The sequence below is a fragment of the Enterobacter sp. PTB genome (genome assembly GCF_051130085.1).
GTDB lineage: Bacteria > Pseudomonadota > Gammaproteobacteria > Enterobacterales > Enterobacteriaceae > Enterobacter > Enterobacter ludwigii.
The window spans coordinates 1-57,671 of record NZ_JBDKEE010000013.1 but is presented as its reverse complement, the minus strand read 5'-3'; the positions used below and the strand labels follow the sequence as shown (position 1 = coordinate 57,671).

Annotated in this window: 55 protein-coding genes and 2 tRNA genes; 25 read left to right on the top strand and 32 right to left on the bottom strand. The window is 52.9% G+C overall.

Annotation, left to right across the window (positions count from 1 at the left end; genetic code table 11):
- Positions 1-229 precede the first annotated feature (229 nt).
- The 10 genes from AAIR21_RS16585 to pdxB form a co-directional block, all read right to left on the bottom strand.
- A complete protein-coding gene (locus AAIR21_RS16585; RefSeq protein ID WP_014171027.1) occupies positions 230-799 on the bottom strand; it encodes a UbiX family flavin prenyltransferase in 570 nt (189 codons plus the stop codon).
- Positions 800-888: 89 nt separating this feature from the next.
- Entirely contained in the window at positions 889-2,406 is a 1,518-nt protein-coding gene (gene purF / locus AAIR21_RS16580) for an amidophosphoribosyltransferase (protein ID WP_014171028.1), read from the bottom strand.
- 36 nt (positions 2,407-2,442) lie between these two features.
- Positions 2,443-2,931, bottom strand: a complete 489-nt coding sequence (gene cvpA, locus AAIR21_RS16575) for a colicin V production protein (RefSeq protein ID WP_000262116.1) — start codon at positions 2,929-2,931, stop codon at positions 2,443-2,445.
- A gap of 211 nt (positions 2,932-3,142) precedes the next feature.
- Entirely contained in the window at positions 3,143-3,844 is a 702-nt protein-coding gene (gene dedD, locus AAIR21_RS16570) for a cell division protein DedD (RefSeq protein WP_014171030.1), read from the bottom strand.
- The gene (gene folC, locus AAIR21_RS16565; protein ID WP_032678618.1) at positions 3,834-5,102 is read right to left on the bottom strand and encodes a bifunctional tetrahydrofolate synthase/dihydrofolate synthase; all 1,269 of its coding nucleotides are present in this window, start codon (positions 5,100-5,102) and stop codon (positions 3,834-3,836) included. Before folC ends, dedD begins: the two co-directional genes overlap by 11 nt.
- Positions 5,103-5,169: 67 nt before the next feature.
- Positions 5,170-6,075, bottom strand: a complete 906-nt coding sequence (accD, locus tag AAIR21_RS16560) for an acetyl-CoA carboxylase, carboxyltransferase subunit beta (RefSeq protein ID WP_020883123.1) — start codon at positions 6,073-6,075, stop codon at positions 5,170-5,172.
- Positions 6,076-6,229: 154 nt separating this feature from the next.
- Entirely contained in the window at positions 6,230-6,889 is a 660-nt protein-coding gene (locus AAIR21_RS16555) for a DedA family protein (RefSeq protein WP_020883122.1), read from the bottom strand.
- A gap of 28 nt (positions 6,890-6,917) precedes the next feature.
- The gene (gene truA / locus AAIR21_RS16550; RefSeq protein WP_025203571.1) at positions 6,918-7,730 is read right to left on the bottom strand and encodes a tRNA pseudouridine(38-40) synthase TruA; all 813 of its coding nucleotides are present in this window, start codon (positions 7,728-7,730) and stop codon (positions 6,918-6,920) included.
- Entirely contained in the window at positions 7,730-8,743 is a 1,014-nt protein-coding gene (locus AAIR21_RS16545) for an aspartate-semialdehyde dehydrogenase (RefSeq protein WP_014171035.1), read from the bottom strand. The genes truA and AAIR21_RS16545 overlap by 1 nt, the downstream gene beginning before the upstream one ends.
- A 67-nt stretch (positions 8,744-8,810) precedes the next feature.
- Complete coding sequence (gene pdxB / locus AAIR21_RS16540; protein WP_020883119.1) at positions 8,811-9,947, bottom strand: 4-phosphoerythronate dehydrogenase PdxB; 1,137 nt, start codon at positions 9,945-9,947, stop codon at positions 8,811-8,813.
- A gap of 113 nt (positions 9,948-10,060) precedes the next feature.
- Here pdxB and flk point away from each other — a divergent pair, with 113 nt between their 5' ends.
- A complete protein-coding gene (gene flk, locus AAIR21_RS16535) occupies positions 10,061-11,065 on the top strand; it encodes a flagella biosynthesis regulator Flk (RefSeq protein WP_047742996.1) in 1,005 nt (334 codons plus the stop codon).
- A gap of 76 nt (positions 11,066-11,141) precedes the next feature.
- On the opposite strand, the gene AAIR21_RS16530 is transcribed toward flk, so the two are convergent.
- Positions 11,142-12,320: an MFS transporter gene (locus AAIR21_RS16530; RefSeq protein ID WP_183516122.1), complete on the bottom strand. Its 1,179-nt coding sequence runs from the start codon at positions 12,318-12,320 to the stop codon at positions 11,142-11,144.
- A 206-nt stretch (positions 12,321-12,526) separates the two neighbouring features.
- Positions 12,527-13,744 (bottom strand): beta-ketoacyl-ACP synthase I, encoded by a 1,218-nt coding sequence (gene fabB, locus AAIR21_RS16525; protein ID WP_014171039.1) that lies wholly within the window; start codon positions 13,742-13,744, stop codon positions 12,527-12,529.
- Between the two features lie 158 nt (positions 13,745-13,902).
- On the opposite strand from fabB, the gene mnmC reads away from it, so the two are divergent.
- The gene (gene mnmC / locus AAIR21_RS16520) at positions 13,903-15,900 is read left to right on the top strand and encodes a bifunctional tRNA (5-methylaminomethyl-2-thiouridine)(34)-methyltransferase MnmD/FAD-dependent 5-carboxymethylaminomethyl-2-thiouridine(34) oxidoreductase MnmC (protein WP_047743000.1); all 1,998 of its coding nucleotides are present in this window, start codon (positions 13,903-13,905) and stop codon (positions 15,898-15,900) included.
- A 50-nt stretch (positions 15,901-15,950) separates the two neighbouring features.
- On the opposite strand, the gene AAIR21_RS16515 is transcribed toward mnmC, so the two are convergent.
- Genes AAIR21_RS16515 through prmB form a run of 6 tightly spaced genes read right to left on the bottom strand, consistent with a single transcriptional unit; the run spans position 15,951 to position 20,502 of the window.
- Positions 15,951-16,229 carry a YfcL family protein gene (locus tag AAIR21_RS16515; RefSeq protein WP_020883115.1) on the bottom strand — a complete coding sequence of 93 codons (279 nt, stop codon included), beginning with the start codon at positions 16,227-16,229 and terminating at the stop codon, positions 15,951-15,953.
- Positions 16,230-16,242: 13 nt separating this feature from the next.
- On the bottom strand, positions 16,243-16,788 hold the full coding sequence (locus tag AAIR21_RS16510; RefSeq protein WP_020883114.1) for an elongation factor P hydroxylase: 546 nt from the start codon (positions 16,786-16,788) through the stop codon (positions 16,243-16,245).
- Positions 16,788-17,597: a sulfite exporter TauE/SafE family protein gene (locus AAIR21_RS16505; RefSeq protein WP_014171043.1), complete on the bottom strand. Its 810-nt coding sequence runs from the start codon at positions 17,595-17,597 to the stop codon at positions 16,788-16,790. The genes AAIR21_RS16510 and AAIR21_RS16505 overlap by 1 nt, the downstream gene beginning before the upstream one ends.
- Positions 17,597-18,421: a penicillin-insensitive murein endopeptidase gene (gene mepA / locus AAIR21_RS16500; protein WP_014171044.1), complete on the bottom strand. Its 825-nt coding sequence runs from the start codon at positions 18,419-18,421 to the stop codon at positions 17,597-17,599. Before mepA ends, AAIR21_RS16505 begins: the two co-directional genes overlap by 1 nt.
- 2 nt (positions 18,422-18,423) lie before the next feature.
- On the bottom strand, positions 18,424-19,509 hold the full coding sequence (aroC, locus tag AAIR21_RS16495) for a chorismate synthase (protein WP_020883113.1): 1,086 nt from the start codon (positions 19,507-19,509) through the stop codon (positions 18,424-18,426).
- Positions 19,510-19,569: 60 nt separating this feature from the next.
- Positions 19,570-20,502 carry a 50S ribosomal protein L3 N(5)-glutamine methyltransferase gene (gene prmB, locus AAIR21_RS16490; RefSeq protein WP_014171046.1) on the bottom strand — a complete coding sequence of 311 codons (933 nt, stop codon included), beginning with the start codon at positions 20,500-20,502 and terminating at the stop codon, positions 19,570-19,572.
- Positions 20,503-20,647: 145 nt separating this feature from the next.
- Between prmB and smrB the strand changes: the two genes are divergently transcribed.
- Complete coding sequence (gene smrB / locus AAIR21_RS16485; RefSeq protein ID WP_014171047.1) at positions 20,648-21,199, top strand: endonuclease SmrB; 552 nt, start codon at positions 20,648-20,650, stop codon at positions 21,197-21,199.
- Positions 21,200-21,247: 48 nt separating this feature from the next.
- Here the strand turns inward: smrB and sixA are convergent, their stop codons facing one another.
- From sixA to AAIR21_RS16465, 4 genes are all read right to left on the bottom strand, one after another.
- Positions 21,248-21,733, bottom strand: coding sequence for a phosphohistidine phosphatase SixA (gene sixA / locus AAIR21_RS16480; protein WP_020883112.1), 486 nt, complete (start codon positions 21,731-21,733; stop codon positions 21,248-21,250).
- Positions 21,734-21,942: 209 nt separating this feature from the next.
- The gene (fadJ, locus tag AAIR21_RS16475) at positions 21,943-24,090 is read right to left on the bottom strand and encodes a fatty acid oxidation complex subunit alpha FadJ (protein ID WP_020883111.1); all 2,148 of its coding nucleotides are present in this window, start codon (positions 24,088-24,090) and stop codon (positions 21,943-21,945) included.
- Complete coding sequence (gene fadI / locus AAIR21_RS16470) at positions 24,090-25,400, bottom strand: acetyl-CoA C-acyltransferase FadI (protein ID WP_020883110.1); 1,311 nt, start codon at positions 25,398-25,400, stop codon at positions 24,090-24,092. The genes fadJ and fadI overlap by 1 nt, the downstream gene beginning before the upstream one ends.
- Before the next feature lie 239 nt (positions 25,401-25,639).
- Complete coding sequence (locus tag AAIR21_RS16465) at positions 25,640-25,924, bottom strand: YfcZ/YiiS family protein (protein WP_014171053.1); 285 nt, start codon at positions 25,922-25,924, stop codon at positions 25,640-25,642.
- Between the two features lie 372 nt (positions 25,925-26,296).
- Between AAIR21_RS16465 and fadL the strand changes: the two genes are divergently transcribed.
- Entirely contained in the window at positions 26,297-27,625 is a 1,329-nt protein-coding gene (fadL, locus tag AAIR21_RS16460) for a long-chain fatty acid transporter FadL (RefSeq protein ID WP_020883109.1), read from the top strand.
- A gap of 63 nt (positions 27,626-27,688) precedes the next feature.
- Here the strand turns inward: fadL and mlaA are convergent, their stop codons facing one another.
- The gene (gene mlaA, locus AAIR21_RS16455; RefSeq protein WP_020883108.1) at positions 27,689-28,441 is read right to left on the bottom strand and encodes a phospholipid-binding lipoprotein MlaA; all 753 of its coding nucleotides are present in this window, start codon (positions 28,439-28,441) and stop codon (positions 27,689-27,691) included.
- 315 nt (positions 28,442-28,756) lie between these two features.
- Between mlaA and AAIR21_RS16450 the strand changes: the two genes are divergently transcribed.
- Together AAIR21_RS16450 and AAIR21_RS16445 are read left to right on the top strand one after the other, a co-directional pair.
- Complete coding sequence (locus AAIR21_RS16450) at positions 28,757-29,686, top strand: formate/nitrite transporter family protein (RefSeq protein ID WP_020883107.1); 930 nt, start codon at positions 28,757-28,759, stop codon at positions 29,684-29,686.
- A 75-nt stretch (positions 29,687-29,761) separates the two neighbouring features.
- Positions 29,762-29,836, top strand: a tRNA-Arg gene (locus tag AAIR21_RS16445).
- Here the strand turns inward: AAIR21_RS16445 and AAIR21_RS16440 are convergent.
- Positions 29,796-30,470 carry a helix-turn-helix domain-containing protein gene (locus AAIR21_RS16440; RefSeq protein WP_183516637.1) on the bottom strand — a complete coding sequence of 225 codons (675 nt, stop codon included), beginning with the start codon at positions 30,468-30,470 and terminating at the stop codon, positions 29,796-29,798. The two genes, AAIR21_RS16445 and AAIR21_RS16440, sit on opposite strands and share 41 nt — an antisense overlap.
- A 174-nt stretch (positions 30,471-30,644) precedes the next feature.
- Between AAIR21_RS16440 and AAIR21_RS16435 the strand changes: the two genes are divergently transcribed.
- The 3 genes from AAIR21_RS16435 (at position 30,645) to ypdK (ending at position 32,751) form a co-directional block, all read left to right on the top strand.
- Positions 30,645-31,121 (top strand): WbuC family cupin fold metalloprotein, encoded by a 477-nt coding sequence (locus tag AAIR21_RS16435; protein ID WP_183516121.1) that lies wholly within the window; start codon positions 30,645-30,647, stop codon positions 31,119-31,121.
- Between the two features lie 283 nt (positions 31,122-31,404).
- Complete coding sequence (lpxP, locus tag AAIR21_RS16430) at positions 31,405-32,325, top strand: kdo(2)-lipid IV(A) palmitoleoyltransferase (RefSeq protein WP_025203512.1); 921 nt, start codon at positions 31,405-31,407, stop codon at positions 32,323-32,325.
- 354 nt (positions 32,326-32,679) lie between these two features.
- The gene (gene ypdK / locus AAIR21_RS16425) at positions 32,680-32,751 is read left to right on the top strand and encodes a membrane protein YpdK (RefSeq protein ID WP_099458937.1); all 72 of its coding nucleotides are present in this window, start codon (positions 32,680-32,682) and stop codon (positions 32,749-32,751) included.
- A gap of 52 nt (positions 32,752-32,803) precedes the next feature.
- Here the strand turns inward: ypdK and alaC are convergent, their stop codons facing one another.
- A complete protein-coding gene (gene alaC / locus AAIR21_RS16420) occupies positions 32,804-34,042 on the bottom strand; it encodes an alanine transaminase (protein WP_025203511.1) in 1,239 nt (412 codons plus the stop codon).
- A 386-nt stretch (positions 34,043-34,428) separates the two neighbouring features.
- Between alaC and AAIR21_RS16415 the strand changes: the two genes are divergently transcribed.
- Both AAIR21_RS16415 and AAIR21_RS16410 read left to right on the top strand, forming a co-directional pair.
- Complete coding sequence (locus tag AAIR21_RS16415) at positions 34,429-36,126, top strand: sensor histidine kinase (RefSeq protein ID WP_025203510.1); 1,698 nt, start codon at positions 34,429-34,431, stop codon at positions 36,124-36,126.
- Between the two features lie 13 nt (positions 36,127-36,139).
- Positions 36,140-36,871, top strand: coding sequence for a LytR/AlgR family response regulator transcription factor (locus AAIR21_RS16410; RefSeq protein WP_020883103.1), 732 nt, complete (start codon positions 36,140-36,142; stop codon positions 36,869-36,871).
- Between the two features lie 32 nt (positions 36,872-36,903).
- On the opposite strand, the gene glk is transcribed toward AAIR21_RS16410, so the two are convergent.
- Positions 36,904-37,869, bottom strand: a complete 966-nt coding sequence (glk, locus tag AAIR21_RS16405) for a glucokinase (RefSeq protein ID WP_014171063.1) — start codon at positions 37,867-37,869, stop codon at positions 36,904-36,906.
- 205 nt (positions 37,870-38,074) lie between these two features.
- Between glk and AAIR21_RS16400 the strand changes: the two genes are divergently transcribed.
- Positions 38,075-39,310 (top strand): ion channel protein, encoded by a 1,236-nt coding sequence (locus AAIR21_RS16400; RefSeq protein ID WP_020883101.1) that lies wholly within the window; start codon positions 38,075-38,077, stop codon positions 39,308-39,310.
- On the opposite strand, the gene ipdC is transcribed toward AAIR21_RS16400, so the two are convergent.
- Positions 39,311-40,969, bottom strand: coding sequence for an indolepyruvate decarboxylase (gene ipdC / locus AAIR21_RS16395; RefSeq protein WP_040018082.1), 1,659 nt, complete (start codon positions 40,967-40,969; stop codon positions 39,311-39,313).
- 185 nt (positions 40,970-41,154) lie between these two features.
- On the opposite strand from ipdC, the gene mgrA reads away from it, so the two are divergent.
- Positions 41,155-42,153, top strand: coding sequence for an L-glyceraldehyde 3-phosphate reductase (mgrA, locus tag AAIR21_RS16390; RefSeq protein ID WP_183516120.1), 999 nt, complete (start codon positions 41,155-41,157; stop codon positions 42,151-42,153).
- Between the two features lie 127 nt (positions 42,154-42,280).
- Positions 42,281-42,628 carry a DUF2502 domain-containing protein gene (locus tag AAIR21_RS16385; protein ID WP_063214681.1) on the top strand — a complete coding sequence of 116 codons (348 nt, stop codon included), beginning with the start codon at positions 42,281-42,283 and terminating at the stop codon, positions 42,626-42,628.
- 149 nt (positions 42,629-42,777) lie between these two features.
- On the opposite strand, the gene AAIR21_RS16380 is transcribed toward AAIR21_RS16385, so the two are convergent.
- On the bottom strand, positions 42,778-43,782 hold the full coding sequence (locus tag AAIR21_RS16380; RefSeq protein ID WP_434681581.1) for a phage integrase: 1,005 nt from the start codon (positions 43,780-43,782) through the stop codon (positions 42,778-42,780).
- Positions 43,783-43,838: 56 nt separating this feature from the next.
- Positions 43,839-44,132, bottom strand: a complete 294-nt coding sequence (locus AAIR21_RS16375; RefSeq protein WP_434681579.1) for a helix-turn-helix domain-containing protein — start codon at positions 44,130-44,132, stop codon at positions 43,839-43,841.
- A gap of 95 nt (positions 44,133-44,227) precedes the next feature.
- On the opposite strand from AAIR21_RS16375, the gene AAIR21_RS16370 reads away from it, so the two are divergent.
- From AAIR21_RS16370 to AAIR21_RS16325, 10 genes are all read left to right on the top strand, one after another.
- Positions 44,228-44,608: a hypothetical protein gene (locus AAIR21_RS16370; RefSeq protein ID WP_434681577.1), complete on the top strand. Its 381-nt coding sequence runs from the start codon at positions 44,228-44,230 to the stop codon at positions 44,606-44,608.
- Positions 44,609-44,627: 19 nt separating this feature from the next.
- Positions 44,628-45,362 carry a hypothetical protein gene (locus AAIR21_RS16365; protein WP_434681574.1) on the top strand — a complete coding sequence of 245 codons (735 nt, stop codon included), beginning with the start codon at positions 44,628-44,630 and terminating at the stop codon, positions 45,360-45,362.
- 24 nt (positions 45,363-45,386) lie between these two features.
- Positions 45,387-45,662: a hypothetical protein gene (locus tag AAIR21_RS16360; RefSeq protein ID WP_434681570.1), complete on the top strand. Its 276-nt coding sequence runs from the start codon at positions 45,387-45,389 to the stop codon at positions 45,660-45,662.
- A gap of 63 nt (positions 45,663-45,725) precedes the next feature.
- The gene (locus tag AAIR21_RS16355; RefSeq protein WP_434681567.1) at positions 45,726-45,962 is read left to right on the top strand and encodes a host cell division inhibitor Icd-like protein; all 237 of its coding nucleotides are present in this window, start codon (positions 45,726-45,728) and stop codon (positions 45,960-45,962) included.
- Between the two features lie 40 nt (positions 45,963-46,002).
- Positions 46,003-46,275, top strand: a complete 273-nt coding sequence (locus AAIR21_RS16350) for a hypothetical protein (protein ID WP_434681565.1) — start codon at positions 46,003-46,005, stop codon at positions 46,273-46,275.
- A gap of 4 nt (positions 46,276-46,279) precedes the next feature.
- Complete coding sequence (locus AAIR21_RS16345; RefSeq protein WP_434681563.1) at positions 46,280-46,528, top strand: Derepression protein; 249 nt, start codon at positions 46,280-46,282, stop codon at positions 46,526-46,528.
- Positions 46,529-46,614: 86 nt separating this feature from the next.
- On the top strand, positions 46,615-48,993 hold the full coding sequence (locus tag AAIR21_RS16340; RefSeq protein WP_434681561.1) for a primase-helicase zinc-binding domain-containing protein: 2,379 nt from the start codon (positions 46,615-46,617) through the stop codon (positions 48,991-48,993).
- A 1,083-nt stretch (positions 48,994-50,076) separates the two neighbouring features.
- A complete protein-coding gene (locus tag AAIR21_RS16335) occupies positions 50,077-50,349 on the top strand; it encodes an ogr/Delta-like zinc finger family protein (RefSeq protein ID WP_434681559.1) in 273 nt (90 codons plus the stop codon).
- A gap of 35 nt (positions 50,350-50,384) precedes the next feature.
- Complete coding sequence (locus AAIR21_RS16330) at positions 50,385-50,894, top strand: hypothetical protein (protein ID WP_434681557.1); 510 nt, start codon at positions 50,385-50,387, stop codon at positions 50,892-50,894.
- A 965-nt stretch (positions 50,895-51,859) separates the two neighbouring features.
- Positions 51,860-52,012 carry a type I toxin-antitoxin system Hok family toxin gene (locus AAIR21_RS16325; RefSeq protein ID WP_434681555.1) on the top strand — a complete coding sequence of 51 codons (153 nt, stop codon included), beginning with the start codon at positions 51,860-51,862 and terminating at the stop codon, positions 52,010-52,012.
- Between the two features lie 262 nt (positions 52,013-52,274).
- On the opposite strand, the gene AAIR21_RS16320 is transcribed toward AAIR21_RS16325, so the two are convergent.
- Positions 52,275-53,513: an Nramp family divalent metal transporter gene (locus AAIR21_RS16320; RefSeq protein ID WP_020883097.1), complete on the bottom strand. Its 1,239-nt coding sequence runs from the start codon at positions 53,511-53,513 to the stop codon at positions 52,275-52,277.
- Between the two features lie 350 nt (positions 53,514-53,863).
- On the opposite strand from AAIR21_RS16320, the gene AAIR21_RS16315 reads away from it, so the two are divergent.
- Complete coding sequence (locus AAIR21_RS16315; protein WP_014171069.1) at positions 53,864-55,051, top strand: NupC/NupG family nucleoside CNT transporter; 1,188 nt, start codon at positions 53,864-53,866, stop codon at positions 55,049-55,051.
- Positions 55,052-55,095: 44 nt separating this feature from the next.
- On the opposite strand, the gene AAIR21_RS16310 is transcribed toward AAIR21_RS16315, so the two are convergent.
- Both AAIR21_RS16310 and AAIR21_RS16305 read right to left on the bottom strand, forming a co-directional pair.
- A complete protein-coding gene (locus AAIR21_RS16310) occupies positions 55,096-57,285 on the bottom strand; it encodes a sensor domain-containing phosphodiesterase (RefSeq protein WP_025203504.1) in 2,190 nt (729 codons plus the stop codon).
- Between the two features lie 213 nt (positions 57,286-57,498).
- A tRNA-Ala gene (locus AAIR21_RS16305) sits at positions 57,499-57,574 on the bottom strand.
- Positions 57,575-57,671: the final 97 nt, after the last annotated feature.

Genomic DNA, 57,671 nt, shown 5'->3' with positions numbered 1-57,671 from the left:
TCTCTTGCAGGTCTTATGCCACATTGCCGTCTGGTGAAAAGTTCGACGTTAAATATGTTAATAAAACGTTGCGATATTGCCTTAATGGTGAAAGATAGCAGGTCTGCCGAACGAACCGGAAAGAGAAAAAGGGAAAAAGCGAATTAAATGTCGAGGATATGATCGCCGTTGCATAATTGCCCTGAAACAGGGCACGTTATCTTTTCATGCACGCTGTGAGTGCACAGATTCAGGCACCCTGCCAGCGGGTGAAGAGGTCTTCGGGCAGGTCGATATCAAACTGATCGAGAACGCGGTTAACCGTCTGATTAATCACATCATCCAGTGAAACGGGCCGGTGATAGAACGCCGGTACCGGTGGCATGATCACCGCGCCGAGTTCAGCAGCCTGAGTCATCAAACGCAGATGTCCCAGGTGCAGCGGCGTTTCCCGCACGCAGAGAACCAGAGGACGACGCTCCTTCAGCACCACGTCCGCGGCGCGTGTCACCAGCGTGTCGGTATAGCTGTTTACAATGCCGGAGAGCGTTTTAATGGAACAAGGCAGGATAACCATGCCCGCCGTTTTAAACGAGCCAGAGGAGATGCTGGCGGCGATATCGCGGGCATCGTGAACCACATCCGCCAGCGCCTGGACATCACGCAGTGAGAGGTCGGTTTCAAGAGAGAGGGTCTGACGTGCCGCCTGGCTCATGACCAGATGCGTTTCCACTTCTGCCACGTCGCGCAGCACCTGTAACAGACGTACGCCGTAAATCGCGCCACTGGCACCACTGAGCCCAACAATGAGTCGTTTCATGATTTTCGCCCTAACTGATTTCAGGGCAGACTGTGCAGGATTTTGCGGGGAGTTGCAAGTGAGGGCAAATGCCCTCACTTGCACAGACATCAACCTTCGTTGTGCATCTCTAAACTTTCGAGATCGTTTTGCAGCTGGACGGCCTTCGCATCGTCGTTGCGCAGCGAATCAAGGTAGTCGAGGTACTGCTGGTCAACGTCTTTCGTCACGTAGACGCCATTAAACACGGAGCATTCGAACTGCTGAATATCCGGGTTCTCAGCGCGTACTGCGTCGATAAGATCGTTCAGATCCTGGAAAATCAGGCCGTCGGCACCGATGATCTGACGAATTTCGTCCACTTCACGACCGTGAGCGATCAGCTCGTTGGCGGTTGGCATATCGATGCCGTACACGTTCGGGAAACGAATTTCCGGTGCGGCTGAGGCCAGATACACTTTCTTCGCACCCGCTTCGCGCGCCATCTCAATAATCTGTTCTGAGGTGGTGCCACGAACGATGGAGTCATCCACCAGCAGGACGTTTTTATCGCGGAACTCAGCGCGGTTTGCGTTCAGTTTACGACGCACGGACTTACGGCGCAGCTGCTGACCCGGCATGATAAAGGTACGACCAACGTAGCGGTTTTTCACAAACCCCTGACGGTATGGCTTGTCCAGAATGCGGGCGATTTCCAGAGCGATATCGCAGGACGTTTCCGGAATAGGAATAACGACGTCGATATCCAGATCGTCCCATTCGCGGGCAATCTTCTCGCCAAGTTTTGTCCCCATGTTCACGCGCGCGCTGTAAACGGAAATCTTGTCGATAAACGAGTCCGGACGGGCGAAGTAAACATATTCAAACAGGCACGGATTGCTCACCGGGTTGTCAGCACACTGGCGGGTGAACAGCTGGCCCTTCTCAGTGATATAGACCGCTTCGCCAGGCGCAACATCACGCAGGAACTCGAAGCCCAGGGTATCCAGCGCCACGCTTTCAGAGGCAACCATGTATTCGGTACGACCATCACCGAGATCGCGCTTACCGAGCACCAGCGGGCGGATGCCGTTTGGATCGCGGAAAGCAACCATCCCGTGGCCGATAATCATCGCCACGCAGGCATACGCACCACGGATCTGGCGGTTAGTCGCGGCAACGGCGGCAAAAATGTTGTCTGCTTCCAGCGGGTAGTGACGGAAGTTATCCAGCTCGCTGGCAAAGATATTGAGCAGAATTTCAGAATCAGAGGTGGTGTTAATGTGGCGACGTTTCTCTTCGAACAACTTCTTACGCAGCTCGTGCGCGTTGGTCAGGTTGCCATTGTGGGCAAGCGTGATGCCATACGGTGAGTTGACGTAGAAAGGCTGAGCCTCAGAGGCGCTGGAACTGCCAGCAGTAGGATAACGAACGTGACCGATCCCCATATTACCTTGCAGACGCTGCATATGGCGGGCTTCAAACACATCATTTACCAGACCATTCGCCTTACGTAAACGGAAGCAGTTGTTTGCATCAATGGTGATGATACCCGCAGCATCCTGCCCACGGTGCTGAAGCACCGTTAACGCGTCATAAATCGACTGGTTTACCGGCATGAAACCGGCGATACCGACAATACCGCACATTCGTCTTTTCCTCGTTAAGCCACATCTCAGAGCGCATTACGCTCTGGGCAAGAAACTCGACGAGCTTTGCAGATAGTCAAAGAACCATCTGATGATGAAACTGAACTCAGGAATGAGCTGCGATTTTTGCCAGTCTTCACTTTTGGAGAACCCGGTAAAGGTATCCAGGAAGAACAGGATCGCGGCCACAATCAGCACGCCTCGTAGTGCGCCGAAACAGATCCCGAGTACCCTGTCTGTTCCTGACAGACCGGTTTTCTCGACCAGCTGACCTATCACGTAATTTACGATAGCGCCGACAATCAGCGTCGCGATAAACAGCACCGCGATAGCGATTCCATTTCGGACCAGTTCATCTTCAAAGCCCGTGAACCAGACAGACAGGTAAGTGTAGTAATGACTGGCAACAAAGAAAGCACAACCCCAGGTTACCAGCGATAACGCTTCACGAACAAAGCCACGGATCAGGCTAACCAGACAGGAAAAACCAATCACCGCAATGATGGCGTAATCAATCCAGACCATATGTGTCCCACGATTTAACGCCCTGTCATCCAGTTCGGGGCGAATTCTAACAGAAAAAGAAAACGTTTGCGTAGGGATTTCCTTCCCACGCGTAAATAAAAAAGGCGCTGAAAAAATGTTCAACGCCGTGGCTTTTTACGTCTCTGTGGACGTCTGCCGTCACTCTTCCCCCCACCCTCTCCTCATAGAAAGGATAAGGGTGAGGGAGGGGTTAGTTCGCGCTGTAGCTCATCACCACACCGCTCAGGCCCGAGATCTGCTTCAGCTCACCCAGCGATCCTTTAAGCTTATCTTTGGACGCTTCTGGCCCCACGAGAATACGGGTAATTTTACCCTGTACCGGCGTGGAAGGTGAAGTGTAAACACGATATCCCGCACTGCGCAGTTTACCCACCACCTCATTGACCTTATCGGCATTTTTCAGCGCACCCAGCTGCACGACGTAGGCTTTGCCCGTCGGTGCGGCTTCCTGCTGAGCCGGTTTCGCCGGAGGCGGTGTCTCAGTCGCTGCGGCAAGCTGTTCGCTCGTTTTATCACGCTGCGGTTTCGGCTGCGTTTTTTCGACCGGCTTCGGTTTCTCAGCCGGTTTAGGCTGCACGACCGGAACCGGTACAGGATCGATATCGTTGGTGTTGCTCGCCGCCAGACGAGACGGATCAAGAGACGGCGCAGCCGCATCGCCCGCGCGAACCTCTTCCGCTGCGCCTTCCGGCGGCTGAGCAGGAAGGGCCTGTGTCGCCGCAGGCAGCATATCCGGCTCGTCGCGATCGCCCGGTTTCGGTACCAGTGGAATGGCTGCAAACTCATCCTGATAGTGCTTTTTCTGCCCGTCGAGCAGGCCCGGGAGAATAATGACTCCCAGCGCCACCAGCACTATTGTTCCTGCTAAACGGTTCTGAAACTTACTCGCCACCGGTTCTCCCCGCGTCCATCACTTCCATGACATGTGCCACCGTGTGGAACGAACCACACACCAGCACGGTATCTTCTGGTTTAGCATCCGCCATCGCGGCATGCCAGGCCTGAGCCACGCTATTATAGATTGCGCCTTTGCCGAGATGTTCCATCAACTGCTCAGCGGTCGCCCCGCGTGGCCCCTCCAGAGGAGCACAATACCAGCTATCGACCACACTCTCCATGCAGGCCAGCGTACCGCCAATATCTTTATCATGAAGCATACCGATAACCGCCAGCACGCGCCCGGTTTTTGGTAACGATTTGAGACGTCCCGCGAGATACGCCGCGGCATGCGGGTTATGCGCCACATCAAGGATCAGGCGCGGTGACTCGCTGACAATCTGGAAACGCCCGGGCAGGATCGCCCGCTCAATGCCCTCGCGAATCGCCTGCTCGCTCACCGCCAGACCGCTTGCGCGCAGTGCCGCCAGCGCGGTTGCCGCGTTAGGCTGCGGCACCTGCGGCAATGGCAGGTTGTCCAGTGCGCCCTGCGCATCGCTAAAGCGCCAGCCGTCTGCCTGAACCTCATACTGCCACTCTACGCCACGGCGCAGCAGACGCGCTCCCGTCTCATTCGCCACCTCTGCAATGGTGTGCGGCATATCCGGCTCGCCGACCACGGCAGGTTTATTCGCCCGGAAAATCCCGGCTTTCTCGCGACCAATGCTTTCGCGATCCGGCCCCAGCCAGTCGGTATGATCCAGCGCAATGCTGGTCACGACGGCCACATCCGCATTCACCATGTTGGTGGCATCAAGACGCCCGCCGAGGCCGACTTCCAGAATCACCACGTCCAGCTGCGCCTGCTTAAACAACCACAGTGCCGACAGGGTGCCGTATTCAAAATAGGTTAATGAAATTTCACCGCGCGCAGCTTCAATTTCCGCGAAAGAGGCGGTATGCGCTGATTCCGGCAGCTCGCGATTTTGCACACGCACCCGCTCGGTATACCGCACGAGGTGTGGAGAGCTGTAAACGCCAACCTTATAGCCTGCTGCCATCAGGACAGATTCCAGCGTGCGGCACGTCGTGCCTTTACCGTTCGTTCCGGCAACGGTGAACACAAACGGCGCTGGTTTCAGTACGTCGAGACGCGCGGCAACCTGGCTTACGCGCTCAAGCCCCATATCGATGGTTTTACTGTGCAGGTTTTCCAGATAAGAAAGCCACGCGGCCAGGGGCGACGTGGCTTGGGGAATGCTTTTATTTTCCATGATGCCCGGTCATTAACAGTTGAGAAAGCAAAAGGGCAGCGCCATCCGGCCCTGCCCTTTTCAGTTATCAGGCCTCGGGTTCCTGATCCGGTACCACCACGCCTTCGCGCGGCTCATCCGGGTTCGGCGCTGGCAGATTCATCAGCTTCGCCAGGATGCTTGCCAGTTTCAGACGCATCTCTGGACGGCGGACGATCATGTCGATAGCGCCTTTCTCGATGAGGAACTCACTGCGCTGGAAGCCCGGCGGCAGTTTTTCACGTACGGTCTGTTCGATAACGCGTGGACCCGCAAAACCGATCAGCGCTTTCGGCTCAGCGATGTTCAGATCGCCCAGCATAGCAAAGCTTGCGGAAACGCCACCCATCGTCGGGTCGGTCAGCACGGAGATGTACGGCAAACCGCGCTCCTGCATTTTCGCCAGCGCAGCAGAGGTTTTCGCCATCTGCATCAGCGACATCAGCGCTTCCTGCATACGTGCACCACCGGAAGCGGAGAAGCAGATCAGCGGGCAGTTGTCTTCCAGCGCCTGCTCAACGGCACGCACGAAGCGCGCACCCACGACAGAGCCCATTGAGCCACCCATAAAGGAGAACTCAAACGCGGCAGCCACCACCGGCATCGTGTGCAGGGTGCCTTTCATGACGATCAGCGCGTCTTTCTCGCCGGTCTCTTTCTGTGCAGAGGCCAGACGGTCTTTGTATTTTTTGGAATCACGGAACTTCAGCACGTCTTTTGGCTCAAGCTCGCTACCCAGTTCTACCAGAGAACCTTCGTCCAGCAGGCTATGCAGGCGATTACGCGCCGTCATACGCATGTGGTGGTCACACTTCGGACACACTTCAAGATTGCGTTCCAGCTCTGCGCGGTACAGAACCTGGCCGCAGCTATCACACTTCGTCCATACCCCTTCAGGAATGCTCGCTTTACGAGTCGGGGTTATGTTGCTTTTAATTCGTTCAATCCAGCTCATTGATAACCTTTCTGCCTGAACCTGGTCGTATGCCAGTTTTGCTATAAGAGGCGAATAATGCCATTTTTGCCTCCAACAGACCATGAATGTTGCACATTAAAACATAACAGCCCGAAACTTTGGATAAAAAAGTGGTCGAACCGCCAGTATGCATTTACTTCGCTTGCTTTGCTGCCGCACGTCGGTGACGGATAATCTCAATAACCCCAGGCAGTACCGAAAGCACAATAATCGCTACAATCAGCAACTTAAGGTTTTCCTGGACCACCGGGAGATCGCCAAACAGGTAGCCGGCATAGGTAAACAGCAACACCCACAGCAGCGCGCCAACAACGTTATATGCCGCAAAGTGACGATAGGACATATGCCCCATTCCTGCCACAAACGGTGCAAATGTACGCACAATAGGCACAAAACGGGCAAGGATAATGGTTTTACCGCCATGACGTTCATAGAACGCATGGGTTTTGTCGAGATAGCTGCGACGGAAAATTTTCGAGTCCGGATTGCTGAAAAGCCGCTCACCAAACACCCGTCCAATCGTGTAGTTCACCGCATCACCAATAATCGCGGCGATAACCATCAACACAACCATCAGATGCACATTCAAATCGTTAGTCGGTAACGCGGATAACGCGCCGGCCACGAACAGCAGTGAATCCCCCGGCAGGAACGGGGTGACAACCAGACCGGTTTCACAGAACAGAATGAGGAACAGAATAGCGTAAACCCAGACGCCGTACTGCGCGACCAGCTCCGCCAGGTGAACATCAATATGCAGGATGAAATCAATCAAAAAACGTATTACGTCCATTTTGTCTAAGCCTTAATTGCACCTTTGATTAGTCCGCTAAAAACAGCGGGCCCATTGGCGGTTTCGGCAGGTCAAACCGATCCGGATAGTCTACCGAGACCAGATACAGCCCTTCCGCTTTCGCCGTGGCTGCCGCAAGCGTTCTGTCCTTCGCTGCCAGCAGTTCTGCAATCCAGCTCTCCGGCTGGTGTCCGGCACCCACTTCCATCAGGCTGCCCACAATATTCCGCACCATATGATGTACAAAGGCATTGGCTTTGATATCCACCACCACATACGCGCCATAACGGCTGACGTTTATGTGCATGACATTACGCCACGGCGTACGGGACTGGCACTGCACCGCACGGAACGAGGTAAAGTCATTTTCACCAATCAGACACTGCGCCGCACGATGCATACGTTCAGCATCAAGCGGTTCATAAAAATGCGTCACGCCCTGGCTTAACACCGCCGGACGCAGACGCTGATTGTAGATGACATAGCGGTAACGGCGCGCGGTGGCGCTGAAACGCGCATGAAAATCATCGGGAACATCTTTAACCCAACGAACCGCAATGTCTCCAGGTAAATTCGCATTCACCCCCAGCGTCCATGCGGCGTCCTTTCGCACAGCGGTGGTTTCAAAATGAACCACCTGCCCCGTGCCGTGAACGCCGGCATCCGTACGCCCGGCACAGAAAACGCTTATCGGTTCGTTCGCCACCTGAGAGAGCGCTTTTTCCAGTTTTTCCTGGACGCTGCGCACCTCATTTTGACGCTGCCAGCCATAATACTTACTGCCATCGTACTCAATACCGAGGGCAATTTTATGAACAGGCTTGTGATCCACTTCTGACATCAGTACAGGTACTCCTGCACGAGTTTCTCCGCAATTTTCACCGCCATCAGCGCGCCGCCAAAGCGAACGTTATCGGCAACTGACCAGAACTGGATCTGCTCAGGCATTCCGTAATCGTTACGCACGCAGCCAACAGACAGATGTGCACTACCGGTCGCATCACCAACCTGCGTCGGGAACTCACTCTCTTCGGAGAGGGCGATATCCTCACCGCGACCAAACGCGTCACGCGCTTCTTCTGCGGCGAGCGGGCGCAGCGCTTCAAAACCGACCATCTGCGCGTGGCCGTAGAAGACAGGAGACTGCACGCAGCTGGCAGAGATCATCAGGCCGTCATCCTGCAGGATTTTGCGGACTTCATCGACAATACGGCGCTCTTCGCGCACGCTGCCTTCGCGATCCGGCAGCAGTGGCAGCATGTTAAACGCCAGCTGGCGACCAAAATAGTCGTCTTCATCAATCGGAACGCCGCTCAGCAATTTCGCGCTCTGCCCGGCCAGCGCGTTAACCGCTTGCTTGCCGTTGGCAGACGCAGACAGCAGGCTGGTGACAAAGATACGCGACAGGCCGCCTTCGTCGATCAGCGGTTTCAGCGCGGTAAGCAGCTGACTGGTCAGGCTGTTCGGTACGGCGATAACGTTGCGGTTACGGTAGTCTGCCAGCACAAACGGGTTCACATCCGGCACCACCAGCGGCACATCCGGCTCAAGCGCGAACAGGCCGCTTAAATCAATCACCAGACAACCCGAGTTGGTGGCCTCTTCAATGTAAGACGCCGTAGCCTCAGCACCGGCTGCAAAAAACGCCAGCTGCGCCTGAGTCCAGTCGAACCCGGCCGCATCCTGAACCATGACAGATTTGCCGCCAAAACGCAGATGTTCACCCGCGCTATCTGTACGCGCCAGCGCATAGATATCACCCACCGGGAACTGACGCTCAGCAAGGGTTTCGAGCAGGGCTTCACCCACGGCACCCGTGGCACCTAAAATGGCAATGTTCCAGCCTTCAGACATGGTGGTTTACTCCAGAAATAAAAAAGCGTCCCTGTCGGAGTATCCAACAGGGAGCATTAAGAAGACATTAATGTGCCGGGTGATGAACGGCGTTAAAACCCAGTTTATGCAGCTGCGTCGCAGCCGTTGCGTCGTCGCAAATCACATACAGGGAAGACCACTCGCGGCGCTCAACATAGTTCTTGCGCAGCTTATCAAACTCACCCGGAATACCCGCCACTTTACGCAGCAGCGCGTCATCGCGGCGCACATCATACACCAAATGGACCAGTCGTTTCAGCGTTGCCTGATCGAGTGGTCCGTGCAGGGTAATGCGGCCAAATTCAGGCGCAGGCAGTAAGGTATCCAGCGCCACCTGCTGTGGATGGCCGATAAAGGCGCTATAGGCCTCAAAGACCTGCGTCGTGCCGCGGGCTTTTCCTTCAAGGGTATAACCGGCAATATGCGCCGTTGCGACGTCCACCTTGTTAAGCAGCGCAACGTTAAGCTCAGGCTCCGGCTCCCAGACGTCCAGCACCACGCTAAGCGCTTGCCCCTCTTCCAGACATTTCAGCAGCGCAAGGTTATCGACCACCGGACCCCGGCAGGCATTTATCAGAATAGTGCCAGGCTTCAGACGACGGATCAGGGCTTCATCAGCAAGGTGCAGCGACTTATAAGGCCCCTCTTTAAACAGCGGCGTATGGAAAGTGATCACATCGCACTGTGCAACCAGTTCATCCAGCGAACGGAAGTCGCCTTCATCACCGTTGTCTTTACGCGGCGGATCGCACAGCAGGGTGCGAATGCCTAACGCCTCAAGACGTTTATGCAGGCGCCCACCCACGTTGCCCACACCAACAATCCCGACGGTACGGTCCTGCAACGCAAAACCGTCGCGCTCTGCCAGCATCAGCAGGGAGGAGAAGACATATTCCACGACCGCAATGGCGTTGCAGCCCGGCGCGGCTGAAAAACCGATCCCCGCCTGCTTAAGCCATTTATCATCCACATGATCCGTCCCTGCCGTTGCGGTCCCGACAAATTTCACCGCTTTGCCGGAGAGCAACGCCTCATTTACTTTGGTTACCGAGCGCACCATCAGCGCGTCTGCATCATCCAGCTCGTTTACCGGGATCGGCCGACCCGGGACAGCCTTAACGTTGCCGAGGCGGCTAAAGAGCTCGCGGGCATAAGGCATATTTTCATCAACGAGGATTTTCACGTCTGAGTACCTGTTTGAGAGGAAGAAAACCCGTCAAGTGTGCCATAATCTGGCCGCCAGGCATATACGTCTGCCAGGTTTACGCTGAGTTTTGACTTTAAGGATTTTTGACGATGCAGCCCATTTCAGGTACGCCGCCGCGCCCTCCGGGTGAAGGCCCTGTTACGCCAAACGTTGCAGGCGAACAACCGCTATCCACACAACAGCGCACCGTGCTGGAGCGACTGATCACGCGTCTGATCGCGCTGACGTCGCAGCAAAACGCGGAAGTCTGGGCTGGGGTAAAGCACGATTTAGGTGTCAGGAACGACGCACCTTTGCAGTCGCGCCATTTCCCTGCTGCCGAGCAAAACCTGAACCAGCGGATTGATACTGCACAGCAGAATCACAGCACACGCCAGATTGTCTCGCAGCTGACCGAGCTGTTGGGCCAGGGAAATAACCGCCAGGCGGTGAGTGATTTTATTCGCCAGCAGTTTGGTCAGACCGCCCTGAGCCAGCTGACCCCGGAACAGCTCAAAACCGTACTGACGCTGCTGCAAACCAATCAGCTGTCAATTCCACAGCCTCAGCAACGCCCTGCGACCGAGCGTCCGCTGCTGCCTGCCGAGCACAACACGCTCAAGCAGATGGTGACCAAGCTGGCCGCCGCCACCGGCGAACCGACGAAGCTTATCTGGCAATCAATGCTGGAACTCTCCGGCGTAAAAGCGGGCGAGCTGATCCCGGCGAAACAGTTTACGCATCTGGTGACCTGGCTACAGGCGCGTCAGACGCTCAGCACCCAGACCGCTCCAACCCTGCACACGGTTCAGGCGGCACTTAAGCAGCCGCTGGAGCCGAACGAATTTGACGCCATTCGTGATTACGCCCAGCAAACCTGGCAGGCCACACCGCAAACGGTACTGACCACCGCGCAGGTGCAGGATGTGCTCAACCAGATTTTCGTTCGCCGCGCCGAACGCGAAGGGGGCGTGACGGAAGCACGAAACATTCAGCCAATCTACAATCCGCTGTTTGCGCCAGTGGTGGAAACGTTCAGAACCCTCTCTGCCCGTCCAGGGTTGATGTTTATTGCGTTAATGATTGCACTGGCGATTTTCTGGCTGGTCGCATAACGGTTTCGCCCGGTGGCGCTACGCCTGCCGGGCCGACAGCACACCGGGGAAGGCTTGCCGCCCCGGCACTTAACCGCTAAGACTGCCGAAACGCCACCAGCGTCACCACAATGCCCATAACCGCTGCAACCGCGCCCGCCAGGAAAACAGACGGATACCCGAACGACGTTGCTAACAGACCTGCCAGCGGCCCGGTTACCCCGTATGAGATATCCTGAAACGCCGCATAGCCGCCAAGCGCCGTGCCACGCACCTGCGGGGCGACACGTTTTACCACCTCCACACCCAGCGCCGGGAAAATAAGCGAGCATCCGCAGCCGGTCAACGCCGCGCCTAACAACGCTACGGACGCAACGGGTGCATTCCACAGTAACAGCAAACCCAGGGTTTCAATCACCAGTGATGCCACTGCAACCTTCACGCCACCAAAACGATCCGGCATCCAGCCGAACAGCACGCGCATTAAGACAAATGCGCCACCAAAGGCGGTTAGCGTAAAACCTGCCATCGCCCAGCCGCGGCTCATAAAGTAGAGCGAGACGAACGTACCGATTACCGCAAAACCGACACCCTGCAGGGCCAGGCCAAGGCCCGGCTGCCAGATTTGACCCACCACGCTCCACAAAGACGGGCGCTCCCCTTTATGGGCAGGGACTTTACGCACCGGACCGTTGAATGCCCATGCCAGCAGCGGCAGCATCAGGGTGGTCGCTGCCAGCGCGGCAAAGCCAAAGTGGCTGTGGATAAGCAACCCGAGCGGGGCGCCTGCGGCAAGCGCGCCATAAATGGCCATGCCATTCCAGGACATGACTTTGCCGGAGCGTGCAGGCCCCACCAGTCCCATACCCCATGTCAGCGTACCGGTCAGGAGCTGGCTTTCACCAAAGCCCAGGATTAAACGCCCCACGATCAGCAGCGCAAATTTATACGCAGCGTCAACCGGCAGGAGAGCGGCCAGCAGCCATGCACCTCCCGCCAGACCACAGGCAAACATGCCCTGTAACGCCGAGCGTTTTGCCCCGTGCTGATCCGCCAGACGTCCGGCATAACCGCGGGTTAATACCGTAGCCAGGAACTGAATACCCACAGCGACGCCGACCATGGTGTTGCCATAGCCCAGCTCCTGATGAACAAACAGCGGGATCACCGGCAGCGGCAGGCCGACGGTCATATAGGTCAGGAACACCGCAAACGCGATGCGAAACAGCGAGACGTTCGCTGAAGAGGTTGTTTCTGTTTCAGTGACTGCAGTCATGCTTTACTCCGAAATGAAGAGTAAGGCGGGGAAAAACCACGCCCCCTCTTCCTGATAACCAGGATTTAGGTGCGTTGGTTGACGTTGAACGCTTACGCATTATCGTGAGGATAATGTTGAGGTAGGAAGTTTGCCTGCGAGATCAGCCGCTTGTCAATGCATAAAAAAAGGGAGCCGTCAGGCTCCCCTTTTGAATCAGTCAGAACTTATGCGTTGTACTTACGCATCACCAGCGTGGCGTTAGTACCGCCGAAACCGAAGCTGTTGGACATGACGGTAGTCAGTGTCGCTTCTTTTGGCTGGGTCACGATGTTCAGACCTGCGGCCTGCTCGTCCATTTCGTCAATGTTGATGCTTGGGGCGATAAAACCATTTTCCAGCATCAGCAGAGAGTAGATCGCTTCCTGAACGCCAGCAGCACCCAGAGAGTGACCGGTCATGGCTTTGGTCGCGGAGATAGCCGGGCTGTTGTCGCCGAACACTTCACGGATCGCACCCAGCTCTTTCACGTCGCCTACCGGAGTAGAGGTACCGTGGGAGTTCAGGTAGTCGATTGGTGTGTCAACGCCGTGCATAGCCATCTTCATGCAGCGCACTGCGCCTTCACCGGATGGAGCCACCATGTCAGCGCCGTCAGACGTTGCACCGTAGCCCACGATCTCAGCGTAGATGTGCGCACCACGCGCCAGCGCGTGCTCCAGCTCTTCAACCACAACCATACCGCCGCCGCCTGCGATAACGAAACCGTCACGGTGCGCATCATAGGTACGGGATGCTTTATCCGGAGTTTCGTTATATTTGGTGGACAGTGCCCCCATTGCGTCGAATTCACAGGCCATTTCCCAGCCCAGTTCTTCGCCGCCGCCAGCAAACACGATATCCTGTTTACCCAGCTGGATCTGCTCAACCGCATTACCGATGCAGTGTGCGGAGGTCGCACAGGCAGAGCTGATGGAGTAGTTAACGCCGTGGATTTTGAACGGGGTCGCCAGGCAAGCGGAAACCGCTGAACCCATAGCTTTAGTCACAACATAAGGACCTACCGCTTTCAGACCACGTGGGCTACGCATTGCGTCGGCACCAAAGACCTGCGCTTTAGATGAGCCACCGGAACCGGCGATCAGACCTACGCGTGGGTTGTTCTGGTAAACTTCCGCGCTCAGACCCGCATCCGCAATCGCTTCCTGCATGGAGAGATAAGCATAAATAGAGGCATCGTTCATGAAACGAACCACTTTACGGTCAATCAAACCGGTGGTGTCCAGTTTGACGTTACCCCATACGTGGCTACGCATACCTGAATCTTTAAACTCTTCAGAGAAAGTGATCCCGGAGCGTCCTTCACGCAGAGATGCCAGGACTTCCTGCTGGTTATTACCGATGCTGGAAACGATGCCCAGGCCAGTAATCACTGCACGTTTCATTCAATACCTCTGTAAGTCGCACTATATTAAGTTTCGAGTCGCACAATAGCGTACACTTGTACGCCGAACAAGTCCGATCAGACATTTTCTGCGGAAATTTGCACCGATGGACGCACATCGTTAAGATCGTGTCACTGCCTGTCAGACGAGTAACTTACGTGAAACAAAACGCTATACAACCCGCCAACCTCGAATTCAACGCTGAGGGTACACCTGTTTCCCGAGATTTTGATGACGTCTACTTTTCTAATGATAACGGACTGGAAGAAACCCGCTATGTTTTCCTCGACGGAAACCAGTTAAATGCCCGTTTCCCCACGCATCCGCGCAGTCTGTTCGTGGTCGCTGAGAGCGGGTTTGGTACCGGTCTGAATTTTCTCACCCTCTGGCAGATGTTCGATCAGTTTCACGCTGCTCACCCTGACGCTACACTGCAAAGATTACATTTCATCAGTTTTGAAAAATTTCCGCTCACCGCGCATGACCTTCGTCTCGCCCATCAGCACTGGCCGGAACTTGCGCCATGGGCGGAGCAGCTTCAGGCGCAGTGGCCGCCGCACCTCGGCGGCTGTCATCGTCTGCTGCTGGACGGCGGGCGCGTCACGCTGGATCTGTGGCTCGGCGACATCAATGAACTGACCGATAAGCTTGATGATTCAATGAATCAGAAAGTGGACGCATGGTTCCTTGATGGTTTTGCCCCCGCCAAGAATCCGGACATGTGGAGCCAGCATCTGTTTAACGCAATGGCACGCCTGGCGCGTCCCGGCGCAACGCTCGCGACCTTCACCTCGGCAGGCTTTGTCCGCCGCGGATTGCAGGAGGCCGGCTTTACCATGCAAAAGACCAAAGGTTTTGGTCGCAAGCGCGACATGCTGGTCGGAAGAATGGATCAGACGCTGGAGATCCCCGCTCAGACGCCCTGGTTTTCACGCAGCGCCAGCACTTCACGAGAGGTAGCAATTGTCGGCGGCGGGATTGCCAGCGCCCTGCTTTCGCTCGCGCTTTTACACCGTGGCTGGCAGGTAACGCTCTACTGCGCCGACGACGCGCCGGCAAAAGGCGCTTCCGGCAACCGCCAGGGGGCACTCTACCCACTGTTAAGCGCTCACGATCCGGCGCTGAGCCAGTTTTTCCCGGCAGCCTTTACCTTTGCACGTCGCCTGTATGATGCTCTGCCTGTGGCGTTTGACCACGACTGGTGTGGTGTTACGCAACTGGGCTGGGATGAGAAGAGCCAGCAAAAAATCGCGCACATGTTGTCGCTGGGTCTGCCGCTCGAAATTGCCCGGGCGGTGAATGCGCAGCAGATAACCGAAACCGCGGGCGTCGATACGGGCTGCGACGGTATCCACTATCCGCTCGGTGGCTGGCTGTGTCCGGCAGATCTGACGACGGCAGCCATTGCGCTGGCGCAGTCGCGCGGGTTGACGGTGCACTATTCCCGCCAGGTCGCCTCACTTCACCACACGGAGCACTGGAACCTGCATTTCACCACCGGCGAAGAGGCGCAGCATACCTGCGTAGTGCTGGCCAACGGTCACCCTATCAACCAGTTCAACCAGACGGAAAAGCTGCCGCTTTACCCTGTCGGCGGCCAGGTCAGCCATATCCCCACCTCGCCAGCGCTGGAAAAACTGCAGCAGGTACTCTGCTACGACGGCTATCTGACGCCACAAAATCCGTCTAACGGCCACCACTGCATTGGTGCCAGCTACCATCGCGGTGAGACCGACATGCGCTACAGCGAAGACGATCAGCTGCAAAATCGCCAGCGCCTGCTCAACTGCTTCCCGCAGGCCGACTGGGCAAAAGAGGTTGATATCAGCGCCGGTGACGCGCGCTGTGGCGTACGCTGTGCCACCCGGGACCATCTGCCGATGGCGGGAAATGTGCCTGACTATGAAGCAACGCTTGAGGCCTATCAGGATCTTGCTGAAAACCGTGATACCGCGGTGAGTGCGCCAGTTTATCCGCAGCTGTTTATGCTCGGGGGGCTCGGTTCACGGGGATTGTGCTCAGCGCCGTTGCTGGCCGAAGTGCTGGCGGCACAGATGAGTGATGAGCCCGTTCCGCTGGACAGCGTTACGCTTGCGGGGCTCAATCCCAACCGTTTGTGGGTACGGAAGTTACTGAAAGGAAAAAGGGTGAAGTAACGTGCGGGCCGATGTCCTCCCTCTCCCACCGGGAAAGGGAGGAAAAATGACTACCTGGCTTTTGCCTGCTGGAACAGGGTGTCCCACATACCCAGCACTAATGACTGGTCACGCGGAGAGAGTTCCCCTGCCTGGATCGCTTTCTCCAGGCTGCGGCTCACTTCGTCATGAATGGCCTCGGCAGAGTGATCGTCCCCTGCTTCCAGCTCAGCGACAGCCAGCGTCAGGTGACCACGCAGATAACCGCTGGCGAACAGCTCATCATCACTGGCGTGTTCCACCATGTCATCAATTAACGCCAGAATGCGTGATTCAAATTCTGCGATCATCTTCTTTCCTCTGTTAAAGATCTTCCGGCCAAGGGAAGCATTCCGCCGTGATCTCCGGCGTGTGGTAATAATTCTGTAAGGCCTCGATCAGACGTGCCGGACGTTCCGGGATGCCTTTCTCAAGGTACTCCATCACCTGCGCATGAACGCGGCGCTGGAAGACAATACGGTCTGGCTCGACCTCTCCTTCGAGGTTGTCACAACTGACGTTGAACGGGAAACCTGCCGCCACACAGAATAACCATTCCAGCGCCTGCGGTTTCACCTCCACATCTTCAAACTGGCTCTGCGTGGCGGCGTCACGGCCGTCCGGACAATACCAGTAGCCGAAGTCCACCTGCTCACGACGCGCTTTCCCCGCTATACACCAGTGCGAAATCTCGTGTAACCCGCTGGCGTAAAAGCCGTGCGCGAACACGATACGGTTATACGGCACGTCCGCATCAGCAGGAAGATAGATCGGTTCGTCGTCGCCTTTAATCAGACGGGTATTAAAATCATCAGCAAAACAGCCATCAAAAATCTCAATCAGCTGTTCGTATTTATGGGTTGTGTTCATTAATTCATTCCCAGCCAGGTGAGGATCTCTTGTCCATGGCTGTCATAAAGCAGTTTGGCACTCATGACCGCTGAGACGACAACAATCATCGGGCGAATGAGCTTCTGTCCTTTGCTTAATACCAGACGCGAGCCCGCACGTGCGCCTAAAAACTGCCCTGCCATCATCACAAACCCGGTTGCCCAGATAACTTTGCCACCAATGATAAACAGCAGCAGGCCGCCGACGTTTGACGTCGCATTGAGCACTTTGGCGTGGGCGGTGGATTTAGCGAGATTAAAGCCGGCCAGCGTCACGAACGCAAGGGCATAGAACGAGCCTGCTCCGGGGCCAAAGAAGCCATCGTAAAACCCGACGCAGCCACCCGCGATAAGAGCGAACGGCAGGCCATGCAGACGTCGCTGCCGGTCTTCTTCCCCGAGCTTTGGCATCAACAAAAAGTAGAGACCGATGCAGATAACCAGAATGGGGAGGATCTGGCGCAGAATATCGGACTGTACATGCTGAACCAGCAGTGCACCCGAGGTCGAACCAATAAAGGTCATCAGGATATTGAGCTTCTGGTCAGCCAGACTGACGACCTTACGGCGAATAAAATAGAGCGACGCGGAGAGCGAGCCGCCGCACGCCTGAAGCTTGTTAGTGGCGAGCGCCTGTGCCGGGCTCATGCCCGCGGCCAGCAGCGCCGGTACGGTTAACAAACCACCGCCGCCCGCCAGAGCATCAATAAACCCGGCCAGCATCGCCACAAAGAAAAGCACCACCAGCAGAAGCGGTGACACCATAAACAGTTCGACGAAATTATCCATTAAAGTACATGCTCATCCAGTAGCGCCTGGCAGGAAGGCGGCAACGGAGGCGGTGTCTTCTTCTCAGGCTTAGAGGTTCCAGGTTTTGCCGGCTCAAACCAGCTCTGCAGTTCCGCACCACAGCCATCGCCTGGCGGGGGTAATGGCTGATCTTCACATTCCAGGCTGTTTGCCGGGCAGCGCAGACGAACGTGCATATGTGCACGATGCTGGAACCACGGGCGCACTTTACGCAGCCAGTCGCGATCGGTGCCGGCATCCAGGCAGAGCTGCTGCTTGATGGCCGGGTTCACGAAAATCCGCGTGACATCGTTATCTTTCGCCGCCAGCTTAATCATGCTGAAGACGTCCTGCGTCCACAACGATGGCACGACGTTTTTACCGTCGCGCGCCACCAGATCCAGCGCCTGCGGTTTCAGCAACTGGGCTGAACTCCAGCGCGCTTTCGGCAGTTGCAGGAAGATATCGACATCGAGACCGGTCTGGTGACTGGCGTGCCCGCCGTTGAACCGACCGCCGGCAGGCATCCCCATATCGCCAATCAGCATCGTGCCCAGCCCCAGGTTATGCACCTGGTTTCCCAGACGCTGGATAAACAGCACCAGATCCGGGTGGCCAAAATAACGACGCTGGTCGGTACGCATCACCTGATAGGTATCGGACTGCAGCGGAAGTTCCTGTGCCCCAACGATACAGCCATTCGAGAACGCGCCAATAGACTGCGCGCTGCCCGCCACAGGATGAGTAATTTTCTGCCATGGCGTCGCGGCCAGACTGGCTCCACTGGCAAGCAGTGCCAGCAGAGCAATGACGGTTTTTTTCATGTTTACCAGCGTGGAATGGTGGTCGTCACATCCGCATTCTGCGCGCGCTGGCGCAGGAAGTGATCCATCAGTACGATCGCCAGCATCGCTTCTGCGATCGGCACCGCACGGATCCCCACACAGGGATCGTGACGCCCTTTAGTGATCATCTCAACTTCTTCGCCAGAGCGGTTAATCGTGTGGCCTGGCACGGTAATGCTGGAGGTCGGTTTCAGCGCAATATTGGCAATAATCTGCTGACCGCTACTGATACCGCCGAGGATGCCGCCCGCGTGGTTGCTCTGGAAACCGTCTTTGTTGATTTCGTCGCGGTTCTGGCTGCCCCGCAGCGCAACGACGTCAAAACCGTCGCCAATTTCTACGCCCTTCACCGCGTTGATGCTCATCAGCGCGTGAGCGATGTCCGCATCCAGACGGTCAAATACCGGTTCACCCCAGCCTGGCGGTACGCCATCAACCACGACGGTGACTTTGGCACCAATGGAGTCGCCCTCTTTTTTCAGGCCACGCATCAGTTCGTCCAGCGCTTCCAGCTTATCTGCATCGGCACAGAAGAACGGATTTTGCTCGACCAGATCCCAGTCTTTGATAGCCAGTGGAATATCGCCCATCTGGGTCAGACAGCCGCGGATCACAATGCCAAATTTCTGCTGCAGGTATTTTTTGGCGATAGCCCCTGCCGCAACGCGCATCGCGGTTTCACGGGCAGACGAACGTCCGCCGCCGCGATAATCACGGAAGCCATATTTTTGTTCGTAGGTGTAATCAGCATGTCCAGGACGGAACACATCTTTGATGGCGCCGTAATCCTGCGAGCGCTGATCGGTATTTTCAATCAGTAGCCCGATGCTGGTGCCGGTGGTGCGGCCTTCGAAAACGCCGGAAAGAATTTTGACCTGGTCCGGCTCGCGACGCTGCGTGGTGTAGCGAGAAGTCCCCGGACGACGACGGTCGAGGTCGTGCTGTAAATCGGCTTCGGTCAGTTCGATGCCTGGCGGTACGCCGTCAACGATACAGCCCAGTGCCAGCCCGTGCGATTCACCAAAGGTGGTCACCCGGAATAATTGTCCAATACTGTTTCCTGCCATCACGGCTCCGATGTCGTTATTTGTGTTTGAGCGTTGTGAAACGGGCCGAAGCCCGCTGGATTAATCTTTGTAAATGCTGAAGTATTCGCGCGCGTCAAGCAGCTGCGCTTTGGTCAGCATAAAGACGCCGTCACCGCCGTTATCGAACTCGAGCCAGGTGAACGGCACATCCGGGTACTGCTCTATCAGATGTACCATGCTGTTGCCCACTTCACAAATCAGAACACCGTCGTCGGTCAGATAATCCGGCGCGCAGGCCAGAATGCGACGGGTAAGCTTCAGGCCATCAGAGCCTGACGCCAGACCCAGCTCCGGCTCGTGGCGATATTCGTTTGGCAGATCGGACATGTCTTCCGCATCAACATACGGCGGGTTGGTGACGATCAGATCGTACTGCAGCGTTGGCAGATCGCGGAACAGATCGGAGCGGATTGGCGTAACATGATGGATCAGACCGTGCTCTTCAATATTGTGCTCGGTCACAGCCAGCGCATCGGTGGAGATATCCACGGCATCCACTTCCGCTTCCGGGAAGGCGTACGCACAGGCAATCGCGATACAGCCGCTGCCGGTACACATATCAAGGATATGCTCTGGCTGATGGTTAATCAGGCCTTCAAAGTGGTTGTTGATCAGTTCGCCAATCGGCGAGCGCGGCACCAGAACGCGTTCATCAACATAGAACTCGTGACCACAGAACCAGGCTTTGTTGGTCAGATAGGCAACCGGAATGCGCTCGTTAACGCGGCGGATAACACGCTCCACGATACGGTGCTTTTCGCTGGAGGTCAGGCGTGCGGTACGCATGTCTTCCGGAATATCGAGCGGCAGGTAGAGGGACGGCAGCACCAGTTGAACGGCCTCATCCCACGGGTTATCGGTACCGTGCCCGTACCAGATATTGGCGGCGCTGAAGCGGCTAACCGACCAGCGCAACATGTCCTGTATGGTATGCAGCTCGTTTACTGCTTCATCGACAAAAATTTTATCCACTCTTTCCTCCAGGGCATGCTCGCATAATTTTCGGCGGCTAGTTTGCCATGAAGACGGCGATAAATCAGCAATGACGCGTCGCGCTTGAGGTTAAAAAATGCGTTTAGTCGGGTACACTGTCGGAAATACGAGATGAGAATGACCCATGAAAAAGAAAACATCCCTTAGCGAGGAGGATCAGGCGCTCTTCCGACAGCTGATGACCGGGACGCGTCAAATCAAGCAGGACATCATTGTCCACCGTCCGATGCGCAAAAAAATCACGGAAGTCCCGGTCAAGCGATTGCTCCAGGAGCAGGCGGATAATAGCCACTATTTTTCAGATGAATTTCAGCCACTGCTCAATACGCAGGGCGCGGTGAAGTACGTACGGGAAGATGTCAGCCACTTTGAGCTGAAAAAATTACGCCGGGGGGATTACTCGCCCGAACTGTTTCTTGATCTGCACGGTTTGACGCAGATGCAGGCGAAGCAGGAGCTGGGCGCGTTAATTGCCGCCTGTCGTCGCGAACATGTTTTCTGCGCCTGCGTGATGCACGGCCACGGCAAACATATCCTGAAGCAACAAACACCGCTGTGGCTGGCTCAGCATCCCCACGTGATGGCGTTTCATCAGGCACCCAAAGAGTACGGCGGAGATGCCGCATTACTGGTGTTGATTGAAGTAGAAGAGTGGCAGCCGCCAGAATTACCCTGACAGGACGGCGGGAGGCATGTTCTGCTCCCCGCCATATCGCACGTCACATCAGATAGCTTTTGCCATCTTCAGATTGCACGGACTCATTTGCCAGTTGAAGACCCCTTTGCCCGTTTCGTCGAGAGCGACGTTGGCAATGGCGGAAGTCGTGAACATCGGCGGCGTCTCGCCCGGGCACAGCTCAGATACCAGATAGCCAACGAGTGGCAGGTGGGAAATGACCAGCGCGGAAGCGACACCTTCATTGCACAGCACCTGAAGATAAGCGCTGACAAGGCCGACATCACCGCACGGGGTGAGTTCCGGGAGAACATCCACACTGGCTGGCAGGTTCATACACTCCCCCACCACTTCCAGCGTCTGTTCTGCACGCAGGAACGGACTCACCAGAACGCGTTCGATGTCCACTTTTTGACCTTTAAGCCAGGTCGCCATCAGACGAGATTCGTCGCAGCCACAGACGGTCAAAGGACGTACTGAGTCACTGGCGGCATCGAGTGCCGCGTCGCCGTGACGCATGATAAAAACTTGCATATTGCACCGCTTTTGTTAACCAGAATCACCGGCGTTGACTACCCGCGATTACCGCTCCGAGGTAGAAAACCCGATGGTCGGGCATTGTGCCTGATCCATTCGGTGAATGAAACGCTGTTTTTTACCTCAATGGCGTAAGTATAGTCAATCTCTGTTTACAAAATCGCCAAAACAGGTTCATACACTTCAGGATTTACCCTTTTTTGACCTCAACTTACGAGGACAGTTTCCCTTGAAGGCCAAAATGTCTGGCCCCGTTCCGCCATCTGCAATAATTCGTCACACGGTGTAAACCGTGGACCGTATTGCGAGGCCAGACGTTGCAGGATTGCAACCACTTCACCCGCACCGAGAGTGTCCATGTAACGGAACGGGCCGCCGAGGAACGGCGGGAAACCAATGCCAAATACCGCACCGATGTCACCATCGCGCGCGCTTTTAATCACCTGCTCACCAAAGCAGCGTGCCGCTTCATTAAGCATCATCATCACACAGCGTTCAGCACACTGAACGGGTGACAGTTTTCCCTGACCGGTTGTCGGAATAAGCCCATAAACCGAAGGGTCGACCTGTTTCTTGCTTTTACGCCCTTTCGCGCCGTAAAGATAGAAACCGCGTTCATTTTTTCTGCCTTTGCGATCGTCCTTCAAAATTGCAGAAACAATGTTTGCAGGCGGGCTAAAACGATCTCCATAAGCATCTTCCAGCACAGGTATAATTTTAGTGCCGGTGTCGATTCCCACCTCATCCAAAAGTTGGATTGGGCCAACGGGGAACCCAAACTTCACCAGCGCCTCGTCGACGTGTTCGATCTTCTCCCCTTCCGTCAGCAGCCGCATCGCTTCATTTATATAAGGCGCCAGAATGCGGTTAACATAAAAGCCGGCTTTGTCCGCCACCACTATCGGTGTCTTACCCTGCATTTTGGCCAGTTTAACCACGGTAGCAACGGTTTGCGGGCTGGTGCTGGCGTGCGGGATAACTTCCACCAGCGGCATTTTTTCAACCGGACTGAAATAGTGCAGGCCAATCACCTGCTCCGGACGCTGGGCTCTGGCCGCAATATCGCCAATGGGCAATGACGAGGTGTTCGACGCAAAAATGGTATGGGGTGCGCAATGTTGCTCAACGTCAGCCACCATCTGCTGCTTAAGCGCCAGGTCTTCAAACACCGCTTCAATCACCAGATCGCGATGGGCAAAACCGCTGTAGTCTGTCGTGCCGGAGATCAGTGCCAGGGTTTTATCACGCTCATTGGCCTTGATATGGCGGCGCTTAACCTTTTGATCAAGGTTCTGCCAGCTGTACTGCAGCGCGTGATTGATTCCCTTCGCATTGATGTCTTTGATACGTACAGGCAATTTGCCTTTGCTGGCGGTAACAAAAGATATTCCGCCCCCCATCAGCCCGCCCCCCAGTACGCCAATGGCATGCAGCGGGGCAGGCTGCGCCTCGCTGCCGGGGTCTTTTTTTACCTCTGTACTGGCAAAAAAGATGTTACGCAGCGCCTGAGACTGCGGCGTCATCGCCAGCTCGCCAAAGGCTTTTGCTTCTGCGGCATAGCCGCTGCTGCTGCCCTGAGATAACCCCACTTCAATAACCTCAAGGATACGTTTCGCCGCCGGGTAGTTGCCTTTGGTTTTTTGTTCGGTTTTCTTGCCCGCCATGCTGAACAGGAGTGTGCGGCCCAGTGGCCCGGCCAGCACGCGCTCACGCACCGGCAGAGGACGTTTTGCCTGCCGTCCTTTGAGCGCCAGTTCAACCGCCGCCTCAAGCAAAATAGCGTGAGGAACCACCTCGTCGACCAAGCCGGCTTTCAGCGCCTGACGGGCACGCAGTTGTTTGCCGGTTAATATCATTTCCAGCGCAGTGCTGACCCCAACCAGACGCGGCAGACGCTGCGTCCCGCCGGAGCCTGGCAGGAGGCCTAACTGCACTTCAGGCAGGCCCAGAACGGTTTTCGCATCGTCGGTACAAATGCGGCTGTGACAGGCCAACGCCAGCTCCAGCCCACCGCCCAGACAGGCACCGTGGATCGCCGCGATGACCGGGATAGACAGCGCATGGATCTCCGCCATGACCTGTTGCCCCTGACGCGCCAGCTCTTCGGCTTCCTGTGCGTTTTGCGCCCGGGCAATCATGTTGATATCGGCTCCGGCAATAAAGTTGTCCGGTTTCGCCGAGATAAACACCAGGCCGCGAATCGCTTTGTTCTCGCGGATCTGCTTTAGCATCGCGCGCACCTGAACGCCGAACTCGGCTTTCAGGGTGTTCATCTTCTCGTTGGGAACATCGATAGTAATAACGGCGACGTTATCGAGGCGTACCGTCAGATTAAATGCAGATGGCATATCCATTATTCAGCCTCCAGAACCATTGCCACGCCCAGACCACCCGCTGCGCAGGCGGTTACGAGACCAAAACCACCGCCCCGGCGGCGTAACTCATGTAATGTCTGGGTGATCATTCTCGCCCCCGTCGCCGCAAATGGATGACCGTAGGCGATGGAACCACCCAGGACGTTAAATTTGCTCTGATCCACTTCGCCAGTGGCATGGGCTCGGCCAAGAACATCGCGCGCGAAACGTTCACTCGCCAGCAGTTGTATGTTTGCCAGGGTTTGTGCGGCAAAGGCTTCGTGCATATCAATGAGGGTTAAATCCGCGAGGGTCAGTCCCGCGCGTTCCAGCGCCAGCGGTGTGGACCACGCCGGCCCTAACAACATGTCCTGCCACACATCAATCGCCGTGAAGGCATAGCTGCGCAGGTAGCCCAGCGGTTTTATGCCCAGCTCTTTGGCACGGGATTCCGTCATCAGGATCACCGCGGCGGCACCGTCCGTCAGCGGAGTACTGTTGGCGGCCGTGACGGTACCGTGTTTGCGGTCAAATGCCGGACGGAGCCTGGCGTAATCCGCCATCGTCGAGCTACCGCGAATATTGTTATCTTCTGAGAGCGGTTCACGGTATGGCGGGATGTACGCCGTCATGACTTCATCAGCCAGTTTGCCTTCCGACCAGGCTTTCGCCGCCAGCTGATGTGAGCGATGAGCCAGCGCATCCTGCTGCTCACGGGTGATCCCGTAAGTTTTTGCCATCTGCTCGGCGGTATCGCCCATTCTCAGACCGGTGGAATACTCCGCCACTGCGGGCGGTACAGGCATAAGGTCACGCAGGCGTAAGCGGGAGAAAAGTTTGAGTTTCTGACCGACGGTACGGGCTTTGTTGGCGTCAACCAGGATCCGGGCCAGCTTTTTACTGACCCCAATCGGCAGAACCGAAGAGGAGTCCGCCCCGCCGGCGATCCCAGCGCGAATGGTACCTGCCATCAGGCTTTCAGCCACGTTAGCCACCGCCTGGAAACTGGTAGCACATGCCCGGCTGACGCTGTAGGCATCAGTGTGGACGTTCATCCCCGTACCGAGGACGATTTCGCGTGCAATATTGGGTGCTTCAGGCATCTGCACAACCTGGCCAAAAACCAGCTGCTCGATGACCTCAGGCGGAATTTCGCTGCGAGCCAGCATCTCCCCCACCACCATTTTCCCCAGATCGACAGCCGGTATGCCATGAAACGCTGTCGCCTGACGTGCAAATGGCGTACGTAATCCACTGACAATGGCAATGCGATCGCCCTGACGGGTAATAAGCGGTAACGCCTGACTCATAACCTTCCCCTGTAAAATTTTTTACTCAAACATAAAGTGGTCTGACCTGATAACAGTCTTAACCATTATTTTACATTCAGCCAATCAGGGAAACGAAAAAGTGCGAGCTAAGGCACAGAGAAGAAAAAGAAAATGTCTCTGCGAAAACAAAAGCAAAACGGTAACCCGAAGGTTACCGTTTTAGTGTGCACCCTCTTCTGTGAGAGAGGGGCCAGGATGAGGGCATTACGCCGTTGAGGTTAGCGCAGACCCAACTGGAAAATTAGCGTTTCCGCCTCGCAGGCGAACACAAAGTCGATATCCAGCTTCACACCGCCGTCCACGTCAGTAAAGGTGGATTTGATTTCGCACGGATCGGATTCGACCTCACGTGCACGTTTGCTCAGTGCGGCCAGGGTTTCTTCCGCTTCGGCGCGGTTGCTGAATACACGGCTGTAAGAGGCGGTGCAATCGGAGTTGTCCATGATGGTACCAACATCCATACAGCAGCAAACCGGGGTTTCATCAGCACTGCATTTACTCATAGCTCAATTTCCTCTGTATTCGCGCAAGGCGCGAGATAAACACGATGCTGCTATTTTACGCCCCGGGGCTGGCTCTCTCCAGCCGTTAATGGCGCAAAAGCGGATAAGTGACCAATATCACACTAAAAAATGATCTAGAACAAAAATCACCCTTTCAGACGATTCGCAATGGTCACAATTTTGCCAACCAGATCTCGTTTCAAGAAACATGTTTGAAAATATTAATAAACAAACTTGCAACATTCTGGCTGGTCAGACCTATACTCTCGCCACTGGTCTGATTTGTATGTCATACCTCAGACCCTACACTTCGCGCTCCTGTTACGGTATGTAACAATTATTGAATAAAAATAACTCAATGAGGTTATGGTCATGAGCCAGAAAACCCTGTTCAAAAAGACTGCGCTGGCAGTCGCAGTGGCAATCGTCTCTACGTCCGCCTGGTCCGCGGGCTTTCAGTTAAACGAATTTTCTTCCTCTGGCCTTGGCCGTGCGTATTCCGGGGAAGGCGCAATTGCTGATGATGCGGGCAACGCGAGTCGTAACCCTGCACTGATCATGATGTTCGATCGTCCGACCTTCTCTGCTGGTGCAATCTTTGTTGATCCGGGTGTTGATATCTCGGGCCGCTCGCCAACAGGCGCCAGCCTGAAGGCAGACAACATCGCGCCAACAGCCTGGGTGCCAAACCTGCACTTCGTTGCGCCAATTAATGACCAGTTCGGCTGGGGCGCTTCCGTGACGTCTAACTACGGTCTGGCTACCGAGTTTAATAATAACTACGCCGCAGGGGCGTATGGCGGTAAAACCGACCTTGAAACCCTGAACCTGAACCTGAGCGGTGCTTACCGTCTGGACAACCACTGGAGCTTCGGCGTCGGCTTTGATGCGGTTTATGCTAAAGCGAAGATCGAGCGCTACGCGGGTGACCTGGGTAAAGTCGTTGCTGGCTCAGGCGCTCTGCCACCAATTCCGGGTCTGGCACAGCAGGTTGCAGGTATTCCGGCAGATACCCAGATTGCTTACCTTAAGGGTGACGAATGGGGCTTCGGCTGGAACGCCGGTATCCTTTATGAAATCGATAAAAATAACCGCTACGGTTTAACCTACCGTTCCGAAGTGAAAATTGACTTCGATGGCGATTATAAGAGCAGCCTGCCTTCAGCCTATAACCAGATTCTGGGTAGCTTCGGCCTGCCAATGGGCACCGACGGCCGTACCACTGGCGGTTCTCTGAGCCTGCACTTGCCAGAAATGTGGGAACTGTCGGGTTATAACAAAGTGGCGCCGCAGTGGGCGGTTCACTATAGTCTGACCTACACCAGCTGGAGCCAGTTCCAGGAGCTGAAAGCGACCAACAGCAATGGTGACACGCTCTTCTATAAAGATGAAAGCTTCCGTGATGCCTACCGTATCGCGCTGGGTACCACCTACTATATGGATGACAACTGGACATTCCGTACCGGTATTGCCTTCGATGATAGTCCGGTACCGGCTGACAAGCGTTCCATCTCCATTCCGGACCAGGACCGCTTCTGGCTGAGCGCAGGTGCAACCTATGCCTTCAATAAAGATGCTTCTATCGATGCGGGCATCTCTTACATGCACGGTCAAAAAGTTAACTTTAAGGAGGGGCCGTATGAGTTCTCTTCTGAAGGTAAAGCCTGGCTGTATGGCATGAACTTCAACTACGCGTTCTAATCGCGCAGGGATTAAAAAAGGTGAGCATGGCTCACCTTTTTTCTTTATTCCGGGTCGATATCTTTATTCCGAGTCGATATCTTTTAATTCGTTCTCGATTGCTTTCGCGTTCGGATTCTCTTCCGGCTTCAGCTTGCCGCCATTGGCAATAAAGTCGTGATTCTGGAAGTAAGCTTCGCGGACCATAATATACGGGTCAGAAGACTGACGCAGCAGACCGTCCGAATCAAGCAGTTGCGCACGCGTCTCGATCCCTTCCACCGTCCATTTCCCTACCGACAGCGGCCAGGTCAGCCACGACAGAACCGGATACAGCGTATCCACCATGTCGCCGCCGTCATCTCGTACGGTGAAACTGCCGTAGAATGGCAGATGAACATATGGGCCATAACCCACGCCATAATGCCCCATCGTACTGCCGAAACGGTGCGGTTGCTCACGCTGAAGTTTCGGGTTCGCCATACCGGCAACATCGATGAAGCCCCCCATCCCCAGCAATGAGTTCAGGAAGAAGCGGGTAAAGTGCACCATACCCTGATACGGATCGCCCTGCAGGAAGTAGTTCACCATCACCGCAGGTTCTTCCAGGTTACTGGTGAAGTTACTCAACCCGTTACGCGCAGGTTGTGGAACATAATCACGCCATGCAACTGCCACCGGGCGAACCACATACGGGTCCAGCACGTTGTAGTTGAAGCTGTACATTGAGCGGTTAAATCCTTCGAGAGGATCGGAGCGTCCCGTTTGCTCTCCAGAGCTGGCGCAGCCCACAAGCATCGTCGCGCCCAGCGCAAGCGCCGACAGCCGAAGTTTCATAAATATCTCCCTGTTCAGTATGGCTATCGTTGATTGCCATCCGTAACGGAGCATAGATTGCTCCGCCTGTAAACGTGCAAGTGATTGTAACAGCACGTTTACCGATGTCTACGAGCACAATTACGGGCAGTAACCACCGTCACTCTGATCTCAGCATAGCCTGGCTTTTAGAATTCGTTTCGCTGGCAATTTTATAATGTCTTTTAATGAGATGTATCGCCTTTGTTGCCATTGCCGCCAATTTAAGAGCATCCCCACGGGCATTTCATTAAAAGCCGCTACGCTTTATAGAAAGATCATCGTGTTGGAGTGGCTATGAAAGAAGTGGGTGAAGAAAAAATTGGCGAGAGTAATGAGGAAATTGAAATTGAAAGCGAGGAAAAAGAGCGCGGTGAGGAGATAGAAATCAATGAAGATCGCCTTCCTTCCCGTGCGATGGCGATCCATGAACATATCCGACAGGATGGCGAAAAAGAGATGGAGCGTGATGCCATGGCTCTGTTTTGGTCGGCCATCGCGGCAGGCTTGTCGATGGGCGCCTCACTCCTCGCCAAGGGCATATTTCATGTGCAACTGGAAGGGGTACCCGGTGGGTTTTTACTTGAAAATCTCGGCTACACCTTTGGCTTTGTGATTGTCATTATGGCGCGCCAGCAGCTGTTTACTGAAAACACCGTTACCGCCGTTCTCCCGGTGATGCAAAACCCTACCCTCGGTAATTTCGGTTTACTGATGCGTTTATGGAGCGTGGTGCTGCTGGGGAATATCATCGGTACAGGCGTGGCGGCATGGGCATTTGAATATATGCCGATATTCGATGAGCCCACCCGGGATGCCTTCGTGAAAATCGGTATGGACGTAATGAAAAACACGCCGTTCGAAATGTTCTCAAATGCCATCATCTCCGGCTGGATAATCGCGACCATGGTGTGGATGTTTCCTTCCGCGGGCAGTGCCAAAATTGTCGTGATCATATTAATGACCTGGCTGATAGCGCTGGCTGACACCACGCACATCGTGGTCGGAACCGTTGAAATCCTCTATCTGGTCTTTAATGGTACGCTTCACTGGAGCGATTTTTTCTGGCCGTTCGCCCTGCCGACGCTGGCAGGCAATATCTGCGGCGGAACGTTTATCTTCGCACTGTTAAGCCATGCGCAAATCCGTAACGACATGTCTAATAAGCGCAAGGCCGAACAGAAAGCGCGGGAAAACGATGATAAATCTGCAAAAAAATCGACCTGAATGGTGACTCTTTGAGCAGTCAGGCGGAGATGAGCTTAACGCAAAGTGTAAATGAGGCTATACTCGTGCCGCCTTGTCCCCTTAGTTAAATGGATATAACGAGCCCCTCCTAAGGGCTAGTTGCAGGTTCGATTCCTGCAGGGGACACCATGCTCTCATCGGCGCACCGATACACCGGCACAAGGCGAGTCGTTCCGGTAAGATTATCAAATACCTGTTTTTCCGCAGTGGTAATTCTCATTCCGGCCTTTCTCAGACGCGACACCTCAGCAGCAATCCGCTGGATCCCAAACCAAAACAGCGCATCAAGCGCGGTTACCTCCAGACCACTTAACAAAGCACGCTTCAGACGTTCCGTGGGGGGCTTAATTTCTTTGGCTATCTGCAGAAAAGGTTCCGCGGTCAATTGTGTCGCTTCCGCTCGCCGTATACGTGTGGACAGATGATATTGAAAAACGTCAGGTACATCGCTCAAATCGGACTTCACGCTCCAGACACAGCCAAACCGCTTCCCGTTAAAAATGACATTCTTCTGGCTGAGCTGCAGTTCATCACGCAACCCGGCAATTAACTGAGGAGTCCGCACGAGCAACAGGCGGAAAGGCAGCTCAAAGCTGGTAACGTAATCGACATTGGTCAGGGCAATACGCAGACGCGCCTCGGCCCCGGCCTGGATCGCCTTGCACTCGCTTAAAACGTCGGCCCACTGACGGGTAAGACGCGGAGGTTCATTCGCCTCGGTAAATCTGTATTTTTCAATCTGATAATCGATTTGCTCTGTCACCCGCTTTTCCCTGTCAGTCACGTTTTAGCCGCTAAAGAGAATTTAGCAGCACAGGTTATTATGCTCCAGAGGTGATGTGCAGTGATTGAACCCTCATTTATACGGGTTATGTTATTCCGTATTACAATTCCACTGCTTTGCTCCACAGACCCTCTTCTCTTTCAGGCAACTATCATGAAACAAATCACGCTCTCCGATTTGAAGCAACAAAGTGAAGCGGCGGCTAACGCACCGCGTTTACGCGCGCATCGTAACTTTCATCCTGAACTGAGCGACCCGGTTCAGCGGCTGGCCATCGCGATGGAACCTGGCACCTATGTTCGCCCTCATCGTCATCCGCATACCTTTGAGCTGTTACTTCCCCTTCACGGGCGTTTTGTCGTGCTGAATTTTGACGACCAGGGCGTCGTTACCCGTCGCGTCGTATTAGGTGAAGCGTGTATGGCGCTGGAGATGGAGGCGGGAACCTGGCATGCCGTGCTGTCACTGGATCACGGCGGCGTTATTTTTGAAGTTAAACACGGTGGCTATCAACCGGTGGCTGATGAGGATTTCGTTACCTGGGCCCCCGCCGAGGGAGAGCCCGGTACAGCCGCGCTGATGGCATGGTATAAACAGGTACAGCCTGGCGATGCGGCCTGGAAAGCATAACGACTGCTTTCAAAATATCCAAACAGATGCCGTCGCGCATCTGTTCTGGTTTATAAAAACAGAAAAATCAAAGACCTTTCGAATTGCCGCTTTTTTAATCAAGAACGAGTAATAGCACATACCGTATAAAGGGTGCTACATTATACCGCCCACCCAACGTCAGCAATGGCCAGGCAACGCCGTAAAGATCGGTAAAGCCTGCAACCATGACCTTGTACTACGGTCTAACAGGTACGTGGTTACGCAATGCGTGACTTTCACCGACTTTATATAGGTTCCCATTATTTTGTCACAATCCAAATTCAAACGCGCGTTCCTGCACCCGCGTTACTGGTTCACATGGTTTGGTCTTGGCGTGCTCTGGTTACTGGTTCAGCTTCCTTATCCCGTAATCCGCATTCTGGGCTCCAGGCTTGGCAGCGCATCGCGCCACTTCCTTAAACGTCGTGAGTCTATTGCGCGTAAAAATCTCGAACTTTGCTTTCCACAGTACAATGCGGAACAGCGCGAAAAACTGATTGCTGAAAACTTTAAATCTATCGGCATGGCTCTGCTTGAAACCGGTATGGCATGGTTCTGGTCTGATGAACGTGTTCGTAAATGGTTTGATGTGGAAGGCCTGGATAACCTGAAACGTGCCCAGTTGCAAAACCGCGGCGTGATGGTGGTTGGCGTTCACTTTATGTCTCTGGAACTGGGGGGGCGCGTCATGGGGCTTTGCCAGCCGATGATGGCAACCTACCGTCCGCACAACAGCGCCGTGATGGAATGGGTGCAGACACGTGGTCGTATGCGCTCGAATAAGGCGATGATCAGCCGTAACAACCTGCGCGGCATGGTTGGCGCACTGAAAAAAGGTGAAGCCGTCTGGTTCGCACCGGACCAGGATTATGGGCGTAAAGGCAGTAGCTTCGCTCCGTTCTTTGCGGTGAAAGATGTCGCCACGACCAATGGTACCTTTGTGATTTCACGTCTTTCCGGTGCATCCATGTTGACCGTCACGATGGTCAGAAAAGCGGATAAATCAGGCTATCGCCTGCATATCTCCCCTGAGATGGCTAACTATCCGGAAAACGAAGGCGAAGCCGCTACGTTCATCAATAAAGTTATCGAAATGGAAATCATGCGTGCGCCCGAGCAATATCTCTGGATGCATCGCCGTTTCAAAACACGCCCTCTTGGCGAAGCCTCGCTGTATATCTAAATTCCAGAAGGTTAGTTTCGTTAAGAAACTAACCTTTTCAATGACCTGTAATCACGCTGTGTACTGTCTTTCTTTGCGTCGCTCAAAGTGAATTTATTGCGTTCTGAAATCAAACTGTCGCCGTTCCACGACACTCGTAAGTGACGGAAATTATTTAAAAAAACCCCTCTTGTCACCCCCCATTTTTAGGCGTACATTAGCGCCGTCTGGCAACAGGAAAGCACAGAATTCTGAGCGGAAGTCGGCGGTATTACGGGAAAAATCTTATTTCCGCTATAAGCCAACTTCAGCTCTCTATAATCAGGTGGACTCTGTTTTTAAATGCGTACCACAAGATACGCGGAGCGATGAAACGTGAAATATTTCTTTATGGGCATTTCGGTGATTGTTTTAGTCTGGGCCGGAACGTTTGCCCTGATGATCTAGTGAAGAACATGCAGTCAAAAAAACAGGAGCCGATGGCTCCTGTTTTTTTATGTCATGATGACGCGTGATGTTCGGTGACGCTTTTCGATGAGAGAAGTCCGTCGGCGCGGAACATACTCTTGATGCCCCTCACCGCCTGGCGGATGCGGTCACTGTTTTCAATCAGAGCGAATCGCACATGGGTGTCGCCATAATCACCAAAGCCAATGCCCGGCGAGACACATACCTTCGCGTCCTGCAGCAGCTTTTTGGCAAACTCCAGCGATCCCATTGCCGCATATGGCTCCGGAATTTTAGCCCAGACGTACATGGACGCTTTCGGCATGTCCACCATCCAGCCCGCTTCATGCAACCCTTTGACCAGCACATCACGGCGACGCTTATACTGCGCAGCAATCTCATGCACACACTGCTGATCGCCTTCAAGGGCTGCAATAGCCGCGACCTGAAGAGGGGTAAAGGTACCGTAGTCGTGATAACTCTTGATGCGCGCCAGGGCATTCACCAGCGTCTTGTTGCCCACCATAAAGCCGATGCGCCAGCCAGCCATGTTGTAGCTTTTCGACAGCGTAAAGAACTCAACCGCCACATCGCGTGCACCAGGAACCTGCATAATCGAAGGGGCTTTCCAGCCGTCATAGACAATATCGGCATAGGCTAAATCATGCACCACCAGCACGTCGTAACGTTTGGCCAGGGCGACCACTTTTTCAAAGAAATCGAGCTCTACGCACTGCGCCGTCGGGTTCGAGGGAAAACCGAGGATCATCATCTTAGGTTTCGGATAGCTTTCGCGAATCGCGCGTTCCAGTTCGTTAAAGAAATCGACCCCTTCCACCAGTGGTACGGAGCGAACCTGCGCTCCGGCAATCACTGCGCCATAGATGTGAATCGGGTAGCTCGGATTGGGCACCAGTACGGTATCACCATGATCCAGAGTCGCCAGCATCAGGTGCGCCAGACCCTCTTTTGAGCCGATGGTGACAATCGCCTCGCTTTCAGGGTCGATATCGACCTGGTAGCGATCCTGATACCAGCGAGAAATTGCACGACGTAATCGAGGAATACCGCGAGAGGTAGAGTAGCCGTGCGTATCCGGACGCTGAGCAACCGTACATAATTTCTCAACAATATGCGGCGGTGTTGGGCCGTCAGGGTTACCCATGCTGAAATCAATAATGTCTTCGCCGCGCCGACGCGCAGCCATTTTCAGTTCAGCAGTGATGTTGAATACATAAGGGGGGAGACGATCGATACGCGTAAAACGGCGTTCAGGACTGAATTCAGCCATAGATTCCTCAGATTAACGTTAGCGCCCGGACCGTCCGAGCGACGCTGCCACCGATGTGGCATGTTTAGAAAATAACCTGAAAAAAATCATGCTGTCGAGAGGGAAATGAAAAAAAAGAGTGCGCGCTAAAATCGGAACCCTGCTGTATTGAAAAGCGGAAGCGTCCGAAGTGACAGCCTCTTTCTGATATCTGTTGTGTAACACGATGATATCAAAACCGTTACCTGCTCAGGCGTTATCACAAAAAAATCGGGAGACTTCAGCCCTCTCCTGATAATCCCCTTTGCAAAACAGGGTTTTTCCCCATTTGATAAACCTGACGGATAGCTGGTCAATACGCGCCAGGTTTTTTATCATGGTTCTTTCCCGTTTTCCCTGGTCTACTCGTGCACGAAATATTCAATATGCTGCTGGCGGTTTTTGACCGCGCGGCATTAATGCTGATTTGCCTGTTTTTCCTTATCCGCATTCGCCTGTTCCGCGAGCTTTTGCACAAGTCTGCGCACTCGCCAAAAGAGCTGCTGGCCGTCACCGCTATCTTCTCGCTGTTCGCGTTGTTCAGCACCTGGTCCGGCGTGCCGGTCGAGGGATCGCTGGTTAACGTGCGTATCATTGCCGTCATGTCCGGCGGGATTTTGTTTGGCCCGTGGGTCGGCGTCATCACCGGACTGATTGCCGGTACGCACCGTTACCTGATTGATATCGGTGGCGTGACGGCAATTCCCTGTTTTATTACCAGTATTATTGCCGGGGTACTGTCAGGATGGATTAACCGCAAGATCCCAAAAAAGCAGCGCTGGCGCGCCGGGATCATCGCCGGCATGGTGTGCGAAACGCTGACCATGATCCTGGTGGTGGTGTGGGCCCCCACTATCGCACTGGGGCTGGATATCGTTTCGAAAATCGGTATTCCCATGATCCTCGGCAGCGTCTGCATCGGTTTTATCGTGCTGCTGGTACAAAGCGTTGAGGGAGAAAAAGAGGCCAGTGCCGCGCGTCAGGCCAAGCTGGCGCTGGATATCGCCAACAAAACGCTGCCACTCTTCCGCCATGTGAACGCGGAGTCGTTACGTCAGGTCTGCGATATTATCCGCCGCGATATTCATGCCGATGCGGTCGCCATTACCAATAACGACCACGTACTGGCTTATGTCGGCGTCGGGGAACACAATTACCGCGATAATGACGATACCATTAGCCCCACCACCCGACAGGCGATCAACTACGGTAAAATCATCATTAAGAACAATGATGAAGCTCACCGAACGCCGGAAATCCACTCCATGCTGGTGATTCCGCTGTGGGAAAAAGGCGTGGTAACGGGCACGCTAAAAATCTACTACTGCCACGCGCACCAGATCACCTCCACGCTTCAGGAGATGGCCATCGGCCTGTCGCAGATTATCTCTACCCAGCTGGAAGTTTCCCGTGCAGAACAGCTGCGCGAGATGGCAAATAAGGCAGAACTGCGCGCGCTTCAGAGCAAAATCAATCCTCATTTTCTGTTTAACGCGCTGAACGCCATCTCGTCCTCCATCCGGATGAATCCGGACACCGCGCGCCAGCTTATATTCAATCTGTCGCGCTACCTGCGCTACAACATTGAACTGAACGATGACGAGCAGATCGACATCAAAAAAGAGCTGTATCAGATCAAGGACTATATCGCGATTGAGCAGGCCCGTTTTGGTGACAAGCTCACGGTGATTTACGATATTGATGAAGAGGTCAACTGTGTGATCCCAAGCCTGCTGATCCAGCCGCTGGTGGAAAACGCGATAGTTCACGGCATTCAGCCGTGTAAAGGTAAAGGCGTGGTCACCATCAGCGTAACCGAAAGCGGTAACCGCGTGCGCATTGCCGTGCGCGATACCGGCCACGGTATTGATCCAAAAGTCATTGAGCGCGTGGAGTCTAACGAAATGCCGGGCAATAAAATTGGACTGCTGAACGTGCACCACCGGGTCAAGCTGTTGTTCGGCGACGGACTGCACATTCACCGTCTCGAACCCGGCACCGAAATTGCTTTTTACGTCCCGAATGAACGCTCCCCCGTTCATGCGGCGACATCACTGTTGCCATAGGCCGGAGTAATCAATGAAAGTCATCATCGTGGAAGATGAAATTCTGGCTCAACAGGAGCTGAGCTGGCTTATCAAAACGCACAGCCAGATGGAGATTGTGGGTACCTTTGAGGATGGTCTGGACGTGCTCAAGTTCTTGCAGCATAACCGGGTCGACGCCATTTTTCTGGATATCAACATTCCATCGCTGGACGGTGTATTACTGGCGCAAAATATTAATCAGTTTGCTCATAAGCCGTTTATTGTTTTCGTCACCGCCTGGAAAGAGCACGCCGTAGAAGCCTTCGAACTGGAAGCGTTTGACTATATTCTGAAGCCTTACCAGGAATCGCGTATTGTCAGCATGCTGCGAAAGCTGGAAGCCGCATGGCAACAACAGGCCACGCCTGCTAACGCAAGCCCGGCGATACGTGAAAACGACACCATAAACCTGGTCAAGGATGAACGCATCATCGTGACGCCTATCGACGATATCTACTATGCCGAAGCGCACGAGAAGATGACGTTTGTCTATACACGGCGTGAATCGTACGTGATGGCAATGAACATCACCGAGTTTTGCAACAAACTGCCGGCGGCACACTTTTTCCGCTGCCACCGTTCGTTTTGCGTCAATCTAAACAAGATCCGCGAGATCGAACCGTGGTTTAACAACACCTATATTTTGCGTCTGAAGGATCTTGATTTTCAGGTCCCGGTGAGTCGCAGCAAGGTGAAAGAGTTCCGCCAGCTGATGCATCTGTAAAAATCCCCTCTCCCGCAGGAGAGGGATAGTCGTCAGAGGATTTGACCCAGTACCTGACGCAGGTGCGCGCCCGAGCCAAGCAGGCCAGGGTTATCGTGCACAATCAGGTACACAGGAATGTCCTGCACATAGCTTCTGAAGCGACCTTTGTCTTCAAACGCACCGCGGAAGCCTGAGGCTGTAAAGAAGTCGAGGAAACGTGGTACGATCCCGCCCGCGATGTAGACTCCCCCGAAGGTACCCAGCGTCAGCGCCAGGTTGCCGCCAAACCGTCCCATGATCACACAGAACAGCGACAGCGCACGGCGACAGTCGATGCAGCTATCCGCCAGCGCGCGCTCGGTCACATCTTTTGGCTGCAGATTCTCCGGCAGACGGCCGTCTGATTTTACAATCGCCCGGTACAGATTCACCAGACCCGGACCGGAAAGCACGCGCTCGGCGGAGACGTGGCCGATTTCAGCGCGCAGCTCTTCGAGGATAATGCCCTCTTCTTCGCTGTTGGGCGCAAAGTCCACGTGACCGCCCTCACCCGGCAGACTTACCCAGCGCTGGTCGACGTGAACCAGATGTGAAACGCCAAGACCGGTACCGGCACCGTAGACCGCAATCGGCTTACCTTCTACTGGCGCTGTACCGCCAAACTGAATCAGATGCTCTGGCTTCAGCATCGGGATCGCCATGGACACGGCAGTAAAGTCATTGATGATTTCAAGATGCGAAAAACCCAGGTTTTTTTTCATCTCAGCGATGGAAAATGCCCAGACATGGTTGGTCATCGCCACCCAGTCACCGGTAATCGGGCAGGCAATGGCGATACATCCGTCTTCGATGCTCACCTGTTGCTCTTCAAGATAGACCCGAACAACGGCCTCAAGACTTGGATAATCCAGCCCTGAATAGGTTTTCGCCCGGGAAATTTCACCGCTATTTACATCGCATAGGGCAAGGCGAGCATTCGTGCCGCCCACATCGCCTACCAAAGCATACTTTGTCATTCTTCTACTGCTCCGCTAAAGTCAGAATAAATCTTTGGGACACTGTAAGTTCAAGGCGTGATAACAACAACGACCGGAAGGTGAATGCCCGTGGATTATCGATCTTCGTCACAGAATAACTTTACCGTTTCAGCACCTTTTGCACTATTGCCATAAAGCTGATTGTGCAAAGTAACGTAATAGCGTTTTGTACAAGGAAATCATCATGCTCCATCCGCGAGCCAGAACCATGCTCTTACTGGCAATACCGGCGCTGATCATTGGCGTTGCCTCAAGTCTGGTGCTCATTGTCGTGATGAAAGTCGCGTCGGTGTTGCAGGCGATGTTATGGACGGCGCTTCCTGCACAACTGGGCGTCAGCGTGGATTCGCCGGGATGGATCATGTTGATGCTGACGCTCACCGGCGTTGCGGTGGGTCTGGTGATCCGCTTTAGCCCCGGGCACGCCGGGCCGGATCCGGCGCTTGAGCCACTGATCGGTGCGCCCGTTCCCCCCTCGGCGCTGCCGGGGCTGATTATCGCGTTGATCCTGGGTCTGGCGGGCGGTGTCAGCCTTGGTCCTGAACACCCCATCATGGCGGTAAACATTGGTATGGCGGTCTTTCTCGGTTCGCGCATTTTACCCCGGGTCGGTGCGCTGGACTGGACCATCCTCGCCTCTGCAGGCACCATCGGGGCGCTTTTCGGCACGCCCGTTGCCGCCGCCCTTATTTTTTCTCAGACGCTTACCAGCAATAACGACGTCCCGCTCTGGGATAAACTCTTTGCGCCGCTGATGGCCGCTGCGGCTGGTGCGCTCACGACCAGTCTGTTTTTCCATCCTCATTTCTCACTCTCTCTGCCCCACTACGGTCAGATGCATATTGCCGATATTTTCAGCGGTGCCATCGTCGTCGCGATCGCCATTGCACTCGGGATGATTGCGGTATGGTGCCTTCCGCGCCTGCACCGTCTGATGCACCGGCTGAAGCACCCGGTGCTGATTCTGGGGGCGGGTGGTCTGATGCTGGGCGTATTAGGGGCTATCGGCGGAACGGTAACGCTGTTTAAAGGCCTTGATGAAATGCAGCAGTTGGCTTTCAGCCAGGTGTTCAGCGTGTCTGATTACCTGCTGTTTGCGCTGGTTAAACTGGCGGCGCTGGTGGTAGCTGCAGCATGTGGGTTCCGCGGTGGGCGTATCTTCCCGGCGGTGTTTATCGGCGTGGCGTTGGGGCTGATGCTGCATGAGCATGTGGATGCGGTGCCGGCAGCGATAACGGTCTCTTGCTCAATTCTGGGGCTGGTGCTGGTGGTGACGCGCGATGCCTGGCTGAGCCTGTTTATGGCGGCGGTAGTGGTGCCGGATTCAACGCTCTTCCCCCTGCTCTGTATCGTGATGTTGCCCGCCTGGCTCCTGCTGGCGGGCAAACCGATGATGATGGCCTGGCGAAACGACAAGTAATCAGGCGTTATTACGCGCTTCCAGAGCCTTGGTAAGCGCCCCGAGCAGCGGCGGGATATCCGCTTTCGGGAGCATCACCTCAATCAACGAGAGCCGCTCGTGGTGCGCCACTTTTTCAAGTACGTCCGCCAGCTGTTCCGCTTCACTGACCCGCCAGCACTCAGACTGAGGATCGAGGCTCAACGCCTGCGGAATGTGCGTCCAGTTCCACAAAGCAATGTCGTTATACCGCTGCTCCGCCCCGTGGATAGCCCTCTCAACCGTGTAACCTTCGTTGTTGAGCACCAGAATAATGGGGTGCTGTTTATCACGCAGCATCGAGCCTAGTTCCTGAATGGTGAGCTGGGCCGCGCCATCCCCCGTCAGCACAATCACGCGCCGGTTCGGGCATGCGGTTTGTGCACCAAACGCCGCCGCCAGCGTGTAACCAATCGAGCCCCACAGCGGCTGGACGATAAAGTTAACATCAGCCGGTAAACGCAAATCAATCGCGCCGAAGGCCGATGTTCCCTGGTCGGCAAGGATAATGTCCCCCGGGCGAATAAAGGTTTGCAACGTTCTCCAGAAATTCTCCTGGGTAAGCGAACCGTCCGGCTGCGGGAACGGTATTGCGCCGGATGATGACGACATAAGGCCAGCATGCACGTGCTGTTTGCAGAGTTCGACCAGCGTCTCAATCGCCTGGTTCATTGGGATGCCGGTAAACCAGACATCCCCGACGCGTGCGGCATGCGGCTGGACTTCAATGGTTTGCGCCGGGGTAAGCTGGTGCGTGAACCCGGCCGTCAGGGTATCGGTAAAACGCGTGCCAACACACAATACCGTGTCAGCCCCTTCAATCGCCTCTTTTACCGCACCGGTGCTGGCTGAACCACTGTATGTACCGTAAAAACCCGCCTGACGCTCGTCGAATATCCCTTTCCCCATCAGCATGGTGGCATGGGCCATCGGTACCTCTTTCACCCACTTCTGTAGCGCATGCTTCAGGCCATGGCGCAGAACAAGGAAGTCAGCCAGCAGCGCGGTACGTTTGCTCATCGCCAGTTTGTTCTCAGCAGCATCACGGAACGCTTTCAGGCAGGCGCTATCGGCATGAGCCTGCTTATGAGTGAGAGCGTTTACAGGCGGCGTGGCGGCTTTTTTTGCCACATCGGCGGGTAACATCAGATAACCGGGGCGACGTTCCCGAAGCATGGTTGTCAACACACGGTCGATTTCATAACAGGCATTTTGTTCGGTAAGGACCGCCTGTGCGACGGTGATCGGCTCGCTCATATGATAAAAGTGACGGAACTCCCCATCCCCCAACGTATGATGCAGCAACTCTCCCCTTTGCTGTGCCGCCGTACCCGGCGCCCCCACAATATGTAAAACCGGGACATGCTCGGCATAGCTGCCGGCAATACCGTTCATGGCACTTAACTCCCCAACGCCGAATGTGGTCAGCAGCGCGGCAAAGCCCTTACATCGGGCGTATCCGTCAGCGGCATAGGATGCGTTCAGCTCATTGGCACAGCCCACCCAACAAATATCCGGGCTGTCTATTACGTGGTCGAGAAACTGCAGGTTATAGTCGCCCGGCACGCCAAACAGATGATCGGCACCACAATCTGTAAGACGGTCCAGCAGGTAATCGGCGACGCAGTATGGGGTTCGCATAACAGGTGTCCTTCTGACGTTGACCTCACTTTGAGTATTAAAGAAGCGTGATGGCTGTCCAGAATTGGTCGTAAGAAGGGCATGGAAAGAATGCTTTACAAAAAAGGCTGCGCTATGCTCTTTTTTTTTCACGTTAATGTAAACGTATACACTGATTTTTCCTTTCAGCACCAGAGGGCATCAGAATGAGTTACCAGCCGGACAAAAATCGTTATCAGACAATGCAGTATCGCCGCTGCGGGCAAAGCGGACTCAGGTTGCCCGCCATCTCACTCGGGTTGTGGCACAATTTTGGCGACGCCACGCTTGTCGAAAATAGCCGTCAACTTTTACAACGCGCGTTCGATATGGGTATTACGCATTTCGACCTTGCCAATAATTACGGTCCTCCTCCCGGCTCAGCCGAACGTAATTTCGGTCGCATTTTGCAGGAAGATTTCCTGCCATGGCGCGACGAGCTGATCATCTCGACCAAAGCGGGTTATACCATGTGGGATGGCCCCTACGGCGACTGGGGGTCACGCAAATATCTGGTTGCCAGCCTGGATCAAAGCCTGAAGCGTATGGGGCTGGAATATGTGGATATCTTCTATCATCACCGTCCTGACCCACAAACGCCACTGCTGGAAACCATGAAAGCGCTTGACCATGTGGTGCGCCAGGGAAAAGCCCTTTACGTCGGGTTATCAAATTACCCTGCAGAACAGGCTCGCAAGGCTATCGATATCCTGAATGACCTTGGGACGCCGTGTCTGATCCACCAGCCGAAATATTCGATGTTTGAACGTGCGCCAGAGGAAGGCCTGCTGGACGTGCTGCAGGAAAAAGGCGTCGGCTGCATTCCCTTCTCGCCGCTGGCAGGGGGACAGCTGACTAACCGCTACCTGAACGGTATTCCTGCAGACTCGCGTGCGGCAAGCGGCAGTAAGTTCCTTAACCCCGATCAGATCACCGAAGAGAAGCTGGAGAAGGTTCGTCAACTGAACGCGCTGGCGGAAAGCCGCGGCCAGAAACTGTCACAGATGGCGCTGGCGTGGATTTTACGCCACGAGTCGGTAACGTCAGTCCTGATTGGGGCCAGTAAAACTGCCCAGATTGACGATGCCGTGGCAATGCTGGAAAACCGCCATTTCTCGGCGGAAGAACTGGCAATCATTGATGGGATCCTGAACAGCTCAAAATAAAATCACTTTTAGCAAAAAGTGCTCTCATTCATGAATTAGGAGTTGAGGCGATGAAACGAGCCTTTACCAACTCGTAATATTGCGTTAACAGGCTCCACAAAGGCCCCGATCGTGAAGGAGAAAGAGTATGTTCAGGTCACTGATTCTTGCAGCGGTATTACTGGCTTCGGCCCCGCTGATCGCCACTGCGGGCGAAATCACCCTGTTGCCATCAGTTAAATTACAAATTGGCGATCGTGACGACTACGGCAGATACTGGGACGGTGGCTACTGGCGCGACCGTGATTATTGGAACCGTCACTATGAGTGGCGCGGCGACCGCTGGCGCAGACATGATAATGGCCTGCATCGCGGCTGGTACAAAAACAACGCCTATGAGCGTGGTTACCGTGAAGGCTGGAACGATCGTGACGACCGCCGCGGTGGCTGGGGTCGCGGTGGCAGAGGACACGGTGGTCACGGCCATCATCACTAATGCGTCATCAGTAATGCATCATCAATAATGCATCATCAATAATGCAAAAAGGAGCCTCCCGGCTCCTTTTTTTACGTTCAAAAAACAGTCAAATATTAAATAATCATAGGGTTAACAGCATACTAAAAGTAATCAAACCGCATTTAAAATTAACTAACCTGGTCAATTTGTGGATCACTGCCCACGTTCTCCAGCGGGTTAAATCTCACCGCATCCAGCAGGTAATCCGGGGCAAAATGCGCGTAGGTCATCGTCTGCAAAATGGTGCTGTGACCGAGTATCTTTTGAAGGGCAAGGATATTGCCGCCGTTCATCATAAAGTGACTGGCGAACGTGTGGCGTAGTACGTGTACAGCCTGTCCTTTTGGCAGGCTCGCCCCTATCTCCTTGATGCGCTCTCTTACGGTAACGTAGCTGGCATCAGGGAATAACACGGGGCGGCGTGACTGGGTTATCTCTTTAAATAACTGAGCGGAAACCGGAACGGTTCTGTTTTTGCCGTTCTTCGTGTCAACGAACGTGACACGGTTATTAACGGCATGCTCCGCTTTCAGTTGCGTTACCTCTTTCCAGCGTCCACCTGTTGCCAGACAGAGCTTTACCGCCAGCCGGTTATCACCTTTCAGGCCAGCCAGTAACGCGATGATTTCAGCGTGTGTCAGATACCCCATTTCGCTATGGTTTATTTTCAGTTTAGGGAACCCGGTGAGCGGGTGTTCTGAATGGTATAACCCCAGCGATATAAGGCTTGTGAACACGCCTGAGAGACGCGTAAAGTCGAGATTAACGGTCTTGGGTGCAATGCCACTTTGAAGACGCTGAGAGCGATATTCAGAGAAGAATGCCGGGGTAATCTCATCCGCCCGCGGATACCCCATATAGCGATCCATTGCTTGCAGTTTTCGACGCGTATTTTCCCCATCTTTCAGAGTTTGCCCGTGATGCATCCACCATAAATCTATCAGGTCTGTAAATGGGCGTTTATCCGCAGGCTTATCCCTCCACTCTTTATTATTTTGCGTAGCGACAACCCAGCGCTCATATTGCTGCGCTTCATTTTTAGTGGTGAATTTTTTACGGATACGTTTTCCGTTTCTGCCTCGTGGGCGAACATCAACCATCCACCCGCCAGACTCAAGCGATTTAACCGACACGTGCGCCCCTGTTTTGTCCTATAACCGATACCAGCGTTCTTTTATGCGTTGAAGGGTTAACCAGCCTTCATTTGTTTGTGGTGATTGGTAGTGCTTCCGTGCCCATCAGGGGAGAGAGACGGGGATATCTGTCCCGCTTCTGGTGCTGTCTCATCCGTCATAAGCCATAAGCTGTATTTTTTAAATTGCGGGTTGAGTGTGATTTTCATTAGTGCAGAACCGCTAGGTTCGAACTTCCCCATGTCATATTTATCTAATGTACTCAATGGGATACCTGTAAGTTCAGAGAACTTTGGCTTACTAAGCCCTTCTGCTTTTCTAATCTCTCTAATTTTTTCACTTAGTGTCATTGACATGGCTCCTATATAGGATGTAGCATCAAAAGTAATCCTCCTATATGGGAGGGTATTTAAATGAATCTACGGTAATCTATTGAGGATAACGTATGTCAACGCTAGCACAAAGCATCATGGACAGGGCGAAGCGGGTTCAGGGCGGTAACGCCGCTGAGACTCCGGCGCAGCCAGCCAAAAAAGCGCCAGCAAAGCGGAAGCCAACGAAAGAACATGAGGCAATGGAATTTGCCATTGATAAATTAATTGAACATGGCATTAAGCCAAAAATGACATTAAAGGAATATGCGGAGTTTACAGGTAAGCCATTACACCAAATCCAGAGCGACGCGAAGCGTAATTATTTGCCTTTAATGAAGCCCGTCACCGGAATGGATAAAGAATTGAAGTTCGTCAATGTTGCCGCTGTGTTCGCTGCGTCATTCATTGAAGGGATGGATTACATTACCAATCCGCTTAACGCTCCGCGCTAACGATAAATAAGGACTTATTATGTCAGATGATATTATTGATGATAATGTCACGTTAGATGATTCCATAGACTCATTAAAAACTATTTTTGATGAGTGCTACAGAAATTTATCTGTCTCCAGTTCGGTAATGACTGACCTTGCTAATACTCTGGATAAAATGTATTCAGATAAAAAACTGGTTGAGGATAAGATCTTACAGATTACGGGTGAGATAAAAGAGATTGGCACCGACATTGATATAGAATGCGTTGAGGATGCCGAACGCATGAATGAACTAACGGGGGCTATTGCACGAAACGAATCGAAGAAAGTCATTATCAATGGTCTTAATAAGCTCATTGACAAATACAATGTTGATATCGAACTATTGCTCCTTAATAATTACCGCCATTATAGTGACTGGAAAGGTAAGCGAGGTGATGCATTAAATATATATAATCGCTATCGCACTATGCAACTGGCGAGAGACATACAATTAGCTATTGATGACGTTTTCTGTAAAAATGGCGTTTATCCTTACATTGATTGTGATGAGGTTAATAACATTATTGCAGGATATATTTCATCATCCATGTGTGAAATCAGGCATGCAGACAGCGGCTTAAGAAACATCCCTGACGCTGAATTCAACCTTATGTTTGATAGCGTTATTTCAGACATGGTTAATGAATTACCCGGCATTAATGGGGCAGATAATCACATTGTAAGGCAGCAGCGCATTGCAGAACTGACCAGACAAAAAGAATCACTGTAACTCCAGAATTAAAAGGAAAAACAAATGAAACAAATGACCATTTCTATTGGTAAGGAATCCATTACGCTGAATTCCGATGATAAGGACTTTTCACCCAAAATTAGCGCGTTGCTTTCATTAATTTCAGAGTCGGCAATGAGCGCGTCAAAAGACGAAGACTTCAAGGCAGACGGTCTTGGAATGTCTGTAGATGTCTCTGATAAGAAGGACGATGAAAAAGATGGCAAAAAATTTGAAAATAATGGCACCCAAAACAATAAAACCGCTGAACTGAATCAAGATGATGGTTGCTGGCTTTAATTAGAAAAGAAAAAGCCAAATTTACGAGATTCGGCTTTGGTTTACTCACGCACACACGAGAATATGTACATGATTAGTATACCTGCAATTTCATCATTTTCCAATCCCGTGCCGCATCAGTCACAAAGGCCACTGGCAGAGCGTTCGTATATGTGGTTGTTTCTGGCTGTACGACGTTCGGACATGAAGAACAAGCCGCACAGCATCAGAATCAATGCAACGACCTACCATGAAGCCAGAAAGAAAGTATCAGCCAGTTATGTTGCCTGTTTTGCCGGGCGGATACCTGTCATGTCGTAACGGCCTCAGGATGCCCCCATAATTTAATGAGGAGATAAATATGTCAGTACCGTATGCATTCGCAGTAATTAACATAGTTAAAAACACATCACCCCTGATTCCCTGCGGAAACTCAGTACCAGAAATAAGAGTGACCTCCGTTATGTTTACCGGGACGCGTGATGATGCGTTAAGAAAAGCAGAACACCAGCTTACCTGTGCAGGGTATGAAATCTTACGCCATGAATGCGTTAAAGAGGTTTCTGAGAGTGAGGCAAAAGAAATTCGCGCTAATGGCTTTATTGTCTGGCAACTTAACGAACGCAAAGAGTGAGAGCATGGATATCAAAAACCAACTCAGCATTGAAAGCTTTCACAAATTAAATCGCTCAATTGCCGTTTCGCAGGTCTTACATATTGTATTGAGTGATAGTTTTTGTGACGGATTTATACACAGATGTATCCCGCACATGTTTAGCTATATTCATGAAGATATCACCCACGTGTACAGGGAGTTAAAGGATAAAGGTTTATTTGAAAAGTGGTTAAAAATGCAGGCTCAGGAAAGAAATACTGAAAACCTTTAATAACTTGTATGTCTGGAACATATCACCACGTTCCAGATATACATAATCATTCGATTTATGCTTTCACCATTAAGGATGCTGACAAAGTGAATAAGCATTTTGTTTCAGATACGGCTAAAGCCGCTAAAAATCGCTGGCCTCAGTTATTACCTGTGCTGGGTATTAAAGTACCTGCAAACGGTAAACATGGGCCTTGCCCGAAATGTGAGGGCGTGGATCGCTTTCGCTTTGATGACATTGACGGGCGCGGAACGTGGTTTTGCTCCCACTGCGGAAGCGGTGACGGTATTGACCTGGTGCGCGTGGTTTCCGGGACTGATTTAGCGGGCGCAGCGCGCCATGTGGCTGACTCCATCGGCACGGCTCCTGCACAGGAAACCAAAACAGCGCCAGCCAGGAAAAAAGCCTCAGACGAGGAGAAGCGCGCCCGCTTTTCGGCGGGATATCAGGCCATGATTGCCGCCAGTAAAAGCGCAGAAAGCGAGTACCTGCAACGCAAAGGGGTGAACGGGTATCTTTTACCCTTAACCTCTGCTGACGTTCGCGCGGGTGGTGTGCTGTTCCCTGCTGGCTCGGCGGTACTGTCACTGCGTGATGCAACAGGGGGCGTCACAGGGGCGCAGCTTATCAGCCCGGAGGGCGAAAAACGGCTATTGCCCGGCTCTGTGCTGGCTGGCTCGTATATTGAACCTGAGCCGCTGAACGACGAGACGCCGGACGTTATCAGCATCACGGAGGGATTTGCTACCGCACTGGCGGTTAAGGCGCTGGGTGGCGGGTACGTCGTGGCTGCGGTATCAGCGAACAACCTGCGCAACGTGGCGCAGCTGATGCGCGGAAGATACCCACGGGCACGCCTGATTATTGCCGGAGACAATGACACCAGTGAGGGGGAGAAAAACACGGGGCTTGAGTCAGCAGAAAAGGCCGCTAAGGCGGTTAATGGCTGGGTTGCCGTTCCACCAGGGGAAAACAAAACGGACTGGGATGATTACCGCCGCAGCGCCGGACAGGATGCCGCATGTCAGGCATTCAGTGCAGGCCAGTATCAGCCGGGTAAGAAGCCGGAAAGCACTGAGAAGGATAAACAGGCGAAGCCCACCTTAAGCCAGATGGGAGCCAGCCAGCGCGGCGAGGTGCTTCTTGAACGCTATAACGGTGAGATGGCGCTAGACGGCCTTTCCGATACCGTCCATTACTATGACGGCGCGGCGTGGCGTCCCGTCAGTGACCGCGATTTGATGCGCGAAATGGCGTCAGTGTTTATCGCTGGCAGCATTCCGTTTTCACCGAATGCAATACGCTCTGCCGTTGATGCGCTGAAATTACAAATCCCCATGATGGGGGGAACGGCGCGGAACCTGATTGGATTCAGTAACGGGGTGTTTGACCTGCACAAAGGCGAGTTCCGGGCGCACCGTAAAGAGGACTGGTTACTGATTGCCAGTGACGTTGTATTCACCGCACCGGCGCCAGGCGAAAACCTGCAACAACACGCCCCGCATTTCTGGCAATGGGTGAGCCGTGCCGCATCCGGCAGTGAAGGCAAAATCGAGCGGATCATGTCAGCGCTGTTTATGGTGCTGGCGAACCGCTACGACTGGCAGCTATTCCTTGAGGTGACGGGGCCGGGTGGCAGCGGTAAAAGTATTTTTGCGGAGATTTGCACCATGCTGGCCGGGAAAAATAACACCGTATCGGCCAACATGGCCGCGCTGGAAAATCCGCGCGAAAGGGCGATTGTCGTGGGGTATTCGCTAATCATCATGCCAGACCAGACCCGCTATGTTGGCGACGGCTCCGGCATCAAGGCCATTACCGGGGGCGATGAGGTCAGCATTGACCCAAAACACAAAGCGCCCTACTCAACGCGTATTCCGGCTGTGGTGCTTGCCGTCAATAACAACGCAATGGCATTCAGTGACCGCAGCGGCGGCGTGTCCCGCAGGCGGGTTATCTTCCACTTTGGCGAAGCCGTACCGGAGAGCGAGCGAGATCCACACCTGCGGAGCAAGATTGCGCGTGAACTTCCGGTGATTATCCGCCACCTTCTCAGGCGTTTTACCAACCAGCAGGAAGCCAGGCAAATGCTGGTTGAGCAGCAAAAATCCGAGGAGGCGCTAGCCATCAAGCGAACTACTGATTCACTGGTCGATTTTTGCGGCTATCTGCTGGCCTCCATCGAGGCTGACGGGATGCTGATTGGTAACGCTGAGGCAATACCGTTCAACCCGCGTAAGTACCTCTATCACGCTTATCTTGCATACATGAAGGGGAACAACCTTGCGAAGCCTGTTTCTGTTAAGCGCTTCGGGCTGGATATGCCGGGGGCTCTGGCAGAGTTCGGAAAGGAGTACATGCGCAAAAAAACCAAGCAGGGGATCCGCAGTAATATGAATCTTGATGACGATTGCGCAGGTGAATGGCTACCGGAGGCGACGGGAACAGGCCAGCCAGAAGAATAGCTTTTTTCTGTCAGGTGGCAGAGTTTAAAAATAAATGCGTTTGATTGTTCACCACTGTTCACCAGCAACAAAAACCATTCATATACAATGAGTTAAAGGGTGAATAATCATTTTTCAATTGTTCACCACTGTTCACCACTGTTCACCTTTTTTGCTTAGCATGGGTGAACGATGGGTGAACAAAGGTGATGAGTTGAATTCTGTCTGTTCACCACTTAATCTAATGTTTAATAAGGTTTTTTATCACGGGTGAACAGAGTGAACAATCAGAGAGAATATTTTAAAACAAGGGGGGGGTATACCGTTCGACCTTAGTAAAAAAGTGTGAATATTCAATTTAATTATATAGTTATGATTATTGATTGAAAAATAACCTGAACACCAGTAAGCGACACTGTGCACCTTCTCCCGTTACAGCTTTTTTCCTGGCTGGCCATCTCGTGAAAACGAATCCAAATCCGGCAGATTTTCACCATTCCAGTTCATTCTAGAGCGTAATAATCACGCATGTTATCTGTTCTGGGTTTGTGTGTTTTTTATCCATCATTTGAATTTCTTCCACAACGAGCGGGGGCATCGGAAAACCGTCACAAACGTCACAAGGTTTAAAAACTACTCATATCTAAATGATTTTAAAGGATAAATAGCCAAATCAAAAACCATCACAAAAGCATCACAAAACCATCACAGTGTGACGGTTTTAAAGCGTCACAATTCGTTTCCCTAACTCATTGATTTCTCTTGTTGTGACGTTTTCTGTTGCGTTTTGTGATGGTTTTACCGTCACAACTTTTCTTCATGTAAATCAAACGGATAACAGGTGTTTTGGGTGGGTGTGACGTTTGTGACGGTTTTCCGATGCCCCCGCTCGCTGCGGAAGAAAAAGAGGAGTGCCAGTTATTTCACAGAACCGCATGAGCTATGCTGATTATATTAATTAAAGGGTATATAACGTTAACTAAATAATAAATTAGACATTACATGTAGTTATTCATTGTCTTTGTGGTGATTGAGTTTTACATCTTGATTATGTTTTTTCGGTTATGTAGGGTTTTCCGAAAATAATTGATATGGAGTGTGTTTATGAGATTGTTTATGGTGCATTGTGGAAAATGTGAGAAGCGAGCACACATAAAAAAAACAGTATGGATTACGCCGGATGTCGGGACTATTTACTGTGCCTGTACAAATGTTGAGTGCGGGCACACGTTCACAATGAGCATTTCATTTTCTCATACGCTAAGCCCGAGTGCCTTAGATACCGCTGGTGTCGTCAAAACGCTGATTGATTGCCTGTCGCCTGAACAGCGAAAGAATACCGCTTTAATACTGAATGATTCAGCAAAGCATAAATAATTTTACTGGTAATATCATGTGGAGGATTGCAGGAAATGAGCAGAGAGCATTTATTAGGGATGATAGTTCACGAGTATCACTATCAAAATATCAATCACACTATCTACAAGTGGATTGAGTTAACAGCAATGTTTATTGTCATGCTTTCATTTTTATTATTCGCTTACTGTCTTTATTCTTTATGCTCCATACCAATTATTCTTTTCTTTGGTTCAGCAATGCTAACGGTGCTGGCGTGCTTATATGTTATTACTGTTTCACCGGGAACTATATCCCGGAAAGCAAAACAGCGGCGTGATGCCATCACCGACGTAAATAAGTTAATCCCATTAATGAGCAATACGGAACTTTCATTATTTTCATCAGAATACACCTCATGGGTATTTGGTGAGCGTGGCCTTATTGATGGCCTCATTGATGATGCGGCAACCCTCATGCTGCACTCATTATCAGGAAAGCCCCCGGTATCATTACCATGCATCACGCTGAAACAACGCGTTCTGGCAACCATCATGCGCCCGCATCTTCGCCAGACAGCTGCATGATGTCGAAGAAATAAAAATCCTCCTGTGCGCCTGTCTGCGCCACGTTGTAACCCTCTCTGTAGCAAGAGCATCATCATGCCCGTTACGTCAGCGTAGCGGGCGCTGTGTGCGCTCCATTTCACCATCACTCATTACCTGCCCATACAAGAAAAAAATGAAATCCACTTAAGACCCAACGCCACCTAAACGGCGCTACCCCCTCCCGCCTGCGCTTTTCCCGTCTTTGTGATTTTTGCAAACAGAAATCAGCGCAAAATCCCCCTCCAGAACCCGCGCCACAAGGGCTTTTTCGATAATGTGTTTTTGCACGAATTGAAAAGAATTTCAGTAAATTGCAAATGCAGTGCAATACAATCACGGCAAAAACACCACTTAACACAATGATTTTTAAGTAAATGAGAGGCTTTATGTCTGATTTTCAGTGAAAGCAATGCAAATTGGCGTTTTTTCATTCCTGATTAAGTTCATTTCAAAACAATGACTTATGAAAACATGCTGTGTAAACAAAACTGAAATCATTGCAATGCGATAGCGGCGCTCGTGATGCCGGGATGGTGGTCACTGACCACAGCAGAGGGTGACTGAAAACAGGGGGTTAGTTTCATTTTGTTACATGTGATGCAAAGGCAATCTACATGCAGACATAACGGCATTTTTAAGCCTGTTATTGACTGTTTTTGAAATACCTTGTTACGGGAGGTGTGCGAGGTGGTTAGAGGTCGTTAGATACCGTTAAATTACTTACTTGTAATGCTATGAATCTGCTAGACTTGCGCCGGGTGCCTGGGAACTGTCTGTTCCGGGTATCCTGGAGCAGATAGAGAAAAGGCCCCGAGTCATTAAATCAACTCGAGGCCCCTCTTATGCGTGACAACATAAAGGTAGCCTCTTACCCGCCTGAATGCAAGCCTAAGCTAATCCAAAGGAAGCTAAAGCAAGCTAGGGCAAATGAAAGGAGGCTGGCTATGCCGCTAAAATCTATTGTTCTGTGCCTGGTAGTCATCTGTATCACTATTCTGGCATTCACCTTAATGACACGTAATACGCTTTGCGAGTTGCGGATCAAAGACGGAGACAAGGAGGTAGCGGCTGTGCTGGCCTGCGATTCTGGACGGTAAGGCAACCAGGCGGGGAAGCAATTCCCCGCCCTCAGTTGTCAGGCGCAGAGCTTCCCGGCACCCTTTCCACATTCTTTACATCGATGCATTAGCCAGCCTACGGGCTGGCATTTTTTTGCCTGTAAGAGGCTGAAATTTGCTTTCAGGCCTCTTGCATGTGGTCACTTTATGGATCGCGTTAAAATAATATCCTTATTAATCCATGTGTTAACGCGCGAGATATGGTTCCTCCCGGCTCCTTTTTCTTTGGTTCAACGCGATGCTATAACCCCAGTGCAGTGCCGACCAGGAGCCACAGGTTCAACGACACCACTACCGCCACAATGACCCAACCGGTTCGTTTCACCAGCGTGCTGTTCACCAGTTCGCCCATCAGGCTTTTGTCACTGGTAAAGATCAGCAGCGGCACCAGTGCAAGCGCGATACCAAAACTCAGCAGTACTTGGCTCATGACCAGAATTCTCGTGGGATCCAGCCCCATCAGAATCACAACAAAGGAGGGCAGCATGGTCACGGAGCGACGAACCCAAAGCGGAATGTGGAAACGGACAAAGCCCTGCATCACCACCTGCCCTGCCAGCGTCCCCACAACCGTTGACGAGAGACCGGCCGCCACCAGGCTCAGCCCGAATATCGTGGCAGCAGCGTGGCTCAGTAACGGCTCCAGCGTAAGGTATGCCTGGTCGAGATCGGCAATACCGGTGTGACCGTTAAAATGGAAAGCGGCGGCAGCGGTCGCCATCATCGCCAGGTTCACAAAACCGGCAATGGTCATGGCGATCGCCACATCCCATTTCGTCGCAGAGTAACGCTCTTTGCGCGTCCCGCCGTGCAGGTGCTGAGTCAGCGAGGAATGCAGGTAAATGACATGCGGCATGATGGTTGCGCCCAGCACACCGGCGGCCAGGAATACCGCTTCAGAGGTTGGCAGGCTCGGGATAATCATCCCTTTGCTGAGCTGTGCCAGATTCGGCTGAGAGAAAATCAGCTCGACGATATAGGCCGCCGCCACAAACAGCAGCAGCCCACCGATAACTTTTTCCAGCGGTTTTTGACCGCGACGCTGCAGCATCAGGATCAGGAAAGTGGCAATCCCGGTGAGCACCGCGCCCTGAAGCAGCGAGACGCCGAGGATCAATTTAAAACCAATCGCGGCCCCGATGAATTCGGCGAGGTCGGTTGCCATGGCGATAATTTCCGCCTGAACCCAGTAAAGCCATACCGCCGGACGCGGATAATGATCGCGAATTTGTTCAGCCAGGTTTTTGCCCGTGGCAATCCCCAGCTTCGCAGACAGCATCTGGATCAACATGGCCATCAGGTTAGCCCACACGACCACCCAGAGCAGCTTATAGCCGAAGCTGGCCCCGGCCTGAATATTGGTCGCAAAGTTACCTGGATCGATATAGCCGATGGCAGCAATGAACGCAGGTCCCATTAACGCGAACCGCAACTTGCGCGCTGCTCTGCCACTGCTACCCTCTACGCGACTGTTTGTCATTTCTGCCTCTGGAAATATAGCCTTTGCTATGTTTAATGCTATCAAAATGAGAATGATTATCAAGATCATTTAGTGAGTTTATAGTGATTTCTCTGATAGCTTTGAACAATAGACGGGCGGGTAAGGTGGGGCGATCTAACAAAACCTGCAATCGCGCACGCTTTTGTGAAGACTAGCACACAAACTTAACTTTTCACGCATTTACCTAACATAACAAAAATGTATTGTGGATCACTAATTTTGAGACTCGTCACAGGATGTAACTATAGTGTGTCCTTGATCTCGTTTTCTTTTCGCTTGTTACATAGAATGTGCACGAAAATTAAACCTGCCTCATATTTGGAGCAAATATGGACCGCGTCCTTCATTTTGTCCTGGCACTCGTTGTCGTTACTGCGCTTGCGTTACTGGTCAGCCATGACCGTAAAAAAATCCGCATCCGCTTTGTTGTTCAGCTTCTCGTTATTGAAGTTTTGCTCGCGTGGTTCTTCCTGAACTCCAACGTGGGGCTTGGCTTCGTAAAAGGCTTCTCCGAAATGTTCGAAAAACTGCTCGGATTCGCCAACGAAGGGACGAACTTTGTCTTCGGTAAAATGAACGACGAAGGTCTGGCGTTCTTCTTCCTGAAGGTACTGTGCCCTATCGTCTTCATCTCTGCGCTGATCGGTATTCTGCAACACATTCGTGTTCTGCCCGTCGTTATCCGCGCCATTGGTACCGTACTCTCCAAAGTTAACGGCATGGGTAAACTGGAATCGTTCAACGCCGTCAGCTCCCTGATCCTGGGTCAGTCTGAGAACTTCATCGCCTATAAAGACATCCTCGGTAAGATGTCCCGCAACCGCATGTACACCATGGCAGCCACCGCAATGTCTACCGTCTCCATGTCTATCGTGGGTGCGTATATGACGATGCTGGAACCTAAATACGTGGTTGCCGCGCTGGTCTTGAACATGTTCAGTACCTTTATCGTTCTCTCTCTGATCAACCCGTACCGTGTTGACGAAGGCGAAGAAAACCTGCAGATGGCAAATCTGCATGAAGGTCAGAGCTTCTTCGAAATGCTGGGTGAGTACATTCTGGCTGGTTTCAAAGTGGCGATTATCGTTGCGGCGATGCTGATCGGCTTTATTGCCCTGATTTCTGCCCTGAACGCCCTGTTCGCAGCGGTTCTGGGTATCTCCTTCCAGGGCATTCTGGGCTACATCTTCTACCCGGTTGCCTGGGTGATGGGTGTTCCTGCACATGAAGCGCTGCAGGTAGGCAGTATCATGGCGACCAAACTGGTCTCTAACGAATTCGTTGCAATGATGGATCTGCAGAAAATTGCCAGCACGCTCTCTCCACGCGCGGAAGGCATCCTGTCCGTGTTCCTGGTCTCCTTCGCTAACTTCTCTTCCATCGGTATTATCGCCGGTGCGATTAAAGGTCTGAATGAAGAACAGGGTAACGTGGTTTCTCGCTTCGGTCTGAAGCTGGTTTACGGTTCTACGCTGGTGAGCGTACTGTCTGCCTCTATTGCGGCACTGGTACTGTAACACCTGCAGCGAAATAAAAACCGGGAGCTCAGCTCCCGGTTTTTTTATGTCCGTAATTCATTAAGCGGTTTGGGTTTGCCAATCAGGTAACCCTGCAGATAGTCGACCCCGAAGTGAAGCAGCTTCTCCCGCTGTTCCGGCGTTTCAACATATTCGGCCACCACACTCAGTGATTTCGTCTTCGCCAGGTTGCAAATCGACTGCACGATCATCGCATCCATATCGTCGGTACAGATATCTTTCACAAAGCACCCGTCAATTTTGATGATGTCCGCCTGCAAACGTCTGAGACGTTCGTAGTTGGCATATCCGGTGCCGAAATCATCAATCGCGATCCGGAAACCGCAATCCCGCAACTGCTGAATGTTTTTGATACTGCTGCCCGAATTAGAGAAAGCCTGCTCTTCGGTGATCTCAATCACCACCGCCTGTGGTGCAACCCCATAGCGTTCAAAGAGCGAGCAAATCTCGATGGCCACCTCTTTTTGCATCAACGTCAGGGGCATCAGATTGACAGAAAAACGCACACCGGCATGCGTCGCTGGATGATCGCGCAGCCACACCAGTAATTTTTCCATCACGCACATGTCGAAGCGGTGGCTCAGGTTAAACTGGGCAATTAGCGGTATAAAGCGGTCTGGGGTGATGATCTCGCCCTCGCTTTCCATGCGCGTCAGTATTTCGTAATACCCGCTACCATCTGCCTTCTGGATTGGCTGAGCGTATAAATGAAACTGTCCGGCATCCAGAGCATGTTTGATGCGCGCTAACATCAAAACCCGCTCGGTTGTTTGTCCTGATGCCACCTCGAGGCTATTGGTGAGCGCCAGTACATTATGCGCTCCGCAAGATTGCTCAGCCAGCCAGCTGAGCTGCCCCAGCGTATGGTGTAACTTCTCACCGTTCTCAACCATTCCCCAGGAAGCGCCAAATTCAATATCCAGCCCGGTGTTGTTCCAGACAATCTTACGGCTGTTCAGCTGATCGACCATATGCTGCAGGCGCTCAGCGGTTCCCGGCCCCAGCAATACCAGCACCAGTTCGCTGCCCGGGAGCTGGAAAAGCCGCTCATCTTTTTGCAAAAATGGCTGCAGCGAGGTGGTCACCATCCGTTTGCAATGCACCCGCATAAGAATGCCGTAGTGACGACTCAAGAACTCGAGGTTGTCCATTCGCAGACAGCACACTTTGGCATCAGGGTGGTCCTGCAAAAAATCTTCCAGTGCACGAATGTTCGGTAAACCGGTCAGCGGATCGGTTAGCGCCCTGTCCTGCCAGTCCTGCTTCAGCCACTCGCTGCGCTGATAAATCCGCGACATGTAGAGCAAGCAGATGGCGAAAGAGATAAGGACAGACAGAATAAAGGAGAGCGAATGGCCTGACTCCACGCCATTGAGGAAATTATAGTTATAGGTCAACAGCAGAAGTGCAGATGCCGCCCAGAAAAGAGAAATGAGCGCGTAGCTCAGGCGACTGATCCCTAACGTAAAGAGAATAAAAATCACTGGCATTAAATAGCCCGCAATAATAGGTGACTCAAAAGGAGCACATAAAATTGCGAGGATGACGATTAAAAGCATCAGCCAGACTAATATATATAGCGATTTCTTTTGAAAAAACACGGGCTTTACACTGCGTCGCCAGAAGGTGATGGCATAACGTGGATTAATTATCATTCTTAACGGGTAATAGAACATCATGGTAAATATCAACGCCGCGCAGATCAGACTTTGTATATCGACTACGTTATAAATTGCGGTACCTTCACCGAAGAAGGTTGAGATAGTAACCGGGAAATGGAACAAATAACCTGCCAGGTACATCGACACTTTTATGCCTATCGGTACCATAAAGCCGAGCCAAAATATCCGTAACCCAATATGCTTGTTCGGCACGCAGTAGCGCCAGCGCTTGCCCAGTATGATCCTGAGAATGCCGCACCCCGCAAACACCGAGAACGTCTGACAGAACAATAAAACTGAATATTGTAGCGGTGCTAAATCAATGCTGAATATATTAGTGATAGTAAAACTTAACAGAACAGGAATAACCGCCCGACGCCCAAATACCAGAATAACCGCCAGCATTACGCTTAAAGGCAGCCATGCTAAATATACGTCATGACCATTAACAACAGCGCGCGGAGAGATATAACGGGAGAATGGCACCGCAACCAGGCAAAGCGCCAGGGCAGTTATAAATATCTTTACATTATTGTAAGTTTTTCTATTCATTAAGTTAGATAATCTATTTTCCATTCGTATCATTGACCGGATGGATAATAGGTTTATTAATTGCGCGAATCAAGTTGAAGTCTATTTATAGACCGCTTTATTGATTTTGATTGAGGTGAGGTACAAAAATACCTCTATTTCAGCAACAAATTAGGGTGAAGGGTTTTACAAAAGCATAAAAAAACCCCCGTCTTTCGACGAGGGTTCAAATTTTGGTGGAGCTAAGCGGGATCGAACCGCTGACCTCTTGCATGCCATGCAAGCGCTCTCCCAGCTGAGCTATAGCCCCACATGTTGACTTTACTGACCGCACTCTGTTGGGTTCAGAGTGTGGTGGAGCTAAGCGGGATCGAACCGCTGACCTCTTGCATGCCATGCAAGCGCTC

Coding starts and splice junctions, on each gene's coding strand:
- AAIR21_RS16320 (WP_020883097.1), bottom strand. CDS start 53,513: ATGACAAACAGTCGCGTAGAGGGTAGCAGTGGCAGAGCAGCGCGCAAG.
- purF (WP_014171028.1), bottom strand. CDS start 2,406: ATGTGCGGTATTGTCGGTATCGCCGGTTTCATGCCGGTAAACCAGTCG.
- flk (WP_047742996.1), top strand. CDS start 10,061: ATGCAGCCCATTTCAGGTACGCCGCCGCGCCCTCCGGGTGAAGGCCCT.
- glk (WP_014171063.1), bottom strand. CDS start 37,869: ATGACAAAGTATGCTTTGGTAGGCGATGTGGGCGGCACGAATGCTCGC.
- fadI (WP_020883110.1), bottom strand. CDS start 25,400: ATGAGTCAGGCGTTACCGCTTATTACCCGTCAGGGCGATCGCATTGCC.
- truA (WP_025203571.1), bottom strand. CDS start 7,730: ATGTCAGAAGTGGATCACAAGCCTGTTCATAAAATTGCCCTCGGTATT.
- fadJ (WP_020883111.1), bottom strand. CDS start 24,090: ATGGATATGCCATCTGCATTTAATCTGACGGTACGCCTCGATAACGTC.
- mepA (WP_014171044.1), bottom strand. CDS start 18,421: ATGAAAAAAACCGTCATTGCTCTGCTGGCACTGCTTGCCAGTGGAGCC.
- AAIR21_RS16345 (WP_434681563.1), top strand. CDS start 46,280: ATGGATATCAAAAACCAACTCAGCATTGAAAGCTTTCACAAATTAAAT.
- ipdC (WP_040018082.1), bottom strand. CDS start 40,969: ATGCGAACCCCATACTGCGTCGCCGATTACCTGCTGGACCGTCTTACA.
- AAIR21_RS16315 (WP_014171069.1), top strand. CDS start 53,864: ATGGACCGCGTCCTTCATTTTGTCCTGGCACTCGTTGTCGTTACTGCG.
- AAIR21_RS16410 (WP_020883103.1), top strand. CDS start 36,140: ATGAAAGTCATCATCGTGGAAGATGAAATTCTGGCTCAACAGGAGCTG.
- cvpA (WP_000262116.1), bottom strand. CDS start 2,931: ATGGTCTGGATTGATTACGCCATCATTGCGGTGATTGGTTTTTCCTGT.
- fadL (WP_020883109.1), top strand. CDS start 26,297: ATGAGCCAGAAAACCCTGTTCAAAAAGACTGCGCTGGCAGTCGCAGTG.
- accD (WP_020883123.1), bottom strand. CDS start 6,075: ATGAGCTGGATTGAACGAATTAAAAGCAACATAACCCCGACTCGTAAA.
- AAIR21_RS16585 (WP_014171027.1), bottom strand. CDS start 799: ATGAAACGACTCATTGTTGGGCTCAGTGGTGCCAGTGGCGCGATTTAC.
- AAIR21_RS16545 (WP_014171035.1), bottom strand. CDS start 8,743: ATGTCTGAAGGCTGGAACATTGCCATTTTAGGTGCCACGGGTGCCGTG.
- smrB (WP_014171047.1), top strand. CDS start 20,648: ATGAAAAAGAAAACATCCCTTAGCGAGGAGGATCAGGCGCTCTTCCGA.
- AAIR21_RS16465 (WP_014171053.1), bottom strand. CDS start 25,924: ATGAGTAAATGCAGTGCTGATGAAACCCCGGTTTGCTGCTGTATGGAT.
- AAIR21_RS16555 (WP_020883122.1), bottom strand. CDS start 6,889: ATGGACGTAATACGTTTTTTGATTGATTTCATCCTGCATATTGATGTT.
- AAIR21_RS16355 (WP_434681567.1), top strand. CDS start 45,726: ATGTACATGATTAGTATACCTGCAATTTCATCATTTTCCAATCCCGTG.
- AAIR21_RS16385 (WP_063214681.1), top strand. CDS start 42,281: ATGTTCAGGTCACTGATTCTTGCAGCGGTATTACTGGCTTCGGCCCCG.
- alaC (WP_025203511.1), bottom strand. CDS start 34,042: ATGGCTGAATTCAGTCCTGAACGCCGTTTTACGCGTATCGATCGTCTC.
- aroC (WP_020883113.1), bottom strand. CDS start 19,509: ATGGCAGGAAACAGTATTGGACAATTATTCCGGGTGACCACCTTTGGT.
- AAIR21_RS16435 (WP_183516121.1), top strand. CDS start 30,645: ATGAAACAAATCACGCTCTCCGATTTGAAGCAACAAAGTGAAGCGGCG.
- AAIR21_RS16450 (WP_020883107.1), top strand. CDS start 28,757: ATGAAAGAAGTGGGTGAAGAAAAAATTGGCGAGAGTAATGAGGAAATT.
- AAIR21_RS16375 (WP_434681579.1), bottom strand. CDS start 44,132: ATGACACTAAGTGAAAAAATTAGAGAGATTAGAAAAGCAGAAGGGCTT.
- AAIR21_RS16400 (WP_020883101.1), top strand. CDS start 38,075: ATGCTCCATCCGCGAGCCAGAACCATGCTCTTACTGGCAATACCGGCG.
- AAIR21_RS16310 (WP_025203504.1), bottom strand. CDS start 57,285: ATGAATAGAAAAACTTACAATAATGTAAAGATATTTATAACTGCCCTG.
- mlaA (WP_020883108.1), bottom strand. CDS start 28,441: ATGAAACTTCGGCTGTCGGCGCTTGCGCTGGGCGCGACGATGCTTGTG.
- AAIR21_RS16330 (WP_434681557.1), top strand. CDS start 50,385: ATGAGCAGAGAGCATTTATTAGGGATGATAGTTCACGAGTATCACTAT.
- AAIR21_RS16335 (WP_434681559.1), top strand. CDS start 50,077: ATGAGATTGTTTATGGTGCATTGTGGAAAATGTGAGAAGCGAGCACAC.
- AAIR21_RS16350 (WP_434681565.1), top strand. CDS start 46,003: ATGTCAGTACCGTATGCATTCGCAGTAATTAACATAGTTAAAAACACA.
- sixA (WP_020883112.1), bottom strand. CDS start 21,733: ATGCAAGTTTTTATCATGCGTCACGGCGACGCGGCACTCGATGCCGCC.
- mgrA (WP_183516120.1), top strand. CDS start 41,155: ATGAGTTACCAGCCGGACAAAAATCGTTATCAGACAATGCAGTATCGC.
- fabB (WP_014171039.1), bottom strand. CDS start 13,744: ATGAAACGTGCAGTGATTACTGGCCTGGGCATCGTTTCCAGCATCGGT.
- AAIR21_RS16530 (WP_183516122.1), bottom strand. CDS start 12,320: ATGACTGCAGTCACTGAAACAGAAACAACCTCTTCAGCGAACGTCTCG.
- AAIR21_RS16325 (WP_434681555.1), top strand. CDS start 51,860: ATGCCGCTAAAATCTATTGTTCTGTGCCTGGTAGTCATCTGTATCACT.
- AAIR21_RS16365 (WP_434681574.1), top strand. CDS start 44,628: ATGTCAGATGATATTATTGATGATAATGTCACGTTAGATGATTCCATA.
- AAIR21_RS16370 (WP_434681577.1), top strand. CDS start 44,228: ATGTCAACGCTAGCACAAAGCATCATGGACAGGGCGAAGCGGGTTCAG.
- AAIR21_RS16515 (WP_020883115.1), bottom strand. CDS start 16,229: ATGATCGCAGAATTTGAATCACGCATTCTGGCGTTAATTGATGACATG.
- folC (WP_032678618.1), bottom strand. CDS start 5,102: ATGGAAAATAAAAGCATTCCCCAAGCCACGTCGCCCCTGGCCGCGTGG.
- AAIR21_RS16510 (WP_020883114.1), bottom strand. CDS start 16,788: ATGAACACAACCCATAAATACGAACAGCTGATTGAGATTTTTGATGGC.
- AAIR21_RS16505 (WP_014171043.1), bottom strand. CDS start 17,597: ATGGATAATTTCGTCGAACTGTTTATGGTGTCACCGCTTCTGCTGGTG.
- AAIR21_RS16360 (WP_434681570.1), top strand. CDS start 45,387: ATGAAACAAATGACCATTTCTATTGGTAAGGAATCCATTACGCTGAAT.